Annotated in this window: 49 protein-coding genes (2 of these 49 only partly in view); 22 read left to right on the forward strand and 27 right to left on the reverse strand. The window is 70.2% G+C overall.

Annotation, left to right across the window (positions count from 1 at the left end):
* The 4 genes from ACZ6SF_RS14485 to ACZ6SF_RS14500 all read right to left on the reverse strand — a co-directional run.
* Window positions 1-60: the 5' portion of an Rdx family protein gene (locus ACZ6SF_RS14485; RefSeq protein ID WP_466062574.1), read on the reverse strand. Its footprint begins 240 nt before the window's first position; the window shows 60 of its 300 coding nt (coding positions 1-60); its start codon is at window positions 58-60; its stop codon lies beyond the left edge, outside the window.
* 59 nt (window positions 61-119) lie between these two features.
* Window positions 120-506 carry a YchJ family protein gene (locus ACZ6SF_RS14490; protein WP_466062575.1) on the reverse strand — a complete coding sequence of 129 codons (387 nt, stop codon included), beginning with the start codon at window positions 504-506 and terminating at the stop codon, window positions 120-122.
* A 44-nt stretch (window positions 507-550) separates the two neighbouring features.
* Complete coding sequence (locus ACZ6SF_RS14495; protein WP_466062576.1) at window positions 551-907, reverse strand: hypothetical protein; 357 nt, start codon at window positions 905-907, stop codon at window positions 551-553.
* A gap of 98 nt (window positions 908-1,005) precedes the next feature.
* Window positions 1,006-3,477, reverse strand: a complete 2,472-nt coding sequence (locus tag ACZ6SF_RS14500) for an AAA family ATPase (protein ID WP_466062577.1) — start codon at window positions 3,475-3,477, stop codon at window positions 1,006-1,008.
* A 506-nt stretch (window positions 3,478-3,983) separates the two neighbouring features.
* On the opposite strand from ACZ6SF_RS14500, the gene ACZ6SF_RS14505 reads away from it, so the two are divergent.
* The 4 genes from ACZ6SF_RS14505 to ACZ6SF_RS14520 are packed head-to-tail and all read left to right on the forward strand — an operon-like array spanning window position 3,984 to window position 11,384.
* Window positions 3,984-6,854 carry an SWIM zinc finger family protein gene (locus ACZ6SF_RS14505; protein WP_466062578.1) on the forward strand — a complete coding sequence of 957 codons (2,871 nt, stop codon included), beginning with the start codon at window positions 3,984-3,986 and terminating at the stop codon, window positions 6,852-6,854.
* Window positions 6,851-7,957, forward strand: a complete 1,107-nt coding sequence (locus ACZ6SF_RS14510; RefSeq protein ID WP_466062579.1) for an ATP-binding protein — start codon at window positions 6,851-6,853, stop codon at window positions 7,955-7,957. The genes ACZ6SF_RS14505 and ACZ6SF_RS14510 overlap by 4 nt, the downstream gene beginning before the upstream one ends.
* Window positions 7,954-10,209, forward strand: coding sequence for a DUF5682 family protein (locus ACZ6SF_RS14515; protein ID WP_466062580.1), 2,256 nt, complete (start codon window positions 7,954-7,956; stop codon window positions 10,207-10,209). Before ACZ6SF_RS14510 ends, ACZ6SF_RS14515 begins: the two co-directional genes overlap by 4 nt.
* Window positions 10,206-11,384, forward strand: coding sequence for a VWA domain-containing protein (locus ACZ6SF_RS14520; RefSeq protein WP_466062581.1), 1,179 nt, complete (start codon window positions 10,206-10,208; stop codon window positions 11,382-11,384). The genes ACZ6SF_RS14515 and ACZ6SF_RS14520 overlap by 4 nt, the downstream gene beginning before the upstream one ends.
* Before the next feature lie 35 nt (window positions 11,385-11,419).
* Here ACZ6SF_RS14520 and ACZ6SF_RS14525 read toward each other — a convergent pair whose 3' ends face one another.
* The 4 genes from ACZ6SF_RS14525 to ACZ6SF_RS14540 form a co-directional block, all read right to left on the reverse strand.
* A complete protein-coding gene (locus tag ACZ6SF_RS14525) occupies window positions 11,420-13,936 on the reverse strand; it encodes an ABC transporter permease (protein ID WP_466062991.1) in 2,517 nt (838 codons plus the stop codon).
* Window positions 13,937-14,006: 70 nt separating this feature from the next.
* Window positions 14,007-14,777: an ABC transporter ATP-binding protein gene (locus tag ACZ6SF_RS14530; RefSeq protein WP_466062582.1), complete on the reverse strand. Its 771-nt coding sequence runs from the start codon at window positions 14,775-14,777 to the stop codon at window positions 14,007-14,009.
* A 109-nt stretch (window positions 14,778-14,886) separates the two neighbouring features.
* On the reverse strand, window positions 14,887-16,791 hold the full coding sequence (locus tag ACZ6SF_RS14535; RefSeq protein WP_466062583.1) for a serine/threonine-protein kinase: 1,905 nt from the start codon (window positions 16,789-16,791) through the stop codon (window positions 14,887-14,889).
* A 229-nt stretch (window positions 16,792-17,020) separates the two neighbouring features.
* On the reverse strand, window positions 17,021-18,397 hold the full coding sequence (locus ACZ6SF_RS14540) for a serine/threonine-protein kinase (RefSeq protein WP_466062584.1): 1,377 nt from the start codon (window positions 18,395-18,397) through the stop codon (window positions 17,021-17,023).
* 111 nt (window positions 18,398-18,508) lie between these two features.
* Here ACZ6SF_RS14540 and ACZ6SF_RS14545 point away from each other — a divergent pair, with 111 nt between their 5' ends.
* Both ACZ6SF_RS14545 and ACZ6SF_RS14550 read left to right on the forward strand, forming a co-directional pair.
* On the forward strand, window positions 18,509-19,279 hold the full coding sequence (locus ACZ6SF_RS14545; protein WP_466062585.1) for a deoxyribonuclease IV: 771 nt from the start codon (window positions 18,509-18,511) through the stop codon (window positions 19,277-19,279).
* A gap of 115 nt (window positions 19,280-19,394) precedes the next feature.
* Window positions 19,395-20,330: a TauD/TfdA dioxygenase family protein gene (locus tag ACZ6SF_RS14550; protein WP_466062586.1), complete on the forward strand. Its 936-nt coding sequence runs from the start codon at window positions 19,395-19,397 to the stop codon at window positions 20,328-20,330.
* 437 nt (window positions 20,331-20,767) lie between these two features.
* Here the strand turns inward: ACZ6SF_RS14550 and ACZ6SF_RS14555 are convergent, their stop codons facing one another.
* From ACZ6SF_RS14555 to ACZ6SF_RS14575, 5 genes are all read right to left on the reverse strand, one after another.
* Window positions 20,768-21,919, reverse strand: a complete 1,152-nt coding sequence (locus tag ACZ6SF_RS14555; protein WP_466062992.1) for an MCE family protein — start codon at window positions 21,917-21,919, stop codon at window positions 20,768-20,770.
* Window positions 21,920-22,194: 275 nt separating this feature from the next.
* Window positions 22,195-22,680, reverse strand: a complete 486-nt coding sequence (locus tag ACZ6SF_RS14560; protein ID WP_466062587.1) for a glutathione peroxidase — start codon at window positions 22,678-22,680, stop codon at window positions 22,195-22,197.
* Window positions 22,677-23,900 (reverse strand): cytochrome P450, encoded by a 1,224-nt coding sequence (locus tag ACZ6SF_RS14565; protein WP_466062588.1) that lies wholly within the window; start codon window positions 23,898-23,900, stop codon window positions 22,677-22,679. The genes ACZ6SF_RS14560 and ACZ6SF_RS14565 overlap by 4 nt, the downstream gene beginning before the upstream one ends.
* Entirely contained in the window at window positions 23,900-24,700 is an 801-nt protein-coding gene (locus tag ACZ6SF_RS14570; protein WP_466062589.1) for an SDR family oxidoreductase, read from the reverse strand. The genes ACZ6SF_RS14565 and ACZ6SF_RS14570 overlap by 1 nt, the downstream gene beginning before the upstream one ends.
* On the reverse strand, window positions 24,700-25,905 hold the full coding sequence (locus ACZ6SF_RS14575; RefSeq protein WP_466062590.1) for a cytochrome P450: 1,206 nt from the start codon (window positions 25,903-25,905) through the stop codon (window positions 24,700-24,702). The genes ACZ6SF_RS14570 and ACZ6SF_RS14575 overlap by 1 nt, the downstream gene beginning before the upstream one ends.
* Before the next feature lie 311 nt (window positions 25,906-26,216).
* On the opposite strand from ACZ6SF_RS14575, the gene ACZ6SF_RS14580 reads away from it, so the two are divergent.
* The 6 genes from ACZ6SF_RS14580 to ACZ6SF_RS14605 all read left to right on the forward strand — a co-directional run bounded on the left by ACZ6SF_RS14580 (window position 26,217) and on the right by ACZ6SF_RS14605 (window position 32,116).
* Window positions 26,217-27,686, forward strand: coding sequence for an aldehyde dehydrogenase (locus ACZ6SF_RS14580; protein WP_466062591.1), 1,470 nt, complete (start codon window positions 26,217-26,219; stop codon window positions 27,684-27,686).
* A gap of 140 nt (window positions 27,687-27,826) precedes the next feature.
* Window positions 27,827-28,576 (forward strand): SDR family oxidoreductase, encoded by a 750-nt coding sequence (locus tag ACZ6SF_RS14585; protein WP_466062592.1) that lies wholly within the window; start codon window positions 27,827-27,829, stop codon window positions 28,574-28,576.
* Window positions 28,576-29,553 (forward strand): NAD(P)-dependent oxidoreductase, encoded by a 978-nt coding sequence (locus ACZ6SF_RS14590; protein ID WP_466062593.1) that lies wholly within the window; start codon window positions 28,576-28,578, stop codon window positions 29,551-29,553. The genes ACZ6SF_RS14585 and ACZ6SF_RS14590 overlap by 1 nt, the downstream gene beginning before the upstream one ends.
* The gene (locus ACZ6SF_RS14595) at window positions 29,553-31,019 is read left to right on the forward strand and encodes an FAD-dependent oxidoreductase (RefSeq protein ID WP_466062594.1); all 1,467 of its coding nucleotides are present in this window, start codon (window positions 29,553-29,555) and stop codon (window positions 31,017-31,019) included. The genes ACZ6SF_RS14590 and ACZ6SF_RS14595 overlap by 1 nt, the downstream gene beginning before the upstream one ends.
* Window positions 31,020-31,037: 18 nt before the next feature.
* Window positions 31,038-31,616: a TetR/AcrR family transcriptional regulator gene (locus ACZ6SF_RS14600; protein WP_466062595.1), complete on the forward strand. Its 579-nt coding sequence runs from the start codon at window positions 31,038-31,040 to the stop codon at window positions 31,614-31,616.
* A gap of 23 nt (window positions 31,617-31,639) precedes the next feature.
* On the forward strand, window positions 31,640-32,116 hold the full coding sequence (locus ACZ6SF_RS14605; RefSeq protein ID WP_466062596.1) for a nitroreductase family deazaflavin-dependent oxidoreductase: 477 nt from the start codon (window positions 31,640-31,642) through the stop codon (window positions 32,114-32,116).
* A gap of 133 nt (window positions 32,117-32,249) precedes the next feature.
* Here the strand turns inward: ACZ6SF_RS14605 and ACZ6SF_RS14610 are convergent, their stop codons facing one another.
* The 3 genes from ACZ6SF_RS14610 to ACZ6SF_RS14620 all read right to left on the reverse strand — a co-directional run bounded on the left by ACZ6SF_RS14610 (window position 32,250) and on the right by ACZ6SF_RS14620 (window position 34,768).
* Window positions 32,250-32,864, reverse strand: a complete 615-nt coding sequence (locus ACZ6SF_RS14610) for an MBL fold metallo-hydrolase (protein ID WP_466062597.1) — start codon at window positions 32,862-32,864, stop codon at window positions 32,250-32,252.
* Window positions 32,861-33,946 (reverse strand): S-(hydroxymethyl)mycothiol dehydrogenase, encoded by a 1,086-nt coding sequence (locus ACZ6SF_RS14615; protein ID WP_466062598.1) that lies wholly within the window; start codon window positions 33,944-33,946, stop codon window positions 32,861-32,863. Before ACZ6SF_RS14615 ends, ACZ6SF_RS14610 begins: the two co-directional genes overlap by 4 nt.
* A gap of 528 nt (window positions 33,947-34,474) precedes the next feature.
* The gene (locus tag ACZ6SF_RS14620) at window positions 34,475-34,768 is read right to left on the reverse strand and encodes a hypothetical protein (RefSeq protein WP_466062599.1); all 294 of its coding nucleotides are present in this window, start codon (window positions 34,766-34,768) and stop codon (window positions 34,475-34,477) included.
* Window positions 34,769-35,066: 298 nt separating this feature from the next.
* Between ACZ6SF_RS14620 and ACZ6SF_RS14625 the strand changes: the two genes are divergently transcribed.
* Window positions 35,067-35,870 carry a hypothetical protein gene (locus ACZ6SF_RS14625; protein ID WP_466062600.1) on the forward strand — a complete coding sequence of 268 codons (804 nt, stop codon included), beginning with the start codon at window positions 35,067-35,069 and terminating at the stop codon, window positions 35,868-35,870.
* Between the two features lie 30 nt (window positions 35,871-35,900).
* Here the strand turns inward: ACZ6SF_RS14625 and ACZ6SF_RS14630 are convergent, their stop codons facing one another.
* From ACZ6SF_RS14630 to ACZ6SF_RS14650, 5 genes are all read right to left on the reverse strand, one after another.
* Window positions 35,901-36,647, reverse strand: a complete 747-nt coding sequence (locus ACZ6SF_RS14630; protein WP_466062601.1) for an ESX secretion-associated protein EspG — start codon at window positions 36,645-36,647, stop codon at window positions 35,901-35,903.
* Entirely contained in the window at window positions 36,644-37,921 is a 1,278-nt protein-coding gene (locus ACZ6SF_RS14635) for a WXG100 family type VII secretion target (RefSeq protein ID WP_466062602.1), read from the reverse strand. The genes ACZ6SF_RS14630 and ACZ6SF_RS14635 overlap by 4 nt, the downstream gene beginning before the upstream one ends.
* Window positions 37,914-38,303: a hypothetical protein gene (locus ACZ6SF_RS14640; protein ID WP_466062603.1), complete on the reverse strand. Its 390-nt coding sequence runs from the start codon at window positions 38,301-38,303 to the stop codon at window positions 37,914-37,916. The genes ACZ6SF_RS14635 and ACZ6SF_RS14640 overlap by 8 nt, the downstream gene beginning before the upstream one ends.
* Window positions 38,304-38,355: 52 nt before the next feature.
* The gene (locus ACZ6SF_RS14645) at window positions 38,356-39,054 is read right to left on the reverse strand and encodes an alpha/beta hydrolase (RefSeq protein ID WP_466062604.1); all 699 of its coding nucleotides are present in this window, start codon (window positions 39,052-39,054) and stop codon (window positions 38,356-38,358) included.
* Window positions 39,055-39,171: 117 nt separating this feature from the next.
* Window positions 39,172-39,891 (reverse strand): hypothetical protein, encoded by a 720-nt coding sequence (locus tag ACZ6SF_RS14650; protein ID WP_466062605.1) that lies wholly within the window; start codon window positions 39,889-39,891, stop codon window positions 39,172-39,174.
* 230 nt (window positions 39,892-40,121) lie between these two features.
* Between ACZ6SF_RS14650 and ACZ6SF_RS14655 the strand changes: the two genes are divergently transcribed.
* Both ACZ6SF_RS14655 and ACZ6SF_RS14660 read left to right on the forward strand, forming a co-directional pair.
* On the forward strand, window positions 40,122-41,294 hold the full coding sequence (locus ACZ6SF_RS14655; protein ID WP_466062606.1) for an acyl-CoA dehydrogenase family protein: 1,173 nt from the start codon (window positions 40,122-40,124) through the stop codon (window positions 41,292-41,294).
* A gap of 10 nt (window positions 41,295-41,304) precedes the next feature.
* Window positions 41,305-42,432: an acyl-CoA dehydrogenase family protein gene (locus tag ACZ6SF_RS14660; protein WP_466062607.1), complete on the forward strand. Its 1,128-nt coding sequence runs from the start codon at window positions 41,305-41,307 to the stop codon at window positions 42,430-42,432.
* Window positions 42,433-42,466: 34 nt separating this feature from the next.
* Here ACZ6SF_RS14660 and ACZ6SF_RS14665 read toward each other — a convergent pair whose 3' ends face one another.
* Window positions 42,467-43,102, reverse strand: a complete 636-nt coding sequence (locus ACZ6SF_RS14665) for a phosphoribosyltransferase (RefSeq protein ID WP_466062993.1) — start codon at window positions 43,100-43,102, stop codon at window positions 42,467-42,469.
* Window positions 43,102-43,968, reverse strand: coding sequence for a carbon-nitrogen hydrolase family protein (locus ACZ6SF_RS14670; RefSeq protein ID WP_466062608.1), 867 nt, complete (start codon window positions 43,966-43,968; stop codon window positions 43,102-43,104). The genes ACZ6SF_RS14665 and ACZ6SF_RS14670 overlap by 1 nt, the downstream gene beginning before the upstream one ends.
* Window positions 43,969-44,028: 60 nt before the next feature.
* On the opposite strand from ACZ6SF_RS14670, the gene ACZ6SF_RS14675 reads away from it, so the two are divergent.
* Complete coding sequence (locus tag ACZ6SF_RS14675) at window positions 44,029-45,831, forward strand: DEAD/DEAH box helicase (RefSeq protein ID WP_466062609.1); 1,803 nt, start codon at window positions 44,029-44,031, stop codon at window positions 45,829-45,831.
* Window positions 45,832-45,934: 103 nt separating this feature from the next.
* Entirely contained in the window at window positions 45,935-49,264 is a 3,330-nt protein-coding gene (locus ACZ6SF_RS14680) for a bifunctional RecB family nuclease/DEAD/DEAH box helicase (RefSeq protein ID WP_466062610.1), read from the forward strand.
* A gap of 85 nt (window positions 49,265-49,349) precedes the next feature.
* On the opposite strand, the gene ACZ6SF_RS14685 is transcribed toward ACZ6SF_RS14680, so the two are convergent.
* Together ACZ6SF_RS14685 and ACZ6SF_RS14690 are read right to left on the reverse strand one after the other, a co-directional pair.
* Window positions 49,350-50,537: an alanine racemase gene (locus ACZ6SF_RS14685; protein ID WP_466062611.1), complete on the reverse strand. Its 1,188-nt coding sequence runs from the start codon at window positions 50,535-50,537 to the stop codon at window positions 49,350-49,352.
* A gap of 42 nt (window positions 50,538-50,579) precedes the next feature.
* On the reverse strand, window positions 50,580-51,059 hold the full coding sequence (locus ACZ6SF_RS14690; RefSeq protein WP_466062612.1) for a TetR family transcriptional regulator: 480 nt from the start codon (window positions 51,057-51,059) through the stop codon (window positions 50,580-50,582).
* 397 nt (window positions 51,060-51,456) lie between these two features.
* On the opposite strand from ACZ6SF_RS14690, the gene ACZ6SF_RS14695 reads away from it, so the two are divergent.
* On the forward strand, window positions 51,457-52,215 hold the full coding sequence (locus tag ACZ6SF_RS14695; RefSeq protein ID WP_466062613.1) for a tyrosine-protein phosphatase: 759 nt from the start codon (window positions 51,457-51,459) through the stop codon (window positions 52,213-52,215).
* A gap of 4 nt (window positions 52,216-52,219) precedes the next feature.
* Here the strand turns inward: ACZ6SF_RS14695 and ACZ6SF_RS14700 are convergent, their stop codons facing one another.
* On the reverse strand, window positions 52,220-53,575 hold the full coding sequence (locus ACZ6SF_RS14700) for a class I adenylate-forming enzyme family protein (protein ID WP_466062614.1): 1,356 nt from the start codon (window positions 53,573-53,575) through the stop codon (window positions 52,220-52,222).
* 141 nt (window positions 53,576-53,716) lie between these two features.
* Window positions 53,717-54,511 carry an enoyl-CoA hydratase/isomerase family protein gene (locus ACZ6SF_RS14705; RefSeq protein ID WP_466062615.1) on the reverse strand — a complete coding sequence of 265 codons (795 nt, stop codon included), beginning with the start codon at window positions 54,509-54,511 and terminating at the stop codon, window positions 53,717-53,719.
* Window positions 54,512-54,549: 38 nt separating this feature from the next.
* Here ACZ6SF_RS14705 and ACZ6SF_RS14710 point away from each other — a divergent pair, with 38 nt between their 5' ends.
* The 4 genes from ACZ6SF_RS14710 to ACZ6SF_RS14725 all read left to right on the forward strand — a co-directional run.
* Complete coding sequence (locus ACZ6SF_RS14710; RefSeq protein WP_466062616.1) at window positions 54,550-55,572, forward strand: glutathione S-transferase family protein; 1,023 nt, start codon at window positions 54,550-54,552, stop codon at window positions 55,570-55,572.
* Between the two features lie 97 nt (window positions 55,573-55,669).
* On the forward strand, window positions 55,670-56,473 hold the full coding sequence (locus ACZ6SF_RS14715; protein WP_466062617.1) for a hypothetical protein: 804 nt from the start codon (window positions 55,670-55,672) through the stop codon (window positions 56,471-56,473).
* Entirely contained in the window at window positions 56,470-57,405 is a 936-nt protein-coding gene (locus ACZ6SF_RS14720; protein WP_466062618.1) for an ATP-binding cassette domain-containing protein, read from the forward strand. The genes ACZ6SF_RS14715 and ACZ6SF_RS14720 overlap by 4 nt, the downstream gene beginning before the upstream one ends.
* Window positions 57,402-57,671, forward strand: the 5' end (the start) of a protein-coding gene (locus tag ACZ6SF_RS14725; RefSeq protein WP_466062619.1) for an ABC transporter permease. It continues 513 nt past the right edge of the window; only the first 270 of its 783 coding nucleotides appear in the window; its start codon is at window positions 57,402-57,404; its stop codon lies off the right edge, out of view. Before ACZ6SF_RS14720 ends, ACZ6SF_RS14725 begins: the two co-directional genes overlap by 4 nt.

Raw genomic sequence — 57,671 nt, forward strand, 5'->3', positions numbered from 1 at the left:
CCAGCTCGCACGCAGCAGCCAGCGGCACTGCGTGCAGTATTCGATGGCGATGCGGGGCATGGCTGCAGACTACCGGCGCGTGCGCGGCCGCGCCGGGCGCCGGACGCGGCGGCCGCCGGTCAGAATTCGAGTTCGCCGTCGAGGTAGTGCCATCCGGTGTCCAGCCGGACGAAGCGGCTGATCTCGTGTAACCGGCCGCGGCCGGTCGAATCCCGGTAGTGGGCGACGAACTCCACGATTCCGGAATCGTCGAACGGGCCGCCGGCCTCGGCGCGCACGATCTCCAGGAACAGCCATCGGCGATCGGGATCGAGGTCGAGATGGTCCGGACGGGTGCGCGGATGCCAGGTGCGCAGCAGGTATCCGGTATCCCGGAGCGCGAAAGCGCTATAGCGAGAACGCATCAATGCCTCGGCGCTCGGCGCCGGCCGCCCGGCCAGCAGCGGCCCGCAGCACGCACCGAAAGTATCGCCGCGGCGGCAGGGGCACGGTGTCGTATCGTCCACGCCCCGATTCTGCGCGGCGCCGGCCGGAGACACCACTTCGGGCGTCAGGCTCTCGCCACGGCCAGGTCCTGCGCGATACGCGCGGTGTCGTCACGCCAGCGGCGCAGTTCGGTGACCCCCGGCGCCAACTCGTAATCGTGATGATGGGTGGCATGCGAGAGCGCGGTCCACAGGGCCGCGACCCGGGCCGCGGTGGCGGGATCGGCGACCACCCGCAGGGCGAGGAGTTGCGCGCGCATCGGGCAGCGCATGAGGTCGGGTTCGGTGCGCGACCACAGTTCGTCCACCGACTGTTCCAGCGCGATCCGCAGGATCCACGCGGTGGCCCGGGACCAGACCCCGCCCGCGGCCGGTACCGATCCGTCGAGCAACCGGTCCACGACGGCCAGCCGCTCGGGCACGGTCGGCCGGGGCCCGGGAGGTGAATCCCGCGAATCCGCGCGGCGGTGTCGCGTCCGGCGGCGCGCGGTCGGCCGCCGTCCCTCGGAACCACGGGCCGTCACCGCGCCAGCCAGTCGACGAAACGCCCGGTATCGGCGATCAACTCGCCCAGATCACGCGAGATCGGTATATGCGCGCCGGCCGTGGCATCACGAACCACCTCGACCGCCCACCGGCCCTCTTTGGCCAACTCCTTGTTGAGGTCGTCGATCCGGCGACCGGGGCCGAGTACGGCCAGCGTCACCATGGCGCGGGTCGATTGGGCGGTATCGATACGGCGCTGCACATCCCGGTGATCCATCCCGCCGGCGAGCAGCACCCGTTTGGCGCGGGCCAGGCTCGCCGCCTCCAGCGCGGAACGACAGCAGGTGGCGACGAGTTCGTCGGCGATCGACCGGGGCAGTTGGGGGGTACGCAGCAGCGCGCGGGCGTCGTCGAGGTAGCGGCGCACCGGGTCACTGGACAGACGGACCTCCACCACCGACCGTTCCCGCCGCTGTACCTCGAGGATCCGGGCGTCGATCTGCATCCGCCGCACCGCTTCGGCGAGCCGGTCGTCGTGGGTGAAGACCACCACCTGGCGGTCCCACGCCACCGTGGCCAGCACCCTGGCCAGGCCGTCGACCTTGGCCGGGTCCATGGCCTGCACCGGATCGTCGATCACCACGAAACGGAACGGGCTCGCCGCCACCGTGGCCCGCGGCAGGAACAGCGCCAGCCCCAGCGCGTGCAGTTCACCCTGGCTCATCACCCCGAGCGCGGCGCCGTCCACCTCGTCCACGGTGACCTCGAGCTGCACCCGGCGGGCGGTGTTCACATTGCCCTGCAACCGGATCCCGCCGAGTTCGATACTGCTCTGCTGGCGCAGGCTCTGCCACACCCACCGGGCGGTACTGGCCAACGGGGCCATCCGCTCGTCACGGGCCTGCGCGGTGGCCGATTTCAGCCATTCCTCGGCGGCGCGCGTGGTCTGCAGTTCGACGCTGTGCGCGGCCACCGACCTGCTGAGTTCCAGCCATTCGCGCAGCCGCGGCGCGAACGGCGCCCACACCTCGTCGAGGCGGTCCAGTTCCTTACCGGCCCGGCTCCGCACGAACTCCAGTTCCGCGGCGACGCGCTCGTAGACCGCGGGCAGCCGGTCGAGCAGATCGTCCTCCGAGCCGGGCAGGGCCGCCCACTGCTCCCACGCCGCGCGTAGTGCCGCGGTGTCGAGGTAGGCCAATTTCTCGGCGGCCGCCAGCTCATCCGGTACCGGTTCGGTCAGCACCCGGACTTCGGCCACACCCGCCGCGAGTTCGGCGCGGGCGCGCACCAGATCGGCCGTGCGCCGGGACAGCTCGGAGATCACGAGGGTGGTCTCACGCAGCCACCGCTCGTCCAGTTCGCCCCGGCCGCAGACCGGGCACGGGCAGGGATCCGGCGCGGCCTGCCCGGCGCGGGCCGGGTCGTGAGGTTGCGCCGGATCGGATCCGGTGGCGTGGGTGCGCGCCGCCCGCAGCAACTCGAGTATCCGCAGATCGGCCTGCGCCTCCGGCGTGCTCGCGGCCCGGACCGCGGTGTACGCGGCGCCGAGCCGGTCGGCCAGCGCCGCCACGCGTGGCACCGGCGGGAGTTCCAATGCCAGCAGCGCTCGCAGCGCCGCCGGTTCCGGCCCACCGGTGGACCGCCGCACCAGACGATCCAGGGCGTCCGGATCCGGCGTCTGATCCCGCAGTATCCGGCCGGCGACCAGCGCCCGTTCATCGGGTACACCGGCGAGATCGGCCCGCAGGGCCAGCCGTTCGCGGCGAGCAGCGCGGGCCGCGCGTTCGAGTTCGAGCCGGCGGGCGCGGATCCGCTCGTGCGCGAGGATGAGCTCGTCGAGGCCGAGAAGCTGGTGCAGGGCGTCGAACAGCTCGCTGGGTTTACCGTCCACCAGCGCGCCGAGTTCGCTGTAGGACAGGAACGGCCGGTACAACTCCATCGGTACGGCCCAGTCGGCACGCGCGAACCCGGACGCGGGGCCGGCACCGCGCCGCTGGGTCCAGCGGCCCCCGGGCAGCGAATCCTGCTCGGACCATTCCTTGGCGACCGTCAGCGGTTCCCCCGCGCCGTCGCTGCGCAGTTCCAGTTCGACCCGCACCGGGCCGCTGTGGTGGAGATTGCGCCACCCCTCGCGCCAGGCGGACGAGCGGCCGTCCCAGCGCCGATTCCCGCCGGTCAGAGCCAGTTCGGCGGCCTCGGCGAAACTCGATTTCCCGCTGCCGTTACGGCCCGTCACGACGGTGAGCCCGGGACCTTCGGGTAGTTCGAGCACGGTCTCCGGCCCGATACCGCGGAAGCCCCGGACCCGGATGGCACGCAGGAAGATTCCCGCGAGCCCGAACCCCACCGCGGTATCCCCGGAGGATGCGGATTCGGGCGGATTCAGGGCGGCGCGCACCACGGCCGCGACCGCGCCGGGAATATCGGGATCCGCGTCCACACGTCGCGTGACGAGTTCACCGGGAGGGAGGGACGCTTCCCCGGATTCCGCGCGCACAGGTTCCACGAGAACTTCTCCACCCCCTCGAGACCACATACGCAACCCGGCCCCCGGTGCGGTCGAACGGTCGAAAGCTGAGCGGAACGCTACCCGATGGTCCTCGATTCTGATAGTGGACCGTGTGCCGGGCGTCCCGGACGGTCGCCTCGAACAGCGCTGCCCGGTGGACGTATCCGGACGCACGACCGGATCGCTCGACCTGCCCGCGGGGATGGGATCTGGTCATCGGCGTGCCCGACCGGACGCCGATGGCCACCCCTCGCCAACCCCGTCGGGCAGCTCGCTGGTGTGTCACCCTGCTGGGGTGGCTCGGTCTGGCCGAACAGAACAGAATGCCAGAGCGGCACAGATCGCGCAATATTTACGATCCGGCGCAGTGGCCCCGAATAGGGCTCGGCGCCAAGCTTTTCCGTGGTCGCCCCGGCCGGGGAGGGAAGCTGTCGGTGCCGTGCGATACAACTCTGGCGACCGAGAAACAGGGGCAGAATGACCGATCGATACGAGACCGCCGGATGACGCAACGGTGGTCGGAGAACCAGGTGAGCGCGCTCGCGCCGGATACCGGCTCGCTCACCGCGGCACGCAAACTGGCCGGGAAATGGTCCGGCGCCGGATGGCACGAAACCGCGCTGTGGGGGTTGTGCAAGGGCAGCGGGCGTACCCCGTACCAGACGATCGTGGACCTGGCCGGGCCCGCGTTCCGCTGCTCGTGCCCGAGCCGGAAGTTCCCCTGCAAACATGCCCTCTCGCTACTGATGCTGTGGTCGGCGGGCACCGTGGCGGAGACCGCCGAAACCGCCGATTTCGCGGCCGAATGGCTGGATCGGCGCGCCCAGAAGGCCGCCGCTCCGGCCCGCGCGCCGCGCGCCACCGCCGCCACCCCCACCCCGCAGCGGCGGGAGCGGGTCGCCGCGGGGCTGGCCGAGCTGGACACCTGGCTCGCCGACCAGATCCGCACCGGACTGGCCCAGACGGACCGCTCCCATACCGCCTACGAGGCGGTGGCCGCCCGGATGGTGGACGCCCAGGCGCCCGGGATCGCGTCGGCGCTACGCCGGCTCCCCACGCTCGTCGTGACATCTCCGGACTGGCCGCAGCTGGTACTGGGCCGGTTCGCCTGGCTCCATCTGCTGATCCGCGCCCACGCGGATCTGGATACGTTGCCGGCCCCGCTCGCCGCGACGGTCCGCGGTCATATCGGCTATCCGGTCCCCGTCGATTCGGTGCACGGCGAACCCGCCGTCCGCGATCGCTGGCTCACGGTCGGCACCCGCACCCGGGAGGAGGACCGCCTGTACACCCGCAGCACCTGGCTGTACGGCCTGCGGACCGGGCGGTGGGCACTGATTCTCGATCATTCGCACGGCACACCGTCCTTTCCGTCCCGGGTACCGCCGCTGGGGCTGGCGGCCGACACCGATCTGCACTTCTACCCGGGCGCCGCGCCGCTGCGCGCGGTGGTCGGGCAGGCCGCCGATCACGGATCCGCCACCGGGTCGCCCACCGCGGCCGAGCTCCGGGCCGCCGGTCCCGGCACCATCGCCGCGGCACTCGCGGATTTCGCGACCGCCGCGGCCGCGGACCCGTGGCTCGAATCGCGACCGGTGCTGCTGCACGGCGTGATACCGGCCCAGGGCGGCTCCGGCCCGCTGCTCACCGAACCGGACGGGACCGCGCTGCCGCTGGCACCCGCCGAGGAACCGTGGCGGCTGCTCGCACTCTCCGGCGGCCGGCCGGTCACGGTCTTCGGCACCTGGAACGGACGGCGGGTCGACGTGATCTCGGTGCTGGTGGCCGAGGAGTTCCACGATGCCGGGCCCCGGGCCGAATTGCCGGAGACCGCCATCGAAGCGACGGCGGAGGCGGCCTCGGTCGCCCTGCTCGGCACCGCCCGAGGCACGGCCGGGCCGAGCCTGCCCACCCCGGTGGCGGCGGCCGTCGCGGCCCTGGCGGACGCGGATCCCGCGCACCGGCTGCTGGCCACCGCCGCCCTGGAGATGGCGTGGTCACGCGGTGGCCGGCTCCCGGAACACACCGAGGTCCCGGCGGACGCCGCCGCCGTGGACCCGCGTCCACTGCTGCCCGGCGGCGCGGCCGATCATCTGGCGCTGCTGATCGAAACCCGGCCGGAATTCCTCCCGGAATGGTTCGCGGCCGCCGGCCCGCACGACTACCGGGCCCCCGACCGGCTGGCCGGACCGCTGCTGGAATTCGCGGCCCGCGACGCGGTATCGCGCGAACCCGCGCTGCGGCTCGCGGGCACCCGCGGCCGCTGGCTGGCCGGCCGCTTCGACCGATGGCACCGGCTGGTGCGCCACGATGCCGCGGAACCCGAACCGAGCGAGGAGACCTGGCGGCTGGGGCCCTCGCCCGAGCGGGTCCACTGGCTGCGGGTGCAGCGCCGCCGGGATCCGGCCGCCGCGCGGATCGCGCTGGAGGAGGTGTGGCCGCGGGAATCGGGACCGGTGAAGGCCGAACTGCTCGCCGTGCTGGCCGGCGGTCTGGGCCCGGCGGACGAGGAATTACTGGAACGGTCGCTGGACGACCGGCGCGGCGATGTCCGCCGCACGGCCGCGGACCTGCTGGCCCGGCTGCCGGATTCGGCCTACGCCGCCCGGATGGGCGGGCGGGCCGCGGCCTGGCTGAAATACTCCGGCGACGCCCCCGGAGCGGAACGCGAAATGCTCGTCGATATCCCGGAGACCCTCGACGAGACGGCGGCGCGGGACGGTTTCACCGACAGCACCACGGAATTCGGCTATCGCTGGAACGGACTGCCCGACCTCACCGCGACCCGGCTCCGCAAGCTCGTTGCCGCCCTGCCGCCGGCCTTCTGGGCCGAACACCTGGGCGCCCCCGGCCGGGCCGTGACCACCGGCATCGACGACCGGTTCCGGCAGCCGCTCTTCGACGGCTGGATGGACGCCGCCCTCGCTCAGGGCGACAGCTCCTGGGCGGCGGCGCTGTTCGCCGCGGGAATGCCGTCGAATCTGGCCATCCTGCGCCGCCGCGAACTGTTCGCCCTGCTCCCGCCGGGCGACCAGCTGCGCCACCTGCTGCGACTGGACAGCTCGTGGTTGTCCGAGCTCGAATCGCTGCTCCCGGCGGTGGCGCATCCGTGGCCGCCGGAACTGGCCCGTCATCTGCTCCACCTGTTCGACGAACGGGCCCGTACCGCGACCCGCCGGCCGGGCGCCCCGGGCACCCATCCGAACGCGCACCGCTCACTGCTGCACACCGCCGCACTCCATATGCCGCCCGGCTGCGCCGGCGAGGTCTCCGCACTGGCGCGGCGCTGCGACGACGACAACTGGACGGCCGCGCTCGGCGTGCTCTCCCACGACCTGCACCAACGATCCGTAATGCTCGAGGAGCTGAAGTGACCACGACCGCAACCGAACCCGCCCCGCAGCTGCTGCGTCCGCACGCCGAGCAGGCGTTCGCCGACGAACTGCGGGCACTCGTCGCCGCCGACGACCGCCCGCGGCCGCCCTCCTGGACCATGTCGCCCTGGGCGGTGGTCACCTACCTGCTCGGCGGGACCCTGGCCGACGGCACGGTGATCACTCCGAAATACGTGGGCCCGCGCCGGCTCATGGAGGTCGCGGTGGCGACCCTGGCCACCGATCGCGCCCTGCTGCTGCTCGGGGTGCCGGGTACCGCGAAAACCTGGGTCTCCGAACATCTCGCGGCCGCGGTGAGCGGTTCGTCCACACTGCTGGTACAGGGCACCTCGGGAACCGCGGAGGAGGCGATCCGCTACGGCTGGAACTACGCCCGGCTGCTCGCGGAGGGTCCCAGCGATGCGGCGCTGGTGCCGTCGCCGATCCTCACCGCCATGCGCGGCGGCGCCATCGCCCGGCTGGAGGAACTCACTCGTATCCCGTCCGACGTCCAGGACGCGCTGATCACGATCCTGTCGGAGAAGACCCTCCCGGTCCCCGAACTCGGCATGGAGGTCCAGGCGGCCAAGGGCTTCAATGTGATCGCCACCGCCAACGACCGCGACCGGGGTGTGAACGAGCTGTCCTCGGCGCTGCGCCGCCGGTTCAACACCGTGGTGCTCCCGCTGCCCGCCGGGGAGTCCGAGGAGATCGAGATCGTCACCCGCCGCGTCGCGCAACTGGGCTCGGCGCTGGAGTTGCCCGAGGTCCCGGCGGCGGCCGAGGAAGTGCGCCGGGTGGTGCGGATCTTCCGTGAGCTGCGCTCGGGAATCACCGCGGACGGCCGCACCAAACTCAAATCACCGTCGGGCACCCTGTCCACGGCCGAGGCCATTTCCGTGATCACCAACGGTATGGCGCTGTCGGCGCATTTCGGTGACGGAGTGCTGCGGGCCGCCGATATCGCGGGCGCGGTGATCGGCTCGGTCATCAAGGATCCGGTCGCCGATTCGGTGGTGTGGACCGAATACCTCGAGGCCGTCGTCCGGGAACGCCGGGAATGGTCCGATTTCTACCGCGCCTGCCGGGAGATCGGCGGATGAGTGCGGACGCCGGTGACACCCGCGTCTACGGGATCCGGCATCACGGCCCCGGATCCGCCCGGTCGTTGCGGCTGGCCCTCGAGGAATTCCGGCCGGACACGATCCTGATCGAAGGCCCGGCGGACGCCGACCCACTCGTCGCGTATATCGCGGCCGAGACCATGGAACCACCGGTCGCGCTGCTGGGATATGTCTCCGACGAACCGGCGCGGGCGGCGTTCTGGCCCTACGCGGTGTTCTCGCCGGAGTGGCAGGCCCTGCGCTACGCCGTCACCCACGAGATACCGGTGCGGTTCTGTGATCTGCCGGCCGCCCACGCCCTGGCCGCCGACGACCACGCCGGTGGCCGCGACGCTCTCGGCGAACTGGCGGCCGCCGGCGGATACGACGACGCCGAACGCTGGTGGGATGCGGTTGTCGAATCCAGCAGCGATACCGGCACGTTCGAAGCGATCACCGAGGCGATGGCGGCCCTGCGGGATACCGCGATCGTCGAGGAGATCGCCGAGCCGCCCGGCGAAGAACCCGCCCCGCAGGACGGCGATGCGGTGCCGGAACCGCTGATCCTCGACCGCCACACCCTGATCCGCGAAGCCTATATGCGCCAGGTGCTGCGCAAGGCCCGCCGGGACGGCGCCCGCCGCATCGCGGTGGTGTGCGGCGCCTGGCACGCTCCCGCCCTGCGGGATCCGCTCGGTCCGGCGATCGCGGATCAGCGGCTGCTCAAAGGCCTGCCCAAGGTCAAGGCGACGCTGACCTGGGTGCCGTGGACGCATTCCCGGCTCGCCGCCGCATCCGGTTACGGCGCCGGTGTGACCTCGCCCGGCTGGTACCACCATCTGTTCACCGAAACCCGGCACCCCATCGCATCCTGGCTGACGAAGGTCGCCGGCGTGCTGCGAGCCCACGATCTGCCGGTTTCCAGCGCCCACATCATCGAGGCCGTCCGGCTCGCCGACGGCCTGGCCGCGCTGCGCAACCGCCCGCTGGCCGGGCTGTCCGAGGTCACCGAGGCCACCCGGGCGGTGCTGTGCGAGGGCGACGACACCGTACTGCGTCTGGTCGGCGACGAACTCGTCGTGGGCGAGGCCCTGGGCGCCGTCCCGCCCGACGCGCCGACGGTTCCGCTGGAAGCCGATCTCCGCGCCCAGGTGCGGACCCTGCGGATGAAACAGGAGGCGCTGACCCGCGCCCTGGATCTCGACCTGCGCAAAGAACGCGATATCGCGAAATCCCTGCTGCTGCACCGGCTCCGGCTGCTGGGTGTGCACTGGGGAACCCCCGTCGCCGGGACGGTGCGCGGCACCGGCACGTTCCGGGAGAGCTGGGAACTGTGCTGGCAGCCGGAGTTCGCGGTCCGGATCATCGAGGCCGCGCGGTGGGGTACCACGGTGCGGGCGGCCGCCGAGTCGAAACTGCTCGATACGGCGTCCGGCGCCGGCAGCGGGGTCTCCGAACTCACCGACGCGCTGGAGTTCGCCCTGCTGGCCGATCTCCCGGGTGCCCTCGACGGGCTCATCCGGCGGCTCGATACCGCCGCGGCCCTCGACAACGATCCCACCCGACTGCTGGCCGCGCTCCCCGGACTGCTGCGCACCCTGCGCTACGGCGATGTCCGCGGGACCGATACGGCCGCCCTGACCCATGTCGCCGACGGCATGCTGGTGCGTATCTGCGCCGGCCTGCCCGCGGCGGTCACCGGACTGGGCGACGATACCGCCGCGGCGCTGCGGGATCGGCTCGATACCGTCACCGGGGCGATCCACACCCGCGACCACGCCGAATCCACCGACCGCTGGCTGGCCGCGCTGGCCCGCGTCGCGGAACGCCCGGATGTCCACGGTCTGCTGGTGGGCCGGGTGGTGCGACTGCTGTGCGACGCCGGGCGATTCGATACCGAAGAGGCCGCGCGGCGGCTGGCGGCCGCACTGTCGGTCGGGCACACCGCCACGGCCAAGGCCGCCTGGATCGACGGTTTCGTCGGCGGGCGCGCGGTCGTGCTGGTGCACGACCGGGCGCTGCTGAAACTCATCGACACCTGGCTCGCCGGCCTCACCGACAGCCAATTCCTGGATGTGGTGCCGCTGCTGCGACGCACCTTCGGCGCCTTCGAATCCGGGGAACGCCGGGCGCTGGGCGAAGCCGTCCGCGACCACAACCCGGGCGCCGCCACCGCGGCCGCCGGAACCGATCCCGTGCGCGGCGGTCTCGTCCTGCGCACGGTCGCCGATCTCCTGGGAGTTCCCGCATGAGCATCCCCGCACCCGACCCGGTCTCCGACGAAGCCCGGTTGCGCCGCTGGCGGCTCGTCCTCGGTTCCGCCGCCGACCCGGCCCTCGGCGAACTCACCGGCGCCGAGGACAACGCCGTCGACAAGGCGCTCGGCGCGCTCTACGACTCCGCGTCCGGCGCGGGACGCTCCGGCGGAGACCGTTCCGGCAGTCTGTCCGGTTCCGCGCCGCGGGTGGCCCGCTGGCTCGGCGATATCCGGACCTATTTCCCGTCGACGGTCGTCGAAGTGATGCAGCGCGACGCGGTGGAGCGGCTGAATCTCACCCAGCTGCTGCTCGAACCCGAGCTGATGGAGTCGGTGGAACCCGATGTCCACCTGGTCGGGACGCTGCTGAGCCTGAACCGGGTGATCCCGGAGCACACCAAGGCGACCGCCCGCATGGTGGTGTCCAAGGTGGTGAAGCAGATCGAGGAACGGATCGCCTCCCGGACCGTGGCGGCCGTGAGCGGGGCGCTCAACCGCGCCGCGCGCACCTCACGGCCGAAACCCCGGGATATCGATTTCGACCGCACGATCCGCAAGAACCTGGCCAACTATCTGCCGGAGCAGCGCACGATCATCGCCGAACGACTGGTGGGTTACGGCCGCCGCTCCCAGGCCGTGCACCGGGATGTGATCCTCGCGATCGACCAATCCGGCTCGATGGCCTCCAGTGTCGTCTATTCCTCGGTGTTCGGGGCGGTACTGGCCTCCATGCGCTCCCTGCGCACCTCACTGGTGGTCTTCGATACCGAGATCGTGGATCTCACCGAGAAATTGGCCGATCCCGTCGATGTCCTCTTCGGCACCCAGCTCGGCGGCGGCACCTATATCAACCGGGCCCTCGCCTACTGCCAGACACTCATCACCCGGCCCGCCGACAGCGTGTTCTTCCTGATCTCCGACCTCTACGAGGGCGGGGTCCGCGACGAGATGCTGCGCCGGATCAACGCCATGAAGGAGTCGGGCGTGCAGGTGGTGGTGTTGCTGGCGCTGTCCGACGACGGCGCCCCCTCCTACGACCGTGAGAACGCCGCGGCCCTGGCGGCGCTGGGCGTTCCCGCCTTCGCCTGCACTCCGGACCGCTTCCCGGAGCTGCTCGCCGAAGCACTGGACCGGGGCGATCTGCGCCACTGGGGCGCGGACCAGCGCTGACCCGGCCGGGCCCGGGTGGCCCGGCCGGACGAACGCTAGACGTCGGCGATGGCGGCCAGCGGCGGTGTGCGGGCGGCGCGCACCGCCGGCCACAGCGCGGCCAGGACACCCACCACCGCGGAACCCACCAGCATGTACACCAGCTGATCCCAGGGCACCGCGATCTGGTCCAGACCCAGATCGCGCAGGGTGCGCAGGAACCCGACCCCGAGGCCCAGTCCGAGCACCGCGCCGACCAGGGCGCCGAATACCGCGATCAGCATCGACTCCAGGTAGATCGTGCGGCGCACCTGGGATCGCTGGGTCCCGACCGCGCGCAGCATGCCGATCTCCCGGCGCCGTTCCACCACCGACAACGCGAGGGTGTTGACGATGCCGAGTACCGCGATCACGACCGCGAGCGCCAGCAGGCCGTACAGGATGGCCAGCATATTGTTGATCTGCTTCGCGTTCTCGCCCTTGAACTCCTCGCGGTCCTGCACCTGGACGATCACGAATTCCTCGGTCGCCCGCTCCAGATCGGCGCGCATGGTGGTCAGGTCGGCTCCGGGCCGGCCCTTGATCAGCACCGCCGCGTCGGTACGCATCGAGACCGGCATCGCCTTCTCGTAGACGGCCGACGGGACGAGCAGCGGCCCCAGCACCGGCGAATCGGCGTACACCCCGGAGACCGTCAGCGGGACCTCGGTGCCGTCCATGGTGGTCACGTCGATGCGGTCGCCGGGGCCGACGCCGTGCTGGTTCGCCTCGTCCTCACCCAGCAGGATCTCCGAAGGGCCGAGCGTCGGTGTCCCGCCGATCATCTCGATGTTCACCACCTGGTCCAGCGGACCGTCGGGCGACGTCCCGAATTCGTCGTCACCGTCGATCTTCAGGGCGACCCCGCGCAGACCCACCACCTGGCCGGCCTCGGGCACCTGTTCCCGGACCGCGGCACTCGCGCCCAGCGGTACCCCCATCATCGGCGGACCGGCCAGCACATAGTCGGCTTCGATGCCCTGGTCGACCAGTTTCGAAATACTCACCTTGGCGGATTCGCCGAGCATGCCGATGGCGGTGACCAGCATCAGTCCCAGGGTGAGCGCGAACGCGGTGGCGGCCGTGCGGCGCGGGTTGCGGATCGCGTTGTTGCGCGCCATCCGCCCGATCGAACCGAAGGGCCGGATCAGCCAGCCCAGCCCGGCCAGCACCGGACGCGACAGGGCGGGCGAGGCGAACAGCACCGCGAGGATCAGGCCCAGTGCGCCGACACCGACGATCGCGGCCGCGCCGCCACCGGTATTGCGGGCACCCAGGACGACCAGGATCACGCCGACGACGGCCAGTACCGCGCCGGCGATCGTGCGGTTGCGCAGCGAATCCCCGGCCTGCGCGAACTCCTCGCGCATGGCCTGCACCGGCGGGATCCGCGAGGCCCGCCGGGCCGGGGCGTAGGCGCTCACCACGGTGACCAGCAGACCCACCAGGAACGCCACCAGCACCGTGCGCGGCAGCACGGTCATCCGCCCGGTCGGCAGGCCGAGGTCGAAGGCGTTCAGGATGCCCGCCAGGCCGTAGGCGAGACCGATTCCGGCCGCCAATCCGAGGATGCTGCCGAGCACCCCGACGATCAGCGCCTCACCGACCACCGAGCGGCCCACCTGCCCGCTGCTCGCGCCCACGGCGCGCAACAGCGCCAGCTCCCGTAGCCGCTGCGCGACGAGCATGGAGAACGTGTTGTAGATGATGAAGGTGCCGACGATCAGCGCGATCGCACCGAACGCGAGCAGGAAGTAGTTCAGGAAGTTCAGCGCCTCGGAGATATCGGCCGCCATCTCCGCGCGGACCTGGTCGCCGTTCTGCGCCTTGTAGTCCGGATAGAGCATGGACAGCCGGTCCCGCAGGGTGTCGCCGGGCGTACCGTCGGCCGCGGCGATATCCAGGTAGGCCACATGCGAACCGTCGGTGAACAACTCCCGGGCCTGGGCCTCGGTGAACTGCACCCCGATGAATCCGCCGGTATCCGAGGGCGGCTCGTAGATTCCGGTGAGCGTGACGTCGATCGGGCCGCCGTGCGAGGGCACCAGCACCTTGGTGGTCTGCCCGAGCGCGAGCCCGGCGCGTTCGACGGCGCCGGCATTGAGCGCGATCTGCCCCGGTTCGGCCGGCGGCGTGCCCGCCACGAACGGGTCGGGTTCGGCGACGGCCCGGTCCGGCGGCAGGTAGGCCGAGCCCCAGCTCGGTGCGCCACCGGCCTGCACCGCTTTCTTACCGGTGGGGTCCAGCAGCACCACCGAACCCTCGATACCCGGGGCCACCGTCCGCACCCCGTCCAGGGTGGCGACCCGGTCCGCCACGTCCTGGGGAATGCCCGGCGACTGTCGCTCCTCCGGGCTCAACCGGACGTCGACGCCCTTGGCCTCGTTGGCGAAGATGCCGTCGAAGGTGCGCTGCAGAGTATCGGTGAACACGAACGACCCGGCGATGAAGGCGGTGCCGAGCACCACCGAGAGCAGGGTGAGGACCAGGCGCACCTTGTGTGCGGCGAGATTGCGCAGTGCGACCCTGCGCATGGGATGTGCGGCCACTACCGCCCCTCCCGGATCGATCCCGCTGCCCGGCCGGACCGCGTATCCGTGCCGGTCATCGGACCTCCAGCGCTTTCATCCGGTCCAGGACGGTGTCGGCGGTCGGGTCGCGCATCTCGTCGACGATCCGGCCGTCGGCCAGGAAGACCACCCGGTCGGCGTACGCGGCGGCGGTGGGCTCGTGGGTGACGATGACGACCGTCTGGCCGAATTCGTCCACCGCGGCCCGCAGGATCGAGAGCACCTCGCCGGAGGAGCGGGAGTCCAGGTTGCCGGTCGGTTCGTCGCCGAAGATGATCTCCGGTTTCCCGGCCAGCGCCCGCGCGCAGGCCACCCGCTGCTGCTGGCCGCCGGACAGTTCGCTGGGCCGGTGCCCGAGCCGGTCGTTGAGTCCGAGCCGCTTCAGCACGGTCGCGAGCCATTCGGAGTCGGGAGCACGACCGGCGATATCGAGCGGCAGGGTGATGTTCTCCAGCGCGGTGAGGGTCGGCACCAGGTTGAACGCCTGGAATACGAACCCGACCCGGTCGCGGCGCAGCGCGGTCATCTGTTTATCGGACAGGTCGGTGAGCTCGGTATCGCCGATGCGGACGGTGCCGGAGCTGGCCTCGTCCAATCCCGCCAGGCAGTGCATCAGCGTCGATTTCCCGGAACCCGACGGCCCCATGATCGCGGTGAACTCCCCGCGGGCGAAATCGACGGATACCGCGTCCAGCGCGGTGACCCGCGTATCTCCGGATCCGTAGACCTTGGTCAGTTCGATGGCGCCGGCGGCGACGGCGGAGGCGGGCCCGGCCGAGTCCGCTTCGACAGCGTGAGCAGTCATGGGTCCAGTCTGTCGGGCCGGGGCGGGCGACGCCATCCGGGATCCCCCTGACCCCCGGGTAGGCCCTGGGGCGGTACCCGCTACCCGCGGAGCGCGGGGCGGGCACCGCTCAGTTCAGCGGCGCCGATTTCCACCAGGTCAGCATCTCGTCGATGGTGCCCACGATGCCGTCGGTGTACATGAGGTACTGACCGCGCTCCGGATGGTTGGTGAACACCGTGACCATCTTCGGACCGTCGCTGTCCCATTTGTAGTTGGTGTAGGTGCGCCCGCCGTTGGTATCGGTGGACTTCTCGGCGGTCGCCGGAAGGCTCTTCACCACCGAGTCCACATCGGCGGACGTTTTGTAGGCGTAGATCCGGTAGAAGGGGTCGTCGTTGTTCGCACCCCCGTAGCAGCGCCACTGCCAGGCCCATGTGCCGAAATCGGGTTCGCCGTCGTCGGGGCTGGGGGTGTAGCTGTTATCGGTTTCCCAGCATTTGGCCCCGTTGTAGCCGACCTCCTCGGCGGTGGTGGCGGGGACCAGCCCGGGGAATTCCCCGCTGATCGAATCCGCCGTCGCGGGAACCGGGGCAACGCTGGTCTGGGTGCTGGTGCCGGTCGCGATATCGGTCGGATCCTCGCTTCCGCCGCTGCCGGCCAGTGCGACCACGCCGATGACGACGCCGACCAGCACCACGACGCCGATACAGATCGCGGCGATCAGCCCGGTGTTCGACTTGGCCGGCGGCGGACCGCCCGGCGAAACCTGCCGCATCGGCTGCGGATAGCTGCTGGGCTGGGTGTACCCGCCGCTGCCGTACGGCTGCCCCATCTGATTGGTGTAGCCCTGGGTCGGCGGATAGGGCTGCTGGTGCATATCGCTGCCGGGTGTGGCGGCGTAGGGCTGCTGCCCCTGGACCCCCGATCCGTACGGCTGCCCCTGCTGCGCGCCGCTCTGGTAGGGCTGCTGCCCCTGGAGCCCCGACGCGTACTGCTGCGCCCCCGGCTGGGCCCCGCTGGTGTAGGGCCGGCCCTGCGGGACACCGCCGGGGTACGGCTGCGCCTGGGTCCCGGCATAGGGCTGGGGCGCGGAGGTACTCGGGTACTGGTTCACGCCGCTGGGATATCCGGCGTTGGGCTGCTGATAGGTCGGCGCCACCCCGGTGGGCGGTACCGCCTGCGGGATACCGGGCGAGCTGGGCGAGGTCAGGGCATGTTTGGCGGCCTCGGCGAATTCGGTGCACGAGGCGAACCGGTCGTCGGGCCGTTTCGCCATGGCCTTGGCCAGCACGGCGTCCAGCGACTGCGGCAGTTCGGGCCGGGCCGCGCTCAACGAGGGCGGCGGCGACTGCAGATGACCCTGGATGACCCCGGCGGGGTTGGTCGCGGTGAACGGTCCGCTACCGGTGAGCAGCCAGTACAGCGAACAGGCCAGCGAGTACTGATCCGAGCGGTGATCGAGGTCGGCGCCGGTGAGCTGTTCGGGCGAGGCGTAGGCCAGGGTGGCGGTGAAGGTGCCGGTCTGGGTGAGATGCCCGGTATCGTCGCGCAGCCGCGCGATACCGAAATCGGTCAGGTAGACGCGTTCGCCACGCCCGCCGGTCGACCGGGCCAGCAGGATATTGGCCGGTTTGACATCGCGGTGCATCACGCCCATGCCGTGCGCGTAATCGAGCGCGGCCGCCGTTTCGGCGATGATCTGCACGCCGCGCTCGGGCGGCAGTTTCTGCGGATCCACCGACGCGGCATCGATACCGTCGATGTACTGCATCGAGATCCACAGCTGCTCGTCCTCGAGCCCCCGGTCGTAGACCGTGACGATATTGGGGTGATCGAGGCGCGCCACCAGGTCGGCCTCCCTTTCGAACCTGGCGCGCACCTCCTTGTCGAAGAACATTTCCCGGTTCAGCAGCTTGAGTGCCGTCATCCGCGGCAGTCGCGGATGTTTTGCCAGGTAGACCGAGCCCATACCACCCCGGCCGAGTTGCCGGTCGATGACATAGCCGGCGAAAACATCGCCGTTGGCCAGCATGGTTGCTCCTAATTCCCGCCCCGCCACCGGGACCCACCGGCGCGCAAGCGTAGACGAAAAGCGTGGTCGGACCGCATCGGTCCGGTCACGCGAAATCATCGAAACCATAGCAGCAGTCGTTATCTCGCCGAGGGCTCTCACCGGTCCGCACACGCACCGGCAACACGACGGCTACGCGCCCGCCATCGGCACCCGGCGAGCGGGCGTCCGGCGTCGCGACGATCCGCGCCTAGGACCCCGGCGGCGGTCCGGCCGGTCCGCCCGGGGCGGCGCCCGGTTCCGGTGGCCGGCCGCCCGGATCCGCGGGCGCACCGGGCACCCCCGGACGCCGTGGGAAGGCGGGCAGATCGATCATCGCCGAATCGGCGGGCGCCGGGCGGTGCGGATCCGGTGGCCGCCGATTTCCCTGCGGACCGGGACCGCCCACCTGGTACGCGGTACTCGGTGCGGCCGGCCCGCGCACTCCGGGACCCGGCATCCGGAACTCGCTCGACGCGGGCCGGGGTTCACCGGGATTCGCCTGGCGATGGTCGCCGGGCGCGGGCCGACGGCCGGGGCCGGGCTGCCGGTGATCGCCGGCGGGGTGACGCGGCGGCAACCCCGGCTGCCGGTATTCGGTGGACCGGTGCGGCGCCGGTGCGCCCCGCGTACCGGGTTGCCCGAACTCGCCGGATCCGTACCTCGGCGGCGGCCCACCCTGCCACGGCGCCGGGTACCGCGGGTCGGGCCGGAGCCGTACCCCGGGACCGGGTGCGCGCGGCCCGCGCGGCCCGGCTCCGCGCACCGCCCGCTGTGCGGCCACCGAGAATTCGGTGCAGCTGAGGAACCGGTCGGCGGGATTCTTGGCCAGCGCGCGGGCCAGTACCTCGTCGAGGCCGGGCGGCAGACCCGGCCGGATCCGGCCGAGCCGGGGAATCGGCGCCGTGAGATGGGCCTGGATGAGTTCGGCGGGATTCTTGCCCGAGTACGGTCCCGCCCCGGTGAGCAGCCAGAACAGAGTGCACGCCAGCGAGTACTGATCGCCGCGGTGATCGAGTTTGGCGCCGGTGAGCTGTTCGGGGGCCGCGTAGGCCAGGGTCGCGGTGATGGTGTCGGCCGCCGCGATGGTCGTTTCCGCGTCCCGTACGCCGGCGATCCCGAAATCGGTGAGCAGCACGCGTTCCGGCTGCCCGATCGGCGGTTTGGCGAGCAGGATGTTGCCGGGTTTCACATCGCGGTGCAGCACACCGTTGGCATGCGCGAAATCCAGTGCGATCCCCGTATCGGCGATGATCTGGACGGCGCGACGTGGGTCCAGGACGTGCAGATCAACCAGCGAGGCATCCGACCCCGGTACGTACTGCATGGAGATCCACAGCTGTTTGCCCTCGGCGCCGCGATCGTAGACCGTGACGATATTGGGGTGCTCGAGCCGGCCCGCGAGTTCGGATTCGCGTTCGAAACGCTGCCGGATCTCCCTGTCGGAGTACAGCTCCGGGTTCAGCAGTTTCAGCGCCACCAGCCGCGGTAACCGCGGATGTCTGGCGAGGAAGACCATGCCCATACCCCCGACACCGAGCCGCCGCCGGATGGCATAGCCCGCGAAGTCGTCACCAGGCTGGAGCATCGCCGATTTCCCCCTCGTCGGGTCGTTCACGATTCTACCGGTGTATCTTCCCGCACCGCCCGGGCGCAACGCACGGCCCGGCTGTCGGTAGGGGCCGATAGTCTGAGGTCTATGCGCATTGGAGCACACGTCCGGATGGACAGCGACCCGATCGGGTACGGCGAGAAACTCGGTGCCGATGTCGTCCAGTTGTTCGTGGTGGACCCGCAGAGCTGGGACAAGCCGAAGCCGCATCCGGCCACCGAACAGATCCTGGCCAGCCCCATCGACGTGGTGGTGCATTCCTCGTATCAGATCAACGTGGCCAGTACCAACAACCGGTTGCGGATGCCGTCGCGCAACGCGGTGGCCCAGCAGGCGAAGGCCGCCGCCGAGATCGGCGCGTTCGGGCTGGTCGTGCACGGCGGTCATGTGCGGTCCGACGAGGAGATGGAGACCGGGTTCGACAACTGGCGCAAACTCTTCGAACGTCAGCAGGACAAAGGCGGTTTCGCGGTCCCGATCCTGATCGAGAACACCGCGGGCGGCAATCACGCGATGGCCCGGTATTTCGACAATATCGGCCGGCTGTGGGACGCGGTCGGTTCCTACGGCGCCGGGTTCTGCCTGGACACCTGCCACGCCTGGGCGGGCGGGGAAGAACTGGTGGGCGTGGTCGAGCGGATCCGCGCGATCACCGGCCGGATCGACCTGGTGCATCTCAATTCCTCGCGCGACGAGTTCGATTCCGGCGCCGACCGGCACGCGAATTTCGCTTCCGGCACCATCGACCCGGAACTGCTCGCGGAGGTGTGCCGCACCGCCGACGCCCCGGTGGTCCTGGAGACCCCGGCCGAGGGTATGGCCGACGATCTGGCCTACCTGCGCGAACACCTCGGCTGACGGGTCGCGCGGCGCGGCGTTGTGATCAGCGCGACCGCAAATCTGTTGGGCGGGCGGCCGCGATGGTGTGCTCGGGGCTGCGAAGACATCCGCCCGCCCGATCCGTGAGGTGCCCATGACAACCGAAGCCACTCTCCCCGCCACCCTGCCCGCCGTGGTCAAGCTCGGCTCCCGGATCGGAGCGCGGATCGACGGGGTTCGCCTCGGTGGCGACCTGGGTCCGGCGGCCGTCGAGGTCATCCGCAAGGCGCTGGTCGAGCACAAGGTGATCTTCTTCCGCGGCCAGGATCAGCTGACCGAGGACGGCCAATACGCGTTCGCCGAACTGCTCGGCAGTCCCACCACACCGCATCCGACCGTCACCTCACACGGTGAGAAATCCCTGGCCATCGACTCCGAATACGGCAGCGCCAACAGCTGGCACACCGATGTGACCTTCGTGGACCGCATCCCGAAGGCCTCGATCCTGCGGGCGGTCACCCTGCCGTCGTACGGCGGTTCGACCACCTGGGCCTCCAGCGTGGCCGCCTACGAATCGCTGCCGGCGCCGCTGCGCGAACTGGCCGAGAGCCTGCGCGCGGTGCACACCAATGTCTACGACTATGTGAGCCGGCACGGTCAGCAGCCCGACGCCAAGGCCCGCGAGCACCGCACCGAATTCGAGTCGAGCCTGTACGAAACCGAGCATCCGGTGGTGCGTGTGCATCCGGAGAGCGGTGAGCGGGCGCTGCTGCTCGGGCATTTCGTGAAGGGTTTCGCCGGCTTCTCGAGCACCGAATCGCAGACGCTGTTCCGGCTCTTCCAGGATCGGGTGACCCGGCTGGAGAACACGGTGCGCTGGGACTGGACGCCCGGCGATGTGGCGATCTGGGACAACCGCGCCACCCAGCACTACGCCGTCAACGATTACGACGACCAGCCGCGCCGGCTCACCCGCATCACCCTGGCCGGTGATATCCCGGTCGGCGTGGACGGCCGGACCAGCACGGTGATCACCGGTAACGCGGAGCACTACTCGGTGATCGACGAACCCCGCCGGCTCGCCTCGTGAGCTGTCACATCGGCAGTGTCCCGCCCCGGCCACCCGGCCGGGGCGGACCCTTTTCGGGCTGCCGGATGGGTGGTCGCGGACCGCTGCGCGATCGGGGCGCCCGGACGAACCCGGGTGCTGCGCGCCCGCGGCCGATAGGCCACACTGGTGCCCATGAGTTACCGGCCACCGACCGATCTGCCCGTCCGGACCCCGAATGACCCGGTGGCCACCCCCGGCGGCGACCGCATCCGGCGTATCCCGGGGAGCCTCGCTTGAGGCGGCGGCGGACGGCCACGGCGCCGCGCGGACGCAGCCGGGCCGAACTGCGCGCACCGGCGCATCGCCGCCCCACGGTCCATCCGAACCCGGCCGGGCTCAGCGATAAGCCGTGCGGCGGCGTGATGTGTGTGCGCCGCGGTCCGGGCCAGCCGGACCCGCAGCGGTAACCGGGCAGGTCAGCGCATCCCCGGCAGGCTGCCGAACAGGAACTCGAACACCGTGGGATGGTTCTGGTAGATCCTGGTGGACGGTATGAACGGATTCACCTCCGAGGTATCGGTCACCACGTAATCCGCGTGGCTTCCGGGCGCCCGGTCCAGCACACCCTCGCATCGCGGTCCGCCGGTGGCGTTCACCTTGGGCAGATCGTTGGGGTACTGGTAGGCCTCCGCGCCGTACATGAAGCTGGCGTTGAACGAGGCGCCCGGGTTGCGCCCGCCGAACAGGTCCTCGGCCAGCGGCATCGCCTTGGCCAGACCTCGGACCACACAATTCAGCGTGGGCTTGTAGGCGTTGAGGAGTTCGGTGGTGGGCCGGAGCAGTTCCAGCGCGGTGCCCAGGTTCTGTTCGTTCTCGGTGAGCACGGCGCCGGTGGTATCGGCCAGGCCGATGGTATCCAGCAGCAGCGCGTCGAAGTTCTGTTCGTTGTCGACGAGGGTGCCGCTGAGGGCGGTCGCGTTGTCCACGGTACGCAGCAGATCCGGCGCGGTATCGGCGTAGAGGTTGGTGACCGCGGCGCCGGCCTGGAAATCGTGGCGCAGCGCCGGGATGCTCGGGTTGATCTCCCGCAGCAGCCGGTCGGCGTCCACCAGCAGATCCCCTAGTTCGTCACCGCGGCCCTGCAGCGCGGTGCCCAGGGCGGTCAGGGTCGCGTTGAGTTTCTCCGGCTGGACCATGTCGAGGACTTCGGTGAGCCGCTCGAACAGCGTGTTGAATTCGACGGTCACCGATTCGCCGCGCAGGACCTGACCGGGTTGCAGCCGGCCGGAGGGATCGGCGGGTTCGACGAAGTTCACGTATTTGGCGCCGAAGACGGTGGTGGATCGGATGTCCACGAGAGCGTTGCCCGGAACCAGGCCCATCAGCCCGGGGTCGAGATCGAGTTCGAGGCGGACCTGCCCGTTCTCGGATTCGACCGAGCCGACCCGGCCGATCTGCGCGCCCCGGAACTTCACCTTGGCGTCGGGGTCCATCACCAGCCCGCTGCGGGGGGCGATCACCGCGACGTGTTTCTCGGGTGTGAAACCTCCGAAGAACATCGTCAACGAGATGACCACGACCGCGATGATCACCAGGACCATCGCCAGCGCGGCCAATTTGTACCGCAGGAAGGCCCAGACCGTGCCCAGTGCCGTGCGTTCGTCGGTGCGTACGGGTACCACCACTCACCTGCCTTGCGATGTTCGGCACCCCGGTGTGCCGAACCAGCCGGATTGATGTCCAGACAGCCGTCCATGTTAAGAGTGATTCAACCCGGACGGGCGATTTTCGCCGGATGGGTCCGGATTTCGCGCAAGCTCGATGTTTTCGCAGGTAAAACTGAAAAAGGCTCGTTCACCACAGGGGGTGAACGAGCCTCGATCATAGGTCGTCAGCGCACGGGTCAGAGTGCTTTCTCGATAGCCGCCACCAGCGTGTCCGCATCGGGTGTGGTGGTCGGACGGAACCGGCCGGCCACCGTCCCGTCCCGGTTGATCAGGAACTTCTCGAAATTCCACTGCACATCGCCGGCCGCGCCCTCGGCGTCAGGGGTCTCGACGATCTCCCGGTACAGCGCATGCCGGTCGTCACCGTTCACATCGGCCTTCTCGAGCAGCGGGAAATCCACGCCGTAGGTGGTCGAGCAGAACTGCTCGATCTCCTCGGCACTGCCCGGCTCCTGGCCCATGAACTGGTTGCACGGGAAGCCCACCACGCTGAAACCACGGTCGCCGTAGGTCTTCTGCAGTTCCACCAGCCCGGTGTACTGCGGCGTGAGCCCGCATTTCGACGCGACGTTCACCAGCAGCACCGCCCGGTCGCCGACCAGATCACCCAGGGTGGTCTGCGTACCGGACAGTGTGTTCACCGGAATATCTCGGACGTTCATTCGTAGCGCACCTGCCAACTCTTGATTCCGTTGATCCACCCCGATCGCAACCGTACCGGATCGGAGACCGACCGCAGGTCGGGCATGGCGTCGGCGATCGCGTTGAACATCAGATCGATTTCGAGCCGGGCGAGATTGGCCCCCACGCAGTAATGGGTCCCGGTGCCGCCGAAACCGACATGCGGATTCGGGTCGCGCAGAATGTCGAACGTGAACGGCTCGTCGAAACCGGCCTCGTCGAAATTGGCCGAACTGTAGAACAATCCGAGCCGCTGCCCCGCCTTGATCTCCTGCCCGCCCAGCACATGGTCCTCGGTGGCGGTGCGCTGGAACGCGGTCACCGGGGTGGCCCAGCGCACGATCTCGTCCGGGGCGGTGCGCGGCCGCTGCTCGCGGTAGAGCTCCCACTGGTCCGGGTTGTCCACGAAGGCCTTCATCCCGTGGGTGATGGCGTTGCGGGTGGTCTCGTTACCGGCCACGGCCAGCAGGATCACGAAGAAACCGAACTCGTCGGAGGCCAGACCCTCTCCGTCGACATCGGCGTTGACCAGCTGCGTGACGATATCGTCGGCCGGGCACCCGCGCCGCTGCTCGGCCATGTTCCAGGCGTAACCCAGGATCTCGGCCGAGGCGACGGTGGGGTCGCCGTATTCGGGGTCGTCGTAGTTGAGCATCTGGTTGGACCAGTCGAAGACCTTGCGCCGATCCTCCTGCGGCACACCGAGCAGTTCGGCGATCGCCTGCAGGGGCAGTTCACAGGCGACCTGGGTGACGAAATCCCCACCGCCGGATTTCTTCGCCTCGTGCACGATCCGGTGCGCGCGTTCGGTCAGGGCCTCGCGCAGACCCTCCACCGCCCGGGGCGTGAACCCCTTGGAGACGATCTTGCGCACCTTGGAGTGTTTGGGCGGGTCCATATTCACCAGCAGGGCGCCGGTCAGCGCCATCTGGTCGGGAGTGATATCGCCGGGCAGCCGGACGATGGACCCCTTCTGCTGCGAGGAGTAGAGCTCCGGTTTGCGCGACAGTTCCTTGACGTCCTCGAGGGTGCTGACCACCCAGTACCCGCCGTCGTTGAAACCGCCCGACGCCTCGTCGGTCTGGGCGTTCCACCAGACCGGCGCGGTCTTGCGCAGCATCGCGAACTCTTCGACCGGGCTGCGCTGTTCCCACAGGCCGGGGTCGGTGAAATCGAACCCGGGAGGCAGTGCGGTTGTCATCAGGAATCCTCTCCTTCACCCGGCAGCGGACGCAGGGGCGCCTCCGGCTGCACCTCGACCAGCACCAGATGGGCGCCACGCGGCGTGCCGACCACCGCCGAGACCGCGCGCGCCAGATCGCCGGCCCGCAGCATGTACGGGTGCCGGGCCAGCCCCCAGGACTGCCACGATTCCAGCAGCGGGCCCACCACCTCGGGTTTGGCGTTCATCCCCATACCGGTCACCGTGGGTCCGGGCCGGACCAGCGAGGCCCGGATACCGGTGCCCTCGAGTTCCATGCGCATCTGCTGCACGAGGGCCTCGACCCCGGCCTTGGCGGCGCTGTACGCGCCGTTCCAGGGTCGCGGCGCCGGGGCGCAGTCGGAGCTGATGAGCACCACATCGCCACGGCGCCGTTCGAGCATGCCGGGCAGTACGGCATGCGCCATCCGGTGCGCGCCGATCAGATGGATCTGCACCTGGTGCGCGAAATCCGCGGGATCCATGTCCTGGATGAGACCGAACTCGATATCGCCGGCCCCGGAGATCAGCACCTCGGTGGGGCCGATCGCGGCTTCGGACGCGGCGACGAATTCGTCCACCGACGCCTGATCGGTGACATCGAGCCGGTGCGCGAACGCCGTCCCGCCGTCGGCGCGGATCTTGCCGGCCAGTTCCTCGAGAATTTCCACCCGGCGCGCGCCCAGCGCGACCGGATGCCCCTGGGCGGCCAGTTCCACCGCGGTGGCGGCGCCGATACCCGACGACGCGCCGGCCACGATGGTGGGCCGTTTCTCGGGATGGGGTTCGAACCGGGGCATTACCGCACCTCCACGGAGATCGGGAGCTTGGCGAAGCCCCGTACATTGCTCGAGTGCACGCGCTCGAATCGGTTTTCGTGCACCCGGTAGGACCGCACCCGCGCGGCGAATTCGCTCAGCGCGACGGTGGTTTCCAGCCGGGCCAGATGGGCGCCGAGGCAGAAGTGCACACCGGCGCCGAAGCTGGCCAGATTGCCCTTCTCGGCGCGATCCAGGTCATAGGTGTCGGGGTCGTCGAAGACCTCGCTGTCCCGGTTCGCCGAACCGATCAGCAGCAGCACCTTCGACCCGGCCGGGATCACGCGGCCGTGATATTCGAGATCCTCGGTGGCGGTCCGCGCGACGATCTGGCTGGAGGTGTCGTAGCGCAGGGTCTCCTCGACCCAATCCGATACCCGCTCCGGATCGGCCACGACCTTGGCGTACTCGTCCGGATTGCGCCCGGCCCAGTACAGCGCGTTGCCCAGCAGTTTGGTGGTGGTCTCGTTACCGGCCACCACCATCAGGAACATGAAGCCGATGATCTCGTCGTCGGTGAGCCTGTCACCGTCGATCTCGGCCTCGAGCAGGGCGGAGGTGAGGTCGTCGGCGGGCTTCGCCCGGCGCTGCGCGACCATATCCGCGTAGTAGACCACCAGGTTCAGCGACGCCTCGATCGCCGTATCCGGCACATCGGTCACACCGTCCTCGCGGTGCATGACCATATCGGCCATATGCCGGATCTCGTCGCGGTCGGCAGCGGGGACGCCCATCAGTTCGGAGATGACGTCCATCGGCAGTTTGCCGGCGAACTCCTGGATCCAGTCGAATTCGCGGCCCTCCAGCGCCGGTTTCAGGTATTCGAGGGTCAGTTCCCGGATCCGCGTTTCCATATCGGCGACCCGCTTGGGCGTGAAGCCCTTGAACACCAGTTTCCGCATCCGCATATGCCGGGGGTCGTCCATGGCCAGGAACGACATCGTCTTATGGGCGTGCGGACCCCAGGCGGCGGGGTCGAGGGAGACCCCGTTCGCGTTCGACAGCCGGGTGGCGTTGCGGAACCCCTGCGTCACGTCCGCGTGCCGGGACAGCGCGTAGAAGTCGAGTTCGGCGTTGTAGTAGAGCGGCGCCTCTGCGCGCAGCCGGGCATAGACCGGGTACGGATCCTCGTGGAAGGTGTAGTCGTACGGATCGAATGTCACCGGCTCCAACGATGCGGCCGTCATCGGACCCACCTCTGTTTCGATAACGAGTTCTCGCCGGGCGTGACCCAGCGGCCGCCAGGGAGAGACACATAGCTGGACATGTGTCTGGACGGTACCAGCGGCAGGCCCCCGCGACAATGATCGTACGTGAATTGACTGCTCAGAAGCATGAAGTCGCAGAGAATCGGAGATCATCGCGACAGACCGGCCCCATCCGGCCGCACTTTCGGGCACGATCGGCATCGCATCGCATCGATGGAACCAGTTCTTGCACTCGCGAAAGATTCCGGACTATATTCCATACACCTGTCCAGACAGTATTGGGGTCTTTCATGAACAGTCTTCTGCCCGGCGACAGTTCCCGACTGCTGATCGGCGGGAAGCTCCTCGCCGGCGGCAACGGCGTGTTCGACAATGTGAACCCGGCGACCGAAGAGGTCATCGGCACCGCGGCCGACGCGGACGCGGCCGATATGAACGCCGCGATCGCCGCCGCCCGGACCGCCTTCGACGAGACCGACTGGTCGCGCGATCACGCCTTCCGGGTCCGCTGCCTCCAACAATTGCAGGCCGGCCTGAAGGCGCACGCCGAGGAACTGCGGGAGATCACCGTCGCCGAGGTGGGCGCGCCGATCATGTTCACCAGCGGTCCGCAGCTGGAGGGGCCGGTCGAGGATCTGAGTTTCGCCACCGACCTGGCCGCGAACTACGAATGGGAAACCGAACTGGGCGTGGCCGCGCCGATGGGGATCAGCACCCACCGGGCGCTGCGCCGCGAGGCGATCGGCGTGGTCGGCGCGATCACCCCGTGGAACTTCCCGCATCAGATCAACTTCGCGAAACTGGGCCCGGCACTGGCCGCGGGCAACACCGTCGTCCTCAAACCGGCCCCCGACACCCCGTGGTGCGCGGCGGCGCTCGCCTCGATCATCACCGAGGAAACCGATATCCCGCCGGGGGTGGTCAATATCGTCACCTCCTCCGACCACGCCCTGGGCGCGCAACTCTCCGGAGATCCGCGGGTCGACCTGATCAGCTTCACCGGGTCCACCAATACCGGCCGCGCCGTGATGGCCTCGGCCGCGGCCAACCTCAAGAAGACCTTCCTCGAGCTGGGTGGCAAATCGGCGTTCATCGTGCTCGACGACGCCGATCTCGCCACCGCGGTGAGCTACGCCGGATTCTCGCTGTGCGTGCACGCAGGCCAGGGCTGCGCCCTGTCGACCCGGCTGCTCGTGCCGCGGAACAAATACGACGAGGCCCTCGAGGCCGCCGCGAACACCATGCGCGGTATCCGCCCCGGTGATCCGGCGAACCCCGGCACCGTATGCGGACCGGTGATCTCCGACCGCCAGCGCACCCGGGTGCTGGGTTATATCGACAGCGCCCGCGCCGACGGCGGCCGGATCGTGGCCGGCGGCGGCCGCCCGGCCGAACACGACCGCGGCTTCTACGTCGAACCCACCGTGATCGCCGATCTGGACAACAGCGCCAAGGCCGCCCAGGAGGAGATCTTCGGCCCGGTCCTGGTGGTGCTGCCCTACGACGGCGACGACGACGCCATCCGGATCGCCAACGACTCGCCCTACGGTCTGTCCGGCGCGGTGTGGGGCAAGGACCCCGAGCGCATCCGCCGCGTCACCGACCGGGTGCGCACCGGAACGCTCGGCGTCAACGGCGGGATGTGGTACAGCGCCGACGCGCCGTTCGGCGGCTACAAACAGTCCGGTATCGGGCGCGAGATGGGCGTCGCCGGATTCGAGGAGTACCTCGAGACCAAACTCGTCGCCACCGCGCAGTAGGCGCGCATGGACACCGCGCAGTAGCGCGCATGGTCACCGCGCAGTAGGCGCGCATGGACACCGCGCAGTAGGCGCGCATGGACACCGCGCAGTAATTCCCTGACAACTCACGCTTTCCCGAACAACGAGGAGCTCATCCCATGGCTCGTTTCACCGGCAGGACCGCCATCGTCACCGGCGCCGCCCGCGGTATCGGCGAGGTCTACGCGCAGGCGCTGGCCGCCGAGGGCGCGTCGGTCGTCGTCGCCGATCTCAACGAAGAGGGCGGTACCGCCGTCGCCGAGAAGATCGTCGCCGACGGCGGTACCGCCTCGTTCCACACCGTCGACGTCTCCGATCCGGATTCGGCCAAGGCGCTGGCCGATTTCACCGTGGAGAAGTACGGCAAGATCGACCATCTGGTCAACAACGCCGCCATCTACGGCGGAATGAAACTCGATCTGCTGCTCACCGTGCCGTGGGACTACTACAAGAAGTTCATGTCGGTGAACCTGGACGGCGCGCTGGTGATGACCCGCGCTGTGTGGGAGAACATGGCCGCGAACGGCGGCGGTTCGATCGTCAACCAGTCCTCTACCGCGGCCTGGGTGTACTCCGGTTTCTACGGACTGGCCAAGGTCGGTATCAACGGCCTCACCCAGCAGCTGGCAACCGAACTCGGCGGATCGAACATCCGGATCAACGCGATCGCGCCGGGTCCCACCGATACCGAGGCCACCAAGACCACCACGCCGGAGAGCATGGTCAAGGATATGGTCAACCGGCTGCCGCTCAAGCGGATGGGCACGCCCGACGATATGGCCGGCGCCCTGCTGTACCTGCTCTCCGATGACGCTGCCTGGGTCACCGGGCAGATCTTCTGTGTCGACGGCGGCCAGGTGATCCGGTAATGAGCGCCGACGCCGCCGGCGGCACCCGGGTCGGGTTCATCGGCCTGGGCGATATGGGCGCGCCGATGGCGAAGAAACTGCTGGACTGGTCCGGCGGTCTCACCGTGTGCGATACCCGGCCCGAGGCCGTGGAACCCTTTACCGCCGCGGGCGCCGAGGCCGCGGGCAGCGCGGCCGAACTGGCCGCCAAATGCGGGGTCATCTGCATAGCGGTGGTCAACGACCGTCAGGTCCGCGCGGTGCTGACCGGCGAGAACGGGGTGCTGAGCACCGCCGCGCCCGGCACGGTGGTGGCCGTGCACTCCACCATCGGCGACGAATCCGCCGTGGAATTCGCTCGGCTGTGCGCCGAGCGGGGCGTGGACCTGGTCGACGCGCCGATCAGCGGTGGCGCCGCGGGCGCCAACAGCGGACGGCTGGCCGTGATGATCGGCGGTAGCGAGAGCGCGGTCGCCGCGGTCCGCGAACCCTTCGCGTGCTTCTCCGATCTCGTGGTGCACGCCGGCGAGGTCGGGGCCGGGACCCGGATGAAGCTGGCCCGCAACCTGCTGCATTTCATCTCCTTCACCGCGGCCACCGAATCACAGCGGCTGGCCGAGGCCGCCGGGCTGGATATCACTGCCCTGGGCAAAGTGGTCCGGCACTCCGACGCGGTGACCGGCGGCGCGGGTTCGATCATGCTCCGCGACACCACCGCGCCCATCGAAGACGGCGATTTCTGGCTGCCGATCCTCACCCATGTGCGCGAACTCGGTGAGAAGGATCTGTCCCTGGCACTGGAACTCGGCGAGCGCGTCGGAGCGCGGCTGCCGCTGGCCGGGCTCGCGCTGGACCGGCTCGGCGCCGGGCTCGGCGTCGGGCAGGGCGAGATCTCGGCGGCCCGGCACAGTGGTGACTCCGCTCAGCGGGACGGCGCCGGACCGGCCGCGGCCGGACGTGGCACCATCGCCGAACGCGACAGTAAGGAATCCGAATAATGGCCGACGCCACTTCCCTTCGCCCGTTATCCGCCGCCGAGGTCTCCGTATGGGACCGCACCACCGATGTGGTGGTGGCCGGCTACGGGATCGCCGGTGTCTGCGCTTCGATCGAGGCGGCGCGGGCGGGCGCCCGGGTATTGATCCTGGAACGCACCAGCGGCTGGGGCGGCGCGGCCGCGCTGGCCGGCGGATTCATCTACCTCGGTGGCGGGACCCCGCTGCAGAAGGCGCTCGGTTTCGAGGACAGCCCGGAGAACATGGAGAAATTCATGATCACCGCGCTGGGCCCGGGCGTGGACAAGGCCAAGATCGCCGACTACTGCCGCGGCAGCGTCGAACACTACGAATGGCTGGTGGCCAACGGCGTCCCCTTCAAAGAGGAGTTCTGGGGTGAGCCCGGCTGGGAGCCCCCGCACGACGAGGGCCTCATGTACTCCGGTGGCGAGAACGCGGCCCCGTTCAACACCGTCGCCGATCCGGCGCCGCGCGGGCACGTCCCGCAGATGTCGAACAAGCGCACCGGGTCCAAGGGCGGCGGCTACATGCTGATGAAACCGCTCGCCGAAACCGCCGAGAAGCTCGGCGTGACCGCCGAATACGACACCCGCATCCAGCGGCTGATCGTCGACGGCGACCGGGTGGTCGGGGTGGTGGCCAAACAGTACGGCAAGGAACTCACCATCCGCGCCGAACGCGGAGTCGTGCTGGCCACCGGCAGTTTCGCCTATCACGATCAGATGATCGAGGGGTTCGCGCCGCGGCTCATCGGACGCCCGGGCGCCGCCATCGAGGAGCACGACGGTATCGCGATCCGGGTCGCCCAGGCGCTCGGCGCCGATCTGGCCCATATGGATGCCACCGAGGTCGCGTTCTTCGGCGATCCGCAGATGATGGCGCGCGGAATCCTGGTGAACGGCCGCGGGCAGCGCTACGTCCCCGAGGACACCTACCCGGGCCGGATCGGCCAGATGACCCTGTTCCATCAGGAGAACCAGGCCTATCTGATCATCGGGGAGGCCGCCTACGAGGAATCGCTGACCACCGAGACCTCCACGCCGTTCTTCCGGCAGCCGCCCACCTGGGCGGCCGAGACCATCGCCGAACTCGAATCCGATATGGGCCTGCCCGAACTCGCGCTGCAGTCCACCGTGGAGGTGTACAACAAACACGCCGCCGCCGGCAGCGATCCACTCCTGGGCAAGAAGCCGGAGTGGACCGCACCGCTCGAGGGCCCCTTCGCCGCCTTCGATATGCGCGGCTTCACCGCGGGATTCACCCTCGGCGGGCTGCGCACCGATCTGGATTCGCGGGTGCTGCACGTGAACGGCGAACCGATCCCCGGACTCTTCGCCGCGGGCCGGTGCACCTCCGGTGTCTGCGCGGGCGGCTACGCCAGTGGAACCTCTCTCGGCGACGGCAGCTTCTACGGCCGCCGGGCCGGGATTGCGGCCGCGAAGAACTGAAACGGTACATTCAGACACATGTCCGAAGGTGAACCCGTCGTCGTGGAGGCGACCCGTCGGCGCCTGTCCGCGAAACAGGCCGATACGGTCGACAAACTGACGAAGGCAGCGGTGGAGGTCCTCACGCGCGAGGGCTTCGCGGGAATGACCATCCGTATGGTCGCCGCGGAGGCCGGCGTGGGTACCGCCACCGCGTACACCTATTTCTCGTCGAAGGAACATCTGGTCGCCGAGATCTTCTGGCGGCGACTGGTGGCGGCGGAGTCACCGGTGAGCGAGGATCCCGACCCCACCGTCCGGGTGGTGGCCGAACTGCGCGCCATCGCCATGCTCGTCGCCGACGATCAGGAGGTCGCCGGCGCGGTCACCAGCGCCATGCTGGGCCGCGACCCCGATGTGGCCCATCTGCGGGCCCGGATCGGGCTCGAGATCCGCACCCGGATCGAGCGCGCGCTCGGCCCCGACGCCGATCCCGAGGTCGTGGTGTCGCTGGAACTGGTCTACGCGGGCGCCCTGGTACGCGCCGGGATGGGCTACGCCTCCTACGCCGATATCGCCGACCTCATCGAGAAATCGGCGCTGTTGATCCTGCGCTGACCAGCGAGAGAAAGCTCGAAAACATGGACCGCCCGAAGCAACTCGATTCCCCGATGGTCACGACCGTCATCAAATACATGTCCAAGGTCAACACCTGGGCGTACCGGCGCACCGGCGGCCGGATCGGCGGCAAGTGGCGGGTCGGGGCGGGGATGCGCAAACCGGTTCCCACGCTGCTGCTGGACCATATCGGCCGCAAATCCGGCAAACCGTTCACCGCCCCGCTGCTGTATCTGCGAGACGGCGACGACATCGTCATCGTCGCGTCCCAGGGCGGGGCTGCCAAGAATCCGCAGTGGTACCACAACCTGGTCGCGCGGCCGGATACCACCGTGCAGGTCGGCAAGGAACGGATTCCGGTGCGGGCCCGGGTCGCCGACGACGCCGAACGCGACCGCCTGTGGCCGAAACTGCTCGAACTGTACGCGGATTTCGACAGCTATCAGTCGTGGACCGACCGCAAGATCCCGATTTTCGTACTGACCCCGCGAGCCGACTGAACTCTCCCTACGGACACGGGTAAACGCGGCGGTCCGTGACCGCGCCGGTCGGGGCGCGGTCACGGACCGCTGTCATTTCCGGGTGCCGGCCGATCCGGGAACCGGTTCGTTCCCGGCGGCCTGCCCCGGCGTCTCAGGCCTGTGCGGGTACGTTGGCCCGCTCGGCGCCCAGCGTCGTATCCGGACCGTGGCCGGTGTGCACCACCGTCTCGTCCGGCAGGGCGAACAACCGGTCGTTGATCGAGGCCAGAATGGTCGGATAGTCGGAATAGGACCGGCCGGTGGCACCCGGGCCGCCCTCGAAGAGGGTGTCGCCGCTGAACACCACCCCCGCGTCCTCCAGGTACAGACAGCACGACCCCGGTGAATGGCCGGGTGTGTGCAGTACCCGCAGGCGCGAGCCGCCCACCTCGAAGGTCTGCCCGTCGGCCAGGCGCTGGTACTCGACGCCGGGATGCGTCTGCTGCCAGAGCACCTCGTCGTCGGGATGCAGATGGATCGGCGCTCCCGTGGCCGCCGACAGGGTCGGCGCCACCGTCACGTGATCGTTGTGCGCATGGGTGCACACGATGGCGGCGACATGGCGGCCGGCCACGGCGTCGAGCACCGGGCCCGCGGTATGCGCGGCGTCGATGATCAGCACCTCGGTATCGTCGCCGACCAGCCAGATGTTGTTCTCCACATCCCAGCAGCCGCCGTCGAGGCAGAACTGCCCCTCGGTGACCACCCGTTCGACGCGGGCGCTCACAGCACCACCACCGACCGCAGCACCGCGCCGCCGTGCATGGTGTGGAACGCCTCCTCCACCGCGTCCAGCCCGATCCGCTCGGTCACGAACTTCTCCAGCGGCAACCGGCCCTGCCGGTACAGGTCGATCAGCATCGGGAAATCCCGCTCCGGCAGGCAGTCGCCGTACCAGGAGGATTTCAGCGCGCCGCCGCGGCTGAAGAAGTCGATGAGCGGCATCTCGAGGGTCATATCGGGGGTCGGCACGCCCACCAGCACCACCGTGCCGGCCAGATCGCGGGCGTAGAACGCCTGTTTCCACGTTTCCGGGCGGCCCACCGCGTCGATCACCACATCGGCGCCGAAGCCGTCGGTGAGATCCTGGATCGCGGTGACGGCGTCGGTGGCGGACGCGTCGACGGTATGGGTGGCGCCCAGTTCGCGCGCCCACTCGAGTTTCCGGGCGTCGGTATCGACCGCGATGATGGTGCCGGCGCCCGCGAGCCGCGCCCCGGCGATCGCGGCGTCGCCGACCCCGCCGCAGCCCAGCACCGCGACCGAATCGCCGCGGCCGACATTGCCGGTGTTCACGGCCGCGCCCAGGCCGGCCATCACGCCGCAGCCGAGGAGCCCGGCCACCGCCGGATCGGTTTCGGGATCGACCTTGGTGCACTGGCCCTCGTGCACCAGGGTCTTATCGGCGAAGGCGCCGATCCCGAGCGCGGGCGTGAGCGCCGTACCGTCCTCGAGGGTCATCGGCACACTGGCGTTGAAGGTGTCGAAGCAGTACCAGGGCCGTCCGCGCTTACACGCGCGGCACTGCCCGCAGACCGCCCGCCAGTTCAGGACGACGAAATCACCCGGCTCCACGTGGGTGACGGCGGAACCCACCGTCTCGACCACGCCCGCCGCCTCGTGTCCCAGCAGGAACGGGAATTCGTCGTTGATACCGCCTTCGCGGTAGGTCAGATCGGTATGGCAGACCCCGCAGGCCTGGATCTTCACGATCACATCGCGGGGGCCCGGATCCGGGATCACGATCTGGACCGTTTCGACCGGGGCACCGGGACCGCGGGCGATGACTCCTCGAACCTGCTGTGGCACAGCCTCTCCTCTCGGGCGATTGATGCGGCGATGCGCGTCAGCGCATACGTTATCCGCCCCGAGGGGCTACCGGTCGGCGTCGGGTGGACTCACCGGCCCGAATCGGGCCACGCGCGGTGCGTGGCCGGGGCCGGACGCACAGCGGCGGCGCACCCGCCGGGTACGCCGCCGCTCATCCGGCAAACGCTCAGAGAACTCCCCAGGCCTGCAGCAGATAGGTCACATTGGCGGCGATGGACGTGACGAGATTCGCCAGATTCAGGGCCGCGGACCCGGCTTCGATCATGTTCTTCTTTCCTCCTGATCCATCCCGACCGGAGCCCAAAATACCGAGGGCATTCGAGTTGGGCAAACGCCCGATTACCGGAAATCCGGCGTTCCGGGCGAGCGCCGACCGAAGGACAGGGAGCCGTTCAACTGTCCGTAAATGTGATCAGACATGTGTCCCACTGAGTGCGCACACAGACCCGGCAGCGCCCGCGAACAGGCAATCGCCCGTCCACGAGGAACATCGGAGTCAGCGCGGAATCAGCTCGCCATACCGGCTTCGGGCTCCGGCCCGGGGCCGTCGGCGCGGAGTTTGAGCAGGGTCAACCCCGCGGTACAGGCCAGGATGAGACCGATCACACTGACCACCACATGCAGTGTCCCGATCCCGTAGACCGCCGCTCCGAGCCCACCGGTGAAGACCAGCCAGCCGCACACTCTGCCCACTGTCCCGCCCATACCGTGCGTGCCGGCATCCACCGGCTCCACGATCGCCTCCCGTGTCTCGGGCGCCTCCGGCGCTCCGGGCAGGTCGGGGGTGGTCTGGTCTCCCATCATCTACTCCTCGATGGCGACGTTGAGGAAATCGCGTCGCGCCTAACCACTTCCGTGCACGGTCATCGCATCGCGATGCCTCATGCGTCACTTCAGCAACATACGCTACGACCGCAACCCGACGATTGTTACGCGACACAAGCCCGCGACACGCGGCCGATATCAATTCGATACCTGGAACGTACCCCTTTGGGGCCGGTCTACACCGGTCACCAGCGGGATCGGAAGGTCCGGGGCTGGTTCCGGCAAACTCGCTGGATTAAGGTGAGGCCACTGACTTATCACAGGAGCGTCACCGATGGACAGCAAAACGAAGGTCGCCGGGCCGCTGGCGGCTGCGGGGGCGGTTTCGCTCGGGCTGGTGTTCATCGGCGCGTGCGGTATCGGCCAGGAGGACACCTACGTCCCGCCGCCGCCGATCCACTCCGGACCACAGCCGGTGGAACAGGCCGGATTCAGCGAGACCACCTCCGGTATCGCCCAGGTGCTGATCCCTCCGTCGCCCACCTGGCGGATCGCCCCCGATCCCGGGCCCCGTCGCACGCTACCGCCCGAATACCAGATCTCGGTCACCTCCTCCACGCGCCCGGACGCCGCCGACGACCGGTCCGAAGAGGCCTCCGAGGAGCCGTCCGACGATCCGACCACCACCCGGCGGGTCACCCTCTCGGCCACACCCGGCCCCACCCCGCCGGCCGAACCGAGCTGGACCACCGCATCGGAACCCGCTCCGGAAATCGCTCCGGCGCATACCGAATCACCGCTCCCCCCGCCGCCACCGCCCGGTACGAGCCCGGGTGGCGCCGATACCGGGCAGGCACCGACCACGACCGTCGAGCCGCCGCCCGCCACCGCACCGGCCGATCCGGCGCCCGCCGGCACCCCGTCCGCCGAAGTACCGCTCCTCCCCGGCGACGGGCCGTCCCCCGGTACCGAACCGGCCCGGACCACCCTGACTCCCCCGACCGAGGCGCCGGTCGAATCGGCGCCCGCCGGGGAGCCCTACGACGCCTCCGGGAGCACCACGCCGGAACCGGATGAGACAACCACGCCCACGCCGGTGCCCATCGTCCCCACCATCGCCATCGTCCCTGTCTCCTGACTCGCTGCCGGGCAGCAGGTCTTCCGGGGCTCAGAGTTCGGCGTAGGCCACCGCTCGCTGCGCGGCGGCGACCATGGGGCGCAACGAGTTCGTGAACGCCTCCGCGCCCACCGGTGCGATATCGACATCACGACCGGTGTGAACGGTATAGCGCCCGTCGTCGGCGATATCGATCCAGCACAGCACCCCGATCGGCTTCGCCGCCGCGCCACGCCGTAGGGACACCACGATCTGGCCGATACCGGTACGCCGCTGTTTGAGGCGCCGCCGGATCAGGCTGGGGACGGTCGGCCCCGACACCGGAACGGTCACCTGGTCACGACCGTCCAGCACCACCTCCGCGCGCGGGGCGCGCAGCCGTTCCCCGGAACCGGCGGGCGCCGCGGGCAGTGCCGCGACCACCCGTCCCGGAAGCGATGCGGCCGCGGTCGTCACGATCCGCAGTTCACCGCCGCGGTCGGGCAGCGGGCCCGGCCCCTGGGCGGCCACCACCGCGATCCGGCCGGCGGACGCCCCGAGAATCCGCACGGTGGTCGCACCGGCATCGTCGTGCCCGAACACCTCGACGCTCACCTCCGGCGCGGCCAGGACCCGCAGTGCCGCCTCCAGGTCGGCGTCGAGCACGGTGTCGCACCATCGGCGCAACGCGGGCAGCTGGGCGTCACGCTCGGCGGAGTCGCGGGCCGACAACCGCACCGCGAGGGGATACGGGATCCGGTCGCCGACGGTCCGGTCCCAGGCCAGGGCGAACTGGTCGGGCCCGAGCGTCCAGGTCACTCCGCTTCGCTCCACTCACCCAGGACGGGCGGGGTGGTCGGATCGAGCGCGCCGATCAACCCGCCGGACTCCTGGCCCGGTTCGAGGAAGGTGAGATCGTCGTCGCTCCAATGGAGTTCGTCGTCCGCGGCGGGCTCCCGGCGGTCGGCGCGGGGCGGCGTCACCGAGGAGCCGGACCGTACGGTATCGGCGGCCATGGCGCCGCCCAGCATCCCGCCGATCGCACCGGCGCCCATTCCGGTGACGGCGTTACCGCTCGAATCCCGCTGCCGCTCTTCCCGGTTCCGATCGTCACCGGTCTGTGAACCGGCCGGGCGGACCGGCGCCGAGAACACGGGTACGGCCTGCGCGGCGGCGGTCGTCACGGGAGCGGGCGACGCGGCGGGTGCGAGAGCGGGCGACGGGGCGGCGGCCGGGGGCGCGGTGGCGGCGGCCGCGGTGTGGGACGGGGTCTCCGCCGGAGTCGCGGGCGCCGGTATGACCGCCGGTGCGGAACCCGTGACCACGGGTACGGATCCGGCCGGTGTCACCGCGGCCGGATCGGTGGGAGCCGGTGTTTGCGCGGTGTCGCCCGCGACGGTGGTAACGCCCGGAGCTTCCGGCGCCACGAACGAGACAGGTATCCCCCTCGGCGTGTCCGCCGCGGCGGGCGACGCCGGTCCCGGGCCCGGGACCGGCGCGGCCACCGGTTCGCCGGGATCACCGGGCAGGTCCGGGAAAACGGGCACCCCCGCGCCGGTGGGGATGAACGCGCCGCCGTAGACGCTCTCCATCACCCGTACGGCGTCGGCGCGGGCGTCGTCGAGCGCACGCTGGGACGCGATATTGCCCGTGGCCGCATGCGGGTCGAGCAGGGCGTCGGTGAGATCCGGTGCCGCGGCGGCCGGTTCGCCGATCGCCGCGCGCAGGGTCTCCGCGGCGTCACCGGCCTGGGCCAGCCGCTGCCCGACGGTGGCCAGGACATCGGCGAGCTGCCGCCCGGCGGCCTCGAAATCCCGGACCGCCGCCGCGGCCGGACCGGCGGCCGAACCACGCCAGCCGTCGGCGATGGCGCCGCTGATATCGGTATGCGCCAGAGTGACCGCGTCACCCAGGCCGCCCGCCGCGCCGCGCCACGCCTGGCCGCCGGTCTGCAGGACCGACGGATTCATCGTCGACACCCCGGAATGAATCTGTTCGTGGGTGAGGTTGTCGAAAACCTCCACCGTGGGCGCGTAATCGGGATCCACGCGGTCGTGGACACCGCGACGACCGGCCTTGGGCAGTTCACGCACCGGACACTCCTGTCGTCTCGGCGGCGGTCGTGTGCACGGCGGCCGCGACCTCGCTGTCGGCCTGCTGGTAGGCCGCGGCGGCGATCCGGAAGGTATGGGCGAGCCGGCGGGCCGTCGCGGAGTAGCGGCGCAGCGCCGCGATCGCCTCGGTGGCCTTGCCCTCGAAACCCGCGCGCAGCGCAGCGCCCGAGGCGAATCCGCCGAACCCCGGTAACGCGACCGCGGCGGACACCGCCTCGATCTGCGCGTCCACCTGGTCGGCGAGTTGTTCGTAGCGCACCGCGCAGCGTTCCGGTGTCCCTTCGGCCACCAGCACCGCGTCTATCCACAATTGCCCGTCCTCGACCGCCGAGTCGAGTGCGGTGATGGTATTCGGCTGCACCCCGTCCCCCTTCTTCCTGCCTGTCGCGCGGCGGGCCGAAACACCGTGCGCCCTATGGCCGGCGCGGGCCCGCGACGATCTCCTGCGTCCACTGCACGATATCCGCCGTGACCCGCGTACGCACGCGCTCGTGCAGCAGATCGTGTCCGGCGCCGGGGTATTCCCGCAGGTCCACCCCGTCCCGCTGTCCCGCCCAGGCGCGCACCGCCGCGACCGGGGCACGCCGGTCGTCGACACCGTGCACCGCCAGGACCGGCGGTAACGCGGGATCGGCGTCCGGTGGGCCGCCGAGCACCCGGGCGGGTGTACCGCACAGGACCAGCCCGGCGGCGAAGCCCGGATCCAGCACCGCCGCAACGGATTCGGTGCGTGACGCCCGATGTCCACCGGCGTCCGGGTCCCCGCCGGCCGCGCCGAGAGCCGCCAGCGCGGTCACGGCGCCGAGTGAATGCCCCATGAGGATCAGCGGGAGCCGGGGCGCCCGGGCCCGGACCAGTGCGGCGAAGCGGGCCGCGTCCTCCACCAGCTGTGACAGCGCGACGGCCCGCCCGGGATCCCCTTCGCTGAGCCCCTGCCCCGCCGTATCCAGCGTCCAGACCCCCAGACCCGCGGCGTTCAACTGCCGGGCGAAATCGTGATAGTGCCCGCTGTGCTGCCCGGAGCCGGGCAGCAGTACGACTCCGGCGGCGGCACCGTCCACCGGCCGGTCCCGATAGTGCAACCGGCCGTACGCACCGGCGAAGAAACCCATGCGCGGATTGTGGCAAAGCAACGCACGGCGGCGGGACCCGCCCACCGGGCCGGCCCGGCGGACGGCGGCCGACCGTCGTGACCGGTCCCGAGGCACCGCGCCCCGAGACCGGAAGACTTACGGAGCGGGAGCGGGCTGCGGCGCGGGAGCGGGCTCACCCGGCGCCACGGGCGCGGGAGCCGGTTCACCGGGAGCCGGGGCCGGAAGCGGAACCGGCTGGTCGGGGACCGGGAACATACCGACGGTCGGCGTCATCACGCAGAGGGCGCCGGGGTAGTCGATGGTTCCCCACATCGAGGCGAGCACGGTGCCCGGGCCGCTGTTCACCTTCTTCGACAGCGACGGCGTACCGAACTCGGTGCGGTCGTCGAGCATGCTGAGACCGGAGGCGCCGTTGTTGATGTTGATCCAGGCGACCACCAGGCCCGCGGCCTGCGGGATACCGGGGTGGCCGGGAGTGGCGTGGAAGGTCAGGGTGCCGGGCTCACCGACCAGGTTCGCGCTCGGGCCGTTGGCGGTACCGGCCGCGACGATGGTGGTGATCGGCCCGTTGCTCCCGCAGCCGAAGGTGGGGGCCGCGTAGACGAAGGGGGTGTACTGGCCGATATTGCTGATATGGGCGGCGGTCACGTAGTCCGCGTAGCGGTGCAGCGCGTCCACACCGGCACGGGTTTCGGGTTTGTCCGCGGTCTGCTCGGTGAGCGCGATGAGCGCGGCCTCGGTGGGGGTGCGGGCGGGTTCGGGTTCGGCCACCGCCGGCGTGGTGAAGGTGAGGGCGGCACCGACACCCAGAGCGGCTGCTGTGGCTGCGGTGCGCGCGACGATTCTGTTGTGCACTGCTCTGAACTCCCTAAATCCGATCTGGAGACGGCGCCGGAAGTTAGCCGGCAGATCACCGCCCCACGGCTGCAAACTACCAGCACGAGCGCGGCGCCGTGGGCCGCACCGGACTTTCCTCCGGGGCTGTGGGCGGGCCGCCCCCGCGACATGTGATGCACTCGACACGGCACGATTGATCGTGGGTGTAAGTTCTATGCGGGACAATCGAGACATATTTGGAGATGTGTATGAAACTAACTCTGTCTCCCGACGAGGTCGCCTTCCGCGACGAACTGCGGAAGATCTACACCACCGCGATCCCCGCCGAGATCCGTGAACGCGTGAAGTACGGTCACGAGCTGTCCCGCGAGGACATCGTGACGGCCCACCGGGCCCTCAACGAGCACGGTCTGGCCGTGCCGAACTGGCCGGTGGAATGGGGCGGCAAGGACTGGACCCCCATGCAGCGCCACCTGTGGCAGGACGAGATGCAGCTGGCCAGCGTGCCGGACCCGCTCACCTTCAACGCCACCATGGTCGGGCCGGTGATCGCCCAGTTCGGCTCCGAGGAGCTCAAGAAGCGATTCCTGCCGCCCACCGCCAACCTCGACATCTGGTGGTGCCAGGGCTTCTCCGAACCCGATGCCGGGTCCGATCTGGCCTCGCTGCGCACCACCGCCGTCCGCGACGGCGATTCCTACATCGTCAACGGCCAGAAGATCTGGACCACCCTCGCGCAGTGGGCCGACTGGATCTTCTGCCTGGTCCGCACCGATCCGAACGCCCCGAAGAAACAGGCCGGGATCTCCTTCCTGCTCTTCGATGTGAAATCCCCCGGTGTGACCATCCGCCCGATCAAGCTCATCGACGGCGGCTACGAGGTCAACGAGGTCTTCTTCGAGAACGTCCGCGTCCCCGCCGACCAGCTGGTCGGCGAAGAGAACATGGGCTGGACCTACGCCAAGTACCTGCTCGGCAACGAACGCACCGGGATCACCGGCGTCGGCCGGACCAAGGTGCGGATCGGGGTGGCCAAGGAGTACGCGGCGAACACCCGGTCCGGTAGCGGCACCCTGCTCGAGGATCCGTTGTTCGCGGCCCGGGTCGCCGAACTGGAGAACGAACTGCTGGCCCTGGAACTCACCCAGCTGCGCGTGGTGTCGAACTCCACCGAGGGGAAGCCGAACCCGGCGTCCTCGGTGCTGAAGATGCGCGGTTCGGAACTGCAGCAGGCCGCCACCGAACTGCTGCTCGATATCGCCGGACCGGACGCGCTGCCGGTCGGCACCTCCGATATCGCCTCCCCGGAGTGGGCGCAGCGCACCGGCCCCAGCTATCTCAACTACCGCAAGACAACCATCTACGGAGGTTCCAGCGAGGTGCAGCGCACCATCATCGCCTCCTCGATCCTCGGATTGTGAGGTCAAGGTTATGGATTTCGATCTCACCGACGAACAGGTCCTACTCCGCGACACCGTACGTGACCTGCTCAATCGTCAGTACAACCCGGAAAAGCGACTCGAGGTCACCGCGACCGATCTCGGCTGGAGCCGGCAGGTCTGGGGACAGCTCGCCGAATTGGGCGTACTCGGCCTGAGCTTCGACGAGAAGGACGGCGGTATGGGCGCCGGTCCGGTGGAGACCATGCTGGTCCTGGAGGAGTTCGGACGCCGGCTGGCGCCGGAGCCGCTGCTGGACTCGGTACTGCTGCCGGGTGGGCTGATCACCGCCGTGGGCACCCCCGACCAGCGGCAGCGCATCCTGACCGAGGTCGCCGCCGGGTCGAAACTGCTCGCCTTCGCGCACGGGGAACCCGGCACCCGCTGGCCGGATCACGAGATCGCCACCGCGGCCACCGCGCAGGGCGACGGGTACACGCTCACCGGCGTCAAGAACCCGGTTCCGCACGGTGACTGTGCCGACGATCTGGTGGTCAGCGCCACCCTGCCCGGCGGCGGTGTCGGCCTGTTCCTGGTCGCCGCCGATGCCGACGGCGTCACCAGGACGGCCTTCGCGACGGTCGACGGGCTGCGCGGCGCGCAGGTGGAGTTCGCGGGCGCCCCCGCCGAACTGCTGGGGTCCACCGAGGACGCCACCGCGGCCATCGAGGACGTACTCGCGCGTACCCAGGCGGGGCTGTGCGCGGAATCGGTCGGTGCGATGGAGGAATCGCTGCGCCTGACCACCGACTATCTGAAGACCCGGAAACAGTTCGGGGTCACGCTGTCGAAGTTCCAGACCCTCACCCAGCGCGCCGCGAATATGTACGTCTCGCTGGAACTGGCCCGCAGTATGAGCTACTACCTCACCGCCTCGCTGGTCGACGCCACCGCCGATCCGGTGATCGCGTCGCGGGCCCGGCTGCAGGTCGGCCGGTCGGCGCGTCATATCGGGCAGGAGTCCATCCAGATGCACGGCGGTATCGGGGTGACCTCGGAATACCCGGTCGGCCACTATGTGGCCCGGCTCACCGCCATCGAGCGCACGCTCGGCAGCGGCCTGGAGCATCTGCGGGTGCTCACGAATCAGGTCGGGCAGTACGCGCAGCCCGAGCTGTAACCCGACCCCCGGCAGGCTCCGGCCCGGACGCCGCTCAGCGGATGTCCGGCCGGAGCAGCTCGGTGACCTCGGTGTCGGCGAGCTGGTGGAAATCCCGGTAGGCCCCGCCCACCCCGGCCAGTGCCATCGGGGCCTGTGGGCAGATCACCTCGTCGGCCTCGCCGCGGATCCGCGGCAGCGCCTCGGGGGCCGAGACCGGGACCGCCACCACCAGCCGGCGGGGATGCTGCGCCCGCGCCACCCGGCAGGCCACCACCACACTCGCGCCGGTGGCGATACCGTCGTCGACGATCACCACCGTGCGGTCACGCAGCGGGATCGGCGGGATATCGCCGCGCCACAACACCGTGCGGCGTTCGAGTTCCACGCGTTCCTCGGCCTCGATGGCGTCCAGTCGCGCCGCGTCGAGCCCGGTCTGGCGCAGCACATCGGCGTTGACCACCCGCACGCCCTGCTCCCCGATCGCCCCGGCCGCCAGTTCCGGCTGCCAGGGCACCCCGAGCTTGCGGACCAGCAGGATATCCAGATCGCCCCCGACGACCTCGCGGACCGCCGCCGCCACCGGCACCCCGCCGCGCGGGAGTCCGAGCACCAGCGGCCGATCCGCGCGCAGGTGCGTCAGTTCGCTGCCCAGCGCGCGTCCGGCGGACAGGCGGTCGGCGTACAGCATCACCCTCCGACGCTACTCGCCTCCGGTGTGCCGATGGCGAATCTGCGCAGTTCCAGGCTGGGGTTCGCCCGGCGGACCCGCGCCAGCACCTCCGGCTCCAGGCGGGCCAGCGCGACACCCGGTTCGTCGCCGAGTTCGTCGAGCACCCGCCCGGCCGGGTCGATGATCATGGACGCGCCCGCGCCGCGCGGACCGCACTGATCGGCCGCGGCCAGGAAAACGGTGTTCTCGATGGCCCGGGCCCGCAGCAGCGTGGTCCACTGATCGACCTTGCCCGGGCCCGGGATCCACTGCGCGGGCAGCAGCAGCACCTGCGCACCGGCCACGGCCAGCCGCCGGAACCCTTCCGGGAATCGCAGGTCGAAGCAGGTCTGGAGTCCGAACGTGAACCCCTGCGCGGTGAACAGGGCCGGATCGGCCAGCGGTCCGGGCCGGACCACCTCCGATTCCCGCTGCCCGAACGCGTCGTAGAGATGCACTTTGCGGTACCGGGTGAGCAGGGCACCGTCGGGTCCCAGCGCGACCAGGGTGTTGTGGATCCGGCCGTCGCCGGGTTCGGTGGTCTCCACCACCCCGGCGACCAGGTACACCCCGGTTTCGGCGGCCAGCCCGGCCAGCGCGGTGACGAACGGCCCGTCCAGCGGCTGGGCCGCGGCGCGTACCCGGTCGTCGAGCCGGCCGAGGGCGAACATGGAGTACTCCGGGGCCACCACGACACGCGCACCGCGGTCGGCGGCGGACCGCACCCGCTCGGTGAGCGCGGTGAGATTGGCGTCGATATCGGTATGCGGGCCGAACTGCACCACCGCGACGGAAAGCGGGTCCGCGGGGTGGCCTGCGGCGGGATCGGCGGGGTCGGCGTCCATGCTGACACCGTATGGCCCGGTGGGCCGGACAACCAGGCCGTACCAGTAAACTCCTGGTCAATGAGCACCAATCAGGGCGAAGACGGCCTCGGCGAGGACGTGAGCGACACCGAACCCGAAACTGCCGGACCGTCCTTCGCCGACCTCGGAATCGATGACCGGATTCTTTCGGCCATCGCCGATGTCGGCTACGAATCCCCCTCTCCCATCCAGGCCGCGACCATTCCCCCACTGCTCGAGGGCGCGGACGTGGTGGGCCTGGCGCAGACGGGTACCGGTAAGACCGCGGCCTTCGCCATCCCGATCCTGATGGGGTTGCTCGCCGACCGGCCCACCGGTAAACAGCCGGCCGCCCTGGTGCTGGCGCCCACCCGTGAACTCGCGATCCAGGTGGCGGAGGCCTTCGGGCGCTACGCCACGCATATGCCGAACACCCACGTGCTGCCGATCTACGGCGGCCAGAGTTACGGCGTGCAGCTGTCCGGTCTACGCCGCGGCGCGCAGGTGGTCGTGGGCACCCCCGGCCGGGTGATCGACCATCTGGAGAAGGGCACGCTGGATCTGTCCCAGCTGCGCTACCTGGTGCTCGACGAGGCCGACGAGATGCTGAAGATGGGGTTCCAGGAGGATGTCGAGCGCATCCTCGCCGACACCCCGTCGCAGAAGCAGGTCGCCCTGTTCTCGGCCACCATGCCCGCCGCGATCCGCAAGATCTCCAAGCAGTACCTGCACGAACCGGTCGAGATCACGGTCAAGGCCAAGACCAGCACGAACACCAATATCACCCAGCGCTGGGTACTGGTATCGCATCAGCGCAAACTCGACGCCCTCACCCGGATCCTCGAGGTGGAGGCCTTCGAGGCCATGATCATCTTCGTGCGCACCAAACAGGCCACCGAGGAGCTGGCCGAGAAGCTGCGCGCCCGCGGATTCTCCGCCGCCGCCATCAACGGCGATATCGCCCAGGCCCAGCGTGAGCGCACCATCGGCCAGTTGAAGGCCGGCACGCTCGATATCCTGGTCGCCACCGATGTGGCGGCCCGCGGCCTGGACGTGGACCGGATCTCGCATGTGGTCAACTACGACATCCCGCACGACACCGAGTCCTATGTGCACCGCATCGGCCGCACCGGCCGCGCGGGGCGCAGCGGTGAGGCGCTGCTGTTCGTGGCGCCCCGCGAACGCCATCTGCTGAAATCCATCGAGCGCGCCACCCGGCATCCGCTGACCGAGATGCAGCTGCCCAGCGTGGACGATGTGAACGCGCAGCGGGTCGCGAAGTTCGGCGACGCCATCACCGAGAACCTCAGCTCCGATAATCTGTCGCTGTTCCGCAAGCTGATCGAAGACTACGAACAGGAACACAACACCCCGCTGGCCGATATCGCCGCCGCGCTGGCGGTGGCCGCGCACGACGGCGAGAGCTTCTTCCTCGAACCCGAACCGGAACCGGTGGAGCGGCCGCGCCGCGAACGCGCGCCGCGGCGGTTCGACGAGGGCGGTTTCGAGGAGCGGCGCGGCCCCTCGCGGCATCGCGCGACCGGCGCCGAACTGGCGACCTATCGCATCGCGGTGGGCAAACGACACCGGGTGGTACCGGGCGCGATCGTCGGCGCCATCGCCAACGAAGGCGGGCTGCGGCGCAGCGATTTCGGGCATATCAGCATCCGGCCCGATCACAGCCTGGTCGAATTGCCCGCCCATCTCCCGCCGGAAACCCTGGACGCCCTGCGGAGCACCCGGATCAGCGGGGTGCTGATCCAGTTGCAGCTCGACCAGGGCCCGCCCGGACATCGCGGGATCGGCCGCGGCCCGCGCCGCGACGGCCCCAAGCGCCAGGAACGCCGGAAACCGCGGTCCTGAACCACGGTCCGTTCCCCCTGGTCGGACCCGGTGGCTACAGTGGGCCCGTCCGGTGCGCGCGGGGCGCGGACCGGGAGTGTCACTGGGCGCAGGAGGGCCGTGGGTGTTCGTTGTCGGTGATCGGGTGGTGTACGACGCCACGGATCTGGTGCGCGGCGCGCGCTGTGAGTTCGCGCTGCTCCGCGCGCTCGACACCGAACTCGGCACGGTGGCCGGCGGTCCGGCCGGCGGCGAATCCGGCGACCGGATCGCCGATATCGATTCCGGGCACGGGGAATTCGGCCGGTTGCGGGCCTCGGTCCTGCGGCAGCACGGTGACGCGGTGTCCCGGCCCGCGCACTACGGCGAACCCGTCTCCCTCCCGGAACTATCCCTCGCGCACGACGAATCGATCGCGGCCTGCCGCGACGGCGCACCGGCCGTTCTCGGCGCCACCGTCTTCGACGGTGAACTCCGCGCTCGCGCGGAACTGCTGACCCGCACCCCGCATGGTGTCGCGCTGTACGGGGTGACACCCGGCCGGGGTCGGCCGGTGGCCACCGCCCTGCGCCTCACCGCCGCCGCGCGGATCCTGGCGGCGCACTCGGTGCCGGTGGACCCCGTGCTGACGGTCTGTTCCGGCGACGCGGCCCATACCTTCGACCTGGAGGTGACGCTGCCGGTGTACCGGGCCCGGCGGCGCCGAACCGCGCGGATCCTGGACGAACATTCCGGCGAGTTGCTGCCGGTGCAGTGGGGTGACCCGCGCTTCCGGGCCTGCGGGCAGTGCCGCACCTGCGTCGCCGCCTACACCGAGGCGCGTGATCTGCTGCTGGTCGCCGGGATGGACCCGGCGACCAGGACCGGGCTGCGCGCGGCCGGAATCAGCAGTATCGACCGGCTCACCACCCGGACCGCGGCACCGCCCGAGGTATCCGCACGGACGCTGGCCCGGTTGCGGGCCCAGGCCGTGGTGCAGCTGCGCCAGGAACGCACCGGCCGCGGCGAATGGGTCACCGCCGACACCCGCGTACTCGCTCTGCTGCCGCCCGCGACGCCGGGCGATCTGGCCCTGGATATCCGCCGGGTGCGGCCGGACCGGGTGCGTATCGAGGTCGCCACCCGCTATTCGGCGCCGGTGGTCCGGGAGATCCCACTGCGCGCCGCCACGGCCGGGCACGAGCCGGGCCCGGACGACGCCGGTCGCCGCGCCTTCACCGATCTGCTCGCGACACTCACCGAACCCCTGCTGGCCGACCCCGGATTGCATATCTTCCACTACACCGCCGAAACCAGGACGATCCTGCTGTGGGCCGCGGGCCGGCTCGGGTTCGGCGAGGAGACCGTGGACGCGCTGTTGCGCACCGGAACCCTGGTGGATCTCTCTCCGATCGTGCGGGGGGCGTTCGTGATCGGCACCCGGTCCTATGACCTGTCCGCGATCACGCCCGCGCTCGGCGGATCCCCGGACGAATCCGGTGCCGCGGCGGTGCTCTGGCTGGCCGACCGCCTGCGCAAGGAGCGGCCCGAACCGTCCGGGTCCGCGCGCCCGGATCCGCTCGGGCGGGTACTGCGGGATACACCGACGGCGCAACCCACGTCCACCGAGGCCGCGCTCGCGGAATTCGCGGCCCGGTCCACCGATGCGGCGCCGGATACCGGCGGCCCGCCCGGCCCGCATCGGGTCGCCGGGCTGACGGCGGCGCTGCTCGGATACCACCGGCGGGAACAGCAGGCGCCGTGGTGGGCCCATATCGACCGCCTCACCCATCCGCTCCCGGACCGGCCCGCCGAACCCGGGGTCATGGTGGCCGATACCGCCGCGGTGGATACGAAATGGCATATCGGCCCGGACGAGCGGGCGCGGCGTTTCCTCCGGCTCACCGGACGGCTCGCCGGTGGCGGGCTCGCCCCGGGAACCGCCGTGCAGGTCCTCTACGAACCCGGCGGCCGGGCCCGGGCGGCAGTGCGGACGGTCGGTACCGCCACCGTGCTCGGTTGTTCGGTGGCGCCCGATTTCACCGATACCGTGCGCCTCGAGGAGACCCTGGCGCCGGGTGCGGCGCCCCACGACGAACTCCCGGTGGCACTGACCCCGGCGCTGCCGGCTCCGGCGACGGCCGCCGCGGACGCGGTGGAGGAGATCGGCCGGGAACTACTCATGACCCTGCCGGCCGTACCGGAGACCGCGCTGTTCGACCTCCTCGCCCGCCGGGCGCCCCGATTGCGTTTCCGCACCGGCGATCCCGTCCGGCCCGCCCTGCCGGCGGCCGGTGCGAACCCGGTGCCCGCGATCCACGCCGCCCTGCGCGATCTGGATCGTTCCTGTCTCGCGGTCCAGGCTCCGACGGGTACCGGCCGGACGGCCGTCCTGGCCGAGGTCCTCACCGCCCTGGTCACCCGGGACAACTGGCGGATCGGCGTCGTCGCGCCCACCGCGGCGCCGGTGGAGAGCCTGCTCGACGCGGTGGTGCGCGCGGGCGTGCTGCCCGAACTGGTCGCGAAGAGCGAAGCGGCGGCCGTGGCCCCGGAATGGCTGGTGCTGGACGCGGCCCGCCACCCGCGGTTCCTGTCGAACGCCATCCGGGGCTGTGTACTGGGCGGCACCTTCGACGATTTCGCCGATCCCACCCGGGTTCCGCGCGATTCGCTCGACCTGCTGGTGATCGCCGACGCGAACAGTTGCGCCCTCGCGGTGGTGGCCGATGTCTCCGGAACCGCCCGCAACCTGCTACTGACCGGCGACCCGTGCGACCGCCGGCGGCCGGCGCCGGGCCCGCATCCGGAACCCGTGGACGTCGCGGCCCTCACCTGGTTCGCCGGGGGGCACGAAACCCTCCCGCCCACACACGGCTACTTCCTCGGCCGGACCCGTCGCCTGCATCCCCGGCTGGCCGAACCGCTGTCGCGCCTGTGGTTCGACGACCGGTTGCGGGCCGATCCGGTGCCCGCCCGGCCGGGCGACACCCTCGAACCGGGTATCGCCGTGGTGCCGGTGCACCACCACGGCAACAGCACCGCCTCCGATGCCGAGGCCCGGGAGGTGCTGCAGCAGATCCGCGAGCTGCTGGGCTTCCGCTGGGACGACGGGACGGGTCCACGCCCGCTGCAGGCGCACGATATCGTCGTCGTCTCTCCGCACCGGGAGCAGGTCGGCCGGATCCGGACCCTGTTGGCGCGGGCCAGGTTCGAAGAAGTCCTGGTGGGCACCCCGGAGCTGTTCCGGGGCCGGGAGGCGGCGGTGGTTCTGCTCTCCCCGGCCACATCGAGCCCCGAGGATTCGCCCGTTCCGGTCGGCGAACTGCTCTCCGGCGCACTCGTCCACGACACCCTGGGCCGGGCGCGGCGCCGGATGGTAATCGTCGGGTCGCCCCTGCTGACCGATTTCCTGCCCGAATCGACGAGTGAATTGACGGCGCTTTCTCGCATTCTCCGGTTATGCGAAGGCGCGTAATTCCCGGATATCCGATCGAAACCCGGGTTCGACCGAATTCGCGTTTTCGTAAATAATATTCACGAATTATCGCGGCACCGGACATTCACCCGAAACATTGCCCTTCGCCGCGATAGGTGGGCACCGGCGCCCGGGAGCCGTCCGCCTCGACGAGATACAGCCGGTCGAAGCGCTCGCACAGCTCACCGGCCTTGGCATGCCGGAACCAGACCCTGTCACCCACGGCGAGATCGCCGGCGCCCGACAGGGGGGTCTGCACTTCGCCCGCCCCCTCGGTGCCCAGCAGCCGCAACCCGTTGGGCCACACCGGTTTCGGAACCCGGCTCGCCCCGGCGGGTCCGGAGGCGATATATCCGCCGGCGAAAACCGTGGCGATTTCCGGGGTGGGCCGGCGGAGCACCGGAAGCGCGAAATAGAGTGCGGGCCGGGGCCGGAACGACCGATAGTCGTCGAAAAGCGTTGGCACATAGAGGCCCGAGCCCGCGGTGATCTCGGTAACGCCCGCGGCGCTCGCGCTGAGTTCGATCGACCCGGTCCCGCCGCTGTTGACGATTTCGAGCGCTCCGGCCACCGCGGTCACCGCGTCCAGGACCGCCGCCCGGCGCCGCCCGATCTCGCGGGCCGAGGCCGACTTGACCAGCCGGACCGGCAGCGAGGTGTCCGGCAGCCCCGCGATCTGGGCTTCGTAGGTCATCAGCCCGACGACTCGGAACCCACCGGCCAGTGCGGCCGCGGCCAGTTCCGCGGCCTGGTCCGGGGTGCGGACGGGAGAGCGGCGCACACCGAGGTGCAGCGGCCCGATCCGCAGCGAGGCGTCGACATCCAGGCAGACCCGCGGACTCACCGCGGCGCTGCCCACCGCGGCCCGCGCCAGGGCCAGCTGAGCACTGTCGTCGACCATCAGGGTGATCGCTTCCAGCAGGCCGGGATCGGCGGCGAGTTCGGCGAGCGCCGCCCGATCGGCGGTCGGATATCCGAGGAGTACATCGCCCGCGCCCCGGCGTGCCAGCCAGATCGCCTCCGCCAGCGAATAGGCCATGATCCCGGCGAAACCGCCTGCGGCCGTGAGGTTCTCGCCGAGGACCTCCGCGAGCACGGCGCGACAGCGCACCGATTTGCTGGCCACCCGGATCGGGCGGCCGCCGGCCCGGCGCACCAGGTCGGCGGCATTGGCCCGCAGGGTGGTCATATCGACCGCGGCCAGCGGCGGATCGAGATCGGCGGTGGCGGCGTGCAGCGGGGCAATCGGCGAGGTCGCGCTCACCCCGCCCACTCAACCACCGGACTGGTCATACGTCCAGCTCGACGCGCGGGCTCAGCTGTCGATCGCGCGCGTGACCAGGTTGGAGACCAGATCGTCGAAGGCCACCAGGATCGCCTCGTCATCGCAATCGGCCAGCCAGCGCAGCACCGACCCCTGCACCACGGTGATCACATAGCCGGCCACCGAGTCGACCGGTTCGATCCAGCGGGTGCCCGAGCGGGCGGCGCACAGCTCCAGCCATTCGACGACATCGCGCTGCTGGGCACGCTGCCGTTGCGAGATCACCGGATCGGGCACGTAGTCGTCACGGGAGTCCCAGTGCTGACACAGCGTCTGCACCGTTTTCTCGTAGGCGTGGATCTGCTGGACGGGCCGCGCCTTCACCAGCGGCCAGTACGCGCTCACCCCGGCATGCAGCAGTACCCGCAACGCCCGCAACCCGGTGCAATCCGAGACCGCGTCCGCGTGGTCGACCGCTTCACGCACGGCCGATCGCAACCGGACCTCCGCTATTTCTCCACGTACGCCCAACGCAAGCTCCCTCGGCAAACAACTCGCACACAGCGGGACCGAATTATCGGCACCGGAGTGGCCGGCCGGATCGGTGGGTCAGAGTCGGGAAGTAGCGACCCATCCAATCCGTCCTCTCAATATTAGAAAGATTTTCGGGGTTTGAGAACAGCTACAGCGGGAAATACATACCTGAAGCCTGTTTTGTAACCCTCCCGGGACCGGACGCGCCGTCCCCGGACACCACCGTGCTCGCGCCCGACCGCTCCGGGTGTATCACCGCGGTCGAGGCATCGGCACCGAACTGCTGCCGCGTGGGCAGAGACCATCGGTCAGTCTACGATGCGATCGCCGCTGTTTTCGGCCGCTGTGCCGCATCCCACAGCAGTGCCCGCGCGACGCCGGTTAGCCTGATGCGGTGACAAGCTCTCCCCTCGCCGATCATCTGCGTATCAGCGGCACCTTCAACTTCCGGGATCTCGGCGGACTGCGTATCAGCGGCGGCGGGACCGTGCGGCCCGGAGTCCTGCTCCGGTCGGCCCAGCTCAGCAGGCTCGACGACAGCGGCCATGCCACCCTCGACGAACTCGGCGTCGGCGCCGTGCACGATCTGCGCGGACACCGGGAGATCGAACGCGTCGGCGCGGACCGGCTCCCGGCGCATATCGCGCTCCGCGTCACCCCGTTCGACGACGGGACGGTCACCGCCCCGCCACACGAAGCGGGCGCGGGCCGTACGGACGCGCCGGGCGCCGCCCTGGCGTACATGATGGATGTGTACCGGAACTTCCCGGCCCGGCCCGAGGCGCATGCCGCGATCATGGCGCTGGCCGAGGCCATCGTGGCCGACCGCGGAGCGGTGCTCGTGCACTGCGCCGCGGGTAAGGACCGCACCGGCTGGACCGTCGCCACCCTGCTGCGCGCGGTCGGTGTCGACGAGACCGAGATCCTCACCGACTATCTGCTCAGCAACGACGCGGTCGCCCAGCTGCGCTCCACACTCAAGGACGAATTCGGCGACGAACTGCCCCCGGCCGTACTCGAGGTACGCGAGGAGTACCTGCGCGCGGGCGTGGAATCCAGTACCGCGCTGCACGGCGATTTCGACACCTACCTGACCGCGATCGGTTTCACCCCGCGGCTGCGCGGACAGCTGCGGGAGCGGCTGGTGGCCTGACCGGTCAGGCGCTGCGCCGCACCAGCCCGTCGGCACCGATACTGACCTGGTCACCGGTATGGAACCAGGTTCCGGTGAACCGGTCGGCGGTGCGCTGCGGATCGTTCCAGTACCGCCGGGTGACATTCGGCCCGCGGCACAGCAGCTCGCCGTGCCCGGCGGTCGCCTCCGGCCCGCACAGCGCCAGCTCGGTACCGCCGAACGGGAACCCCAGGACCGAATCGTCGGCCGCCTCGGCCGCGCCCGCCGTCGGCCCGACCGCGAGACCGATACCGCTGGTCTCGGTGGCGCCCCAGACCGACCACTGCCGGGCCGAGGGGAATACCGCACCCAGGTCGCGGGCGAAGGTGGGCCCCGGCGCGCCCTCGTCGGAGGCGGCCCGGCGCTGATCGGCGGTACTGATCCGGATCACCCGGTCGGTCCGCAGTCCCGCGACCCGGCCCGCGGCCAGATCCGGGAGCAGACCGCGCAGGATGCCCGCGTTCGCGGCGAGTGTGTCGACGCGTTCGGTCGCGATGGCCTCCGCGACCGCGGCCCGGCCCCGGGCCAGTACGACCGTGCCCCCGACCGCGAACGTCGGCAGCAGCTGATCGACGCATCCGCCGGCCGATGCCAGCGGATGCAGGAGCAGATTGCGCAGCCCTTCGGTGGGCAGATCCAGCGCCGCGACCATGGAGCGGATCGCCGAGAGCAGGTTCTCGTTGGTGAGTTCCACACCGGTCGGGGTTTCCGAGGCGATGGATCCGCTGGTGTAGCAGAGCAGGGCGAGATCGTTGAGGGCCGCGCCGTCGTCGATGAACGCCGCGCCGTCGGGCAGATCGGCGACCCGGTGGCGGTCACCGCGGGTCGCGCCGCACCCCCGCTCCGCCGAGCCCAGGACGAAATCGGCATCGCTGTCCATGATGACCCGGTCCGCGAGCGCGACCGGCAGCCCGTGATGCACCAGTACCGGCACCGCGCCGCTGAGCAGCGCCCCGAGGAACGCCTGCACCCACCGGACTCCGGGCGGCATATGCACGGCCACCCGGTCGCCGTAGCCGATCCCGTGCTCCTGCAACCCGCCGGCCACCCGCGAGGCCGAATGCCACAGCTCCCGGTAGGTCAGCCGGCCGCCGCCGATCTCCACCACCGCCTCCCTCTGGGAGAACGCGTGGACCTGCAGGTCGAGCAGTTCGGTGAGGGCGGGGCTGAGGTTGCCGTAGCGCAGCACGCCGTCCGCGCCCCGCGACAGCGGTGCGGCCGAGCCCGGGTCGGTGACGTGGAACTCCACCACCGGCGCCGCCTCCCCGGTCCGGCTCACGGCGCCCCGGATGTGCGGACCGGCAGCGGGCCCGATGATCGTGGTCGTACCGGTGTGCATCGGACCTCCGCCCGAGTCGAACAGTCTGTCTTCCGTGACTATATGACGCAGATCACAGAAATGGGTGCAGACCGGTCGAATCGGCCGGATCGGCCGCCGCGACCGCGGCCGGAGCGCACCGGCACGCGGCGGCGGCCGGGCTCACCGGCCCTCGAATACCGCCTTACCGGGGCCGTCCTCCAGGAAGCTGCGCACCGCCCGGGGCAGATCCTCGGTGCCGAACAACTCGCCCGACACCCGCGGGGTCACGGCGTCGGCGTGGGCCACCCCGCCCGACCGCCAGGCCTCGACGATCCGCTTCGTGGCGGCGTGCGCGCGGGTGGGGCCGTCGGCCAGCCGATGCGTGAGCGCGACGGCGGCGGTATCCACATCGTCGTGGACCTGGTTCACCACACCCCAGTCACGCATGGTGGCGGCGTCGTAGAGATCGCCGGTCATCACCAGTTCCCGCGCCCGGCCCGACCCGGCCCGTTCGGCCAGCCGCTGCGGACCGCCCATCGAGGGCGTCAGCCCGACCACGATCTCCACCAGCCCGAACTTCGCCTTCGGCGCGGCCAGGATCACATCACAGGCCAGGGCGATCTCGAACGCCGCCGTCAGGGTCAGCCCGTGCGCCGCGAACACCACCGGGCACGGCAGCGCCTCGATCGGATGCGCGATCCGTGTGAACAGGTCCTGCCACAGGCTCGCGCCCTGTTCCTCGGTGAGCCCCTGGAACGTATGCACGTCCACCCCGCCCGAGACGACCTTGCCCTCGGCCCGCAGCAGCACCGCGCGCGGCGGACGCGCCGACAATTCGGCGACATCCGCGACCAGGGCGTCGAACATCGCCTGGTCGAACAGGTTCAGCGGCGGCGCGGCGAGCGTCAGCGTGGCGACTTCGGCGCCGCCGGCGGTCGTCGTCCGCTCCAGCCGGGTGGGTTTGGTATCGCTCATGCGGCCAGCTTATGGCCCGGTGCTGCGAGACTGGTGCCATGACCGACTCGCGAACGGAACAGGGCACCTACGTCGAACCGGGTGAATTCACACGCGACACCAACTACATCACCACCCGCATCACCGCGGACGGTCGCGACGGCTACCCCGTGGAACCCGGCCGCTACCGGCTCGTCGCCGCCCGGGCCTGCCCGTGGGCGAACCGGACCCTGATCGTGCGGCGCCTGCTGGGCCTCGAGCCGGTGCTCTCCCTGGGCCTGTGCGGACCCACCCACGACAAGCTCAGCTGGACCTTCGACCTCGACCCCGGCGGCGTGGACCCGGTGCTGGGCATCCCCCGGCTGCGTGACGCCTACCTCGCCCGCTTCCCGGACTATCCGCGCGGCATCACGGTGCCGGCGGTGGTCGACGTGCCCACCGGCCAGGTCGTCACCAACGACTACGCGCGGATCACCCTGGATTTCTCGCTGGAGTGGACCGAGTACCACCGCGAGGGCGCCCCGCAGCTCTATCCCGAACCGCTGCGCGCCGAGATCGACGAGGTGAACGCCCGGGTCTTCCGGGAGGTGAACAACGGCGTGTACCGCTGCGGTTTCGCCGGCGCCCAGGATGCCTACGACGCCGCCTACGACCGTCTGTTCACCGCCCTCGACTGGCTCGAGGACCGGCTGGCCGGCCGGCGCTACCTGGTGGGCGACACCATCACCGAAGCCGATGTCCGCCTGTTCACCACCCTGGTCCGGTTCGATCCGGTCTACCACGGCCATTTCAAATGCAACCGGAGCAAACTCGCCGAGATGCCGGTGCTGTGGGCCTACGCCCGCGATCTCTTCCAGACCCCCGGTTTCGGCGACACCGTCGACTTCACCCAGATCAAGGACCACTACTACAAGGTCCACACGGATATCAACCCGACCGGGATCGTCCCGAAGGGCCCCGATCTCGCCGGCTGGCTCACACCCCACGGCCGCGAATCCCTGCCCGCGCGCCCCTTCGGCGACGGCACACCCCCGCCCGCTCCCCTTCCCGCGGAGCGGGTCCCGCAGGAGCACGGGGCATGAATCGGAACCGATCGACCGGGTAGTCCGTTATCACTGGAAGGAACGTACGGCCCCCGTGCCCTACAGTGCTCGGAGAGGCCATAAGGAGGATGACGCCGTGCGCAACGGGGCATTGGAAAAGGCCGTGATCGAGGCGCTCGACCACGGTTCCCGGTTACAAGCACCCGCTGTCGCCAAGTATGTCGCGCGGTTGCGGCGTGCCCATCCCGAGGAGACGCCCGCGCAGATCGTGGCGCGCCTGGAGCGCCAGTATCTGCTGGCCGTCACCGGCAGCGGTAGCGCCGTGGGCGCCTCGGCGGCGGTTCCCGGTGTGGGCACCCTCGCCGCCTTGGCCGCGGTGAGCGCCGAGACCACGTTCTTCATGGAGGCGTCGGCCCTGTTCACGCTGGCGGTCGCGTCCGTGCACGGGGTGCGGCCCGACGATGTCGAACAGCGGCGGGCCCTGGTGCTGGCGGTGGTGCTCGGTGACAGCGGTATGGAGATCGTGCAGAAGAGCGTCGGCACCTCGGCCAAGAACTGGGGGACGGTTTTCGCGAACAAGATCCCGGGGCTGGCCGGGATGAACGATTCGCTGGTGAAACGTTTCATCGTCCGGTTCCTCACCAAACGGGCCGCGCTGATGGCGGGCAAGGTGGTGCCGGCCGGGATCGGGGCAGTGATCGGCGGTGTCGGTAACCGGGCGCTCGGCAAGGCCACGATCAACAACGCCCGCAAGGCTTTCGGCCCGTCACCGGCGTACTTCGCCGACGGGATGGTCGTGGACGCGCAACTCGCGCCGCCGCCGGAGCAGCCCGCGCTGCCGCCGGCCGATTCCGTTGCGCCGCATCGTGATCCGTCCGAACGGTTCGAGGGCGCACCGCTGTCGAAAGAGCACCGGCAGCCTCCGGCCGGTTCCCGGTGACGCCGCCCGCCGGCCCCGCGATCTCGGTCCGGGGGCTGACGAAGCGATTCCCGGATTTCGCCGTCGGAGCACAGGACATCTCCTTCGATATCGGCTACGGCACCTGCGCCGCGCTGGTGGGCCCGCCCGGAGCGGGCAAGTCGACGGTGGCCCGGATCCTGCTGGGGCTGCTGCCGCCGACGGCGGGCTCGGCGACGCTGCCGGGCGGTCGCGGCAGTTCCGCCGTGGGCGCGGTACTCACGCCCCGGGGACTGCATCCCCGCCGGACCGTCCGCGACCATCTGCGGGTGTACGCCGCCGCGGGCGGTTACCCGGACAGCCGGGTGGCGGCGGTACTGGCCGCCACGGGTCTCACCGAGCGCGCCGGCGTCGTCCCCGACGATCTGACCTCCGGCGAGGAGTCCCGGGCGGCGCTGGCGACCGCCCTGCTCGGCGATCCGCGCGTTCTGGTCCTCGACGATCCCGCCGCCGGTATGCATCCGGGCGAACTGTCGTGGTTGCAGGGCTTCCTGCGCACTCATACGAAACGCGGCGGGACCGTACTGTTCACCGCCCAGAGCCTGGTCACGGCACTGCCGATAGCCGATCATCTGGTGGTGCTCAGCGGCGGCTCGGTGGTGTTCGAGGGCAGTCCGGCCCGGTTGCGCCGGCGGAATCCGGATCGGCTGGTGGTGGCCTCGTCGTCGGCGATCGCCGTCGCGACCGCGCTCGCGGCGCGCGGTTTCACCGACGCGGTGATCCGCCCGGACGATCAACTGGCCGTGGCGGAGGCGACCGAGGACGATATCGTGAGCGCCGCCCGCGCCGCGCGGGTGCGGCTGGACAATATCGCCGCCGACCGGATCCATCCGGACCGGGTGCTGGCGTCGCTGACCCATACGTCGTCCACCGTCCACTCGCCTGCCTCTCTGCCGTACGGGGTGTCCCGATGATCGATGTGGTGCCCGCGGAACTGATTCCGCCCGTGCTCTCCGAGTACCGCAAGGCGGCGAGCCTGCGCTATCCGCGGGTACTGGCCGGGCTGGTGGTGGCGGTCGCGATCGTGGCGGTGTCGGTCACCGCGCTGCTGGCGGGCCCCCGTGACCCGCAGGCCGATCCGGCGACGGGCGCCGCGACCATCGGGTTGTATCTGGCGCTGGGCGCGGTGGTCCTGGCGGCCGCGGTATTCGGCGCCGCCGGCGCGGCGGGCGAACACGAG

The organism is Nocardia sp. NPDC049935 (genome assembly GCF_055586645.1).

Bases quoted from the DNA above. Each gene is read 5' to 3' on its own strand.
- ACZ6SF_RS14505 (WP_466062578.1), top strand. From the start codon at position 3,984: ATGACGCAACGGTGGTCGGAGAACCAGGTGAGCGCGCTCGCGCCGGAT.
- ACZ6SF_RS14515 (WP_466062580.1), top strand. From the start codon at position 7,954: ATGAGTGCGGACGCCGGTGACACCCGCGTCTACGGGATCCGGCATCAC.
- ACZ6SF_RS14520 (WP_466062581.1), top strand. From the start codon at position 10,206: ATGAGCATCCCCGCACCCGACCCGGTCTCCGACGAAGCCCGGTTGCGC.
- ACZ6SF_RS14525 (WP_466062991.1), bottom strand. From the start codon at position 13,936: ATGCGCAGGGTCGCACTGCGCAATCTCGCCGCACACAAGGTGCGCCTG.
- ACZ6SF_RS14530 (WP_466062582.1), bottom strand. From the start codon at position 14,777: ATGACTGCTCACGCTGTCGAAGCGGACTCGGCCGGGCCCGCCTCCGCC.
- ACZ6SF_RS14535 (WP_466062583.1), bottom strand. From the start codon at position 16,791: ATGCTGGCCAACGGCGATGTTTTCGCCGGCTATGTCATCGACCGGCAA.
- ACZ6SF_RS14540 (WP_466062584.1), bottom strand. From the start codon at position 18,397: ATGCTCCAGCCTGGTGACGACTTCGCGGGCTATGCCATCCGGCGGCGG.
- ACZ6SF_RS14545 (WP_466062585.1), top strand. From the start codon at position 18,509: ATGCGCATTGGAGCACACGTCCGGATGGACAGCGACCCGATCGGGTAC.
- ACZ6SF_RS14550 (WP_466062586.1), top strand. From the start codon at position 19,395: ATGACAACCGAAGCCACTCTCCCCGCCACCCTGCCCGCCGTGGTCAAG.
- ACZ6SF_RS14560 (WP_466062587.1), bottom strand. From the start codon at position 22,680: ATGAACGTCCGAGATATTCCGGTGAACACACTGTCCGGTACGCAGACC.
- ACZ6SF_RS14565 (WP_466062588.1), bottom strand. From the start codon at position 23,900: ATGACAACCGCACTGCCTCCCGGGTTCGATTTCACCGACCCCGGCCTG.
- ACZ6SF_RS14570 (WP_466062589.1), bottom strand. From the start codon at position 24,700: ATGCCCCGGTTCGAACCCCATCCCGAGAAACGGCCCACCATCGTGGCC.
- ACZ6SF_RS14575 (WP_466062590.1), bottom strand. From the start codon at position 25,905: ATGACGGCCGCATCGTTGGAGCCGGTGACATTCGATCCGTACGACTAC.
- ACZ6SF_RS14580 (WP_466062591.1), top strand. From the start codon at position 26,217: ATGAACAGTCTTCTGCCCGGCGACAGTTCCCGACTGCTGATCGGCGGG.
- ACZ6SF_RS14585 (WP_466062592.1), top strand. From the start codon at position 27,827: ATGGCTCGTTTCACCGGCAGGACCGCCATCGTCACCGGCGCCGCCCGC.
- ACZ6SF_RS14590 (WP_466062593.1), top strand. From the start codon at position 28,576: ATGAGCGCCGACGCCGCCGGCGGCACCCGGGTCGGGTTCATCGGCCTG.
- ACZ6SF_RS14595 (WP_466062594.1), top strand. From the start codon at position 29,553: ATGGCCGACGCCACTTCCCTTCGCCCGTTATCCGCCGCCGAGGTCTCC.
- ACZ6SF_RS14600 (WP_466062595.1), top strand. From the start codon at position 31,038: ATGTCCGAAGGTGAACCCGTCGTCGTGGAGGCGACCCGTCGGCGCCTG.
- ACZ6SF_RS14605 (WP_466062596.1), top strand. From the start codon at position 31,640: ATGGACCGCCCGAAGCAACTCGATTCCCCGATGGTCACGACCGTCATC.
- ACZ6SF_RS14620 (WP_466062599.1), bottom strand. From the start codon at position 34,768: ATGGGAGACCAGACCACCCCCGACCTGCCCGGAGCGCCGGAGGCGCCC.
- ACZ6SF_RS14625 (WP_466062600.1), top strand. From the start codon at position 35,067: ATGGACAGCAAAACGAAGGTCGCCGGGCCGCTGGCGGCTGCGGGGGCG.
- ACZ6SF_RS14645 (WP_466062604.1), bottom strand. From the start codon at position 39,054: ATGGGTTTCTTCGCCGGTGCGTACGGCCGGTTGCACTATCGGGACCGG.
- ACZ6SF_RS14655 (WP_466062606.1), top strand. From the start codon at position 40,122: ATGAAACTAACTCTGTCTCCCGACGAGGTCGCCTTCCGCGACGAACTG.
- ACZ6SF_RS14660 (WP_466062607.1), top strand. From the start codon at position 41,305: ATGGATTTCGATCTCACCGACGAACAGGTCCTACTCCGCGACACCGTA.
- ACZ6SF_RS14665 (WP_466062993.1), bottom strand. From the start codon at position 43,102: ATGCTGTACGCCGACCGCCTGTCCGCCGGACGCGCGCTGGGCAGCGAA.
- ACZ6SF_RS14670 (WP_466062608.1), bottom strand. From the start codon at position 43,968: ATGGACGCCGACCCCGCCGATCCCGCCGCAGGCCACCCCGCGGACCCG.
- ACZ6SF_RS14675 (WP_466062609.1), top strand. From the start codon at position 44,029: ATGAGCACCAATCAGGGCGAAGACGGCCTCGGCGAGGACGTGAGCGAC.
- ACZ6SF_RS14700 (WP_466062614.1), bottom strand. From the start codon at position 53,575: ATGCACACCGGTACGACCACGATCATCGGGCCCGCTGCCGGTCCGCAC.
- ACZ6SF_RS14705 (WP_466062615.1), bottom strand. From the start codon at position 54,511: ATGAGCGATACCAAACCCACCCGGCTGGAGCGGACGACGACCGCCGGC.
- ACZ6SF_RS14710 (WP_466062616.1), top strand. From the start codon at position 54,550: ATGACCGACTCGCGAACGGAACAGGGCACCTACGTCGAACCGGGTGAA.